Origin of the sequence: Pseudodesulfovibrio profundus, assembly GCF_900217235.1 — a bacterium.
Taxonomy (GTDB): domain Bacteria; phylum Desulfobacterota; class Desulfovibrionia; order Desulfovibrionales; family Desulfovibrionaceae; genus Pseudodesulfovibrio; species Pseudodesulfovibrio profundus.
In genome coordinates this window covers 3368788-3426458 of sequence record NZ_LT907975.1, presented here as the reverse complement: position 1 = coordinate 3426458, position 57671 = coordinate 3368788, and the positions used below count along the sequence as shown (strand labels likewise).

50 protein-coding genes and 1 tRNA gene (2 of these 51 only partly in view) are annotated in these 57671 nt (G+C 52.9%); 24 read left to right on the top strand and 27 right to left on the bottom strand.

Features of this window, described 5'->3' with window-relative positions:
* Positions 1 to 452 carry the 3' portion of a class II fructose-bisphosphate aldolase gene (locus DPRO_RS16075; RefSeq protein ID WP_097012976.1) on the top strand. Its footprint begins 817 nt before the window's first position, so only the last 452 of its 1269 coding nucleotides appear in the window; the start codon falls outside the window, past its left edge; its stop codon occupies positions 450 to 452.
* Positions 453 to 635: 183 nt separating this feature from the next.
* Positions 636 to 2201 carry an amidohydrolase gene (locus DPRO_RS16070; protein WP_157917529.1) on the top strand — a complete coding sequence of 522 codons (1566 nt, stop codon included), beginning with the start codon at positions 636 to 638 and terminating at the stop codon, positions 2199 to 2201.
* Positions 2202 to 2307: 106 nt separating this feature from the next.
* Here the strand turns inward: DPRO_RS16070 and ychF are convergent, their stop codons facing one another.
* Positions 2308 to 3405 carry a redox-regulated ATPase YchF gene (gene ychF / locus DPRO_RS16065; RefSeq protein WP_097012974.1) on the bottom strand — a complete coding sequence of 366 codons (1098 nt, stop codon included), beginning with the start codon at positions 3403 to 3405 and terminating at the stop codon, positions 2308 to 2310.
* A gap of 175 nt (positions 3406 to 3580) precedes the next feature.
* Between ychF and DPRO_RS16060 the strand changes: the two genes are divergently transcribed.
* Complete coding sequence (locus DPRO_RS16060) at positions 3581 to 5962, top strand: acetate--CoA ligase family protein (protein ID WP_097012973.1); 2382 nt, start codon at positions 3581 to 3583, stop codon at positions 5960 to 5962.
* Positions 5963 to 6065: 103 nt separating this feature from the next.
* On the opposite strand, the gene DPRO_RS16055 is transcribed toward DPRO_RS16060, so the two are convergent.
* The 3 genes from DPRO_RS16055 to DPRO_RS16045 are packed head-to-tail and all read right to left on the bottom strand — an operon-like array spanning position 6066 to position 11853.
* A complete protein-coding gene (locus tag DPRO_RS16055; protein ID WP_097012972.1) occupies positions 6066 to 9233 on the bottom strand; it encodes a beta-phosphoglucomutase family hydrolase in 3168 nt (1055 codons plus the stop codon).
* 37 nt (positions 9234 to 9270) lie between these two features.
* On the bottom strand, positions 9271 to 10467 hold the full coding sequence (locus DPRO_RS16050) for a trehalose 6-phosphate synthase (RefSeq protein WP_097012971.1): 1197 nt from the start codon (positions 10465 to 10467) through the stop codon (positions 9271 to 9273).
* A 9-nt stretch (positions 10468 to 10476) separates the two neighbouring features.
* Complete coding sequence (locus DPRO_RS16045; protein WP_162291187.1) at positions 10477 to 11853, bottom strand: DUF4139 domain-containing protein; 1377 nt, start codon at positions 11851 to 11853, stop codon at positions 10477 to 10479.
* A gap of 292 nt (positions 11854 to 12145) precedes the next feature.
* Here DPRO_RS16045 and DPRO_RS16040 point away from each other — a divergent pair, with 292 nt between their 5' ends.
* Positions 12146 to 13117 carry a GGDEF domain-containing response regulator gene (locus tag DPRO_RS16040; RefSeq protein WP_097012969.1) on the top strand — a complete coding sequence of 324 codons (972 nt, stop codon included), beginning with the start codon at positions 12146 to 12148 and terminating at the stop codon, positions 13115 to 13117.
* Positions 13118 to 13549: 432 nt separating this feature from the next.
* On the opposite strand, the gene DPRO_RS20360 is transcribed toward DPRO_RS16040, so the two are convergent.
* Positions 13550 to 13714, bottom strand: coding sequence for a hypothetical protein (locus DPRO_RS20360; protein WP_173806809.1), 165 nt, complete (start codon positions 13712 to 13714; stop codon positions 13550 to 13552).
* Positions 13715 to 14027: 313 nt separating this feature from the next.
* Positions 14028 to 14687 (bottom strand): LexA family transcriptional regulator, encoded by a 660-nt coding sequence (locus tag DPRO_RS16035; RefSeq protein ID WP_097012968.1) that lies wholly within the window; start codon positions 14685 to 14687, stop codon positions 14028 to 14030.
* 163 nt (positions 14688 to 14850) lie between these two features.
* Here DPRO_RS16035 and DPRO_RS16030 point away from each other — a divergent pair, with 163 nt between their 5' ends.
* The 4 genes from DPRO_RS16030 (at position 14851) to rnr (ending at position 19492) form a co-directional block, all read left to right on the top strand.
* Positions 14851 to 15282: a YccF domain-containing protein gene (locus DPRO_RS16030; RefSeq protein WP_097012967.1), complete on the top strand. Its 432-nt coding sequence runs from the start codon at positions 14851 to 14853 to the stop codon at positions 15280 to 15282.
* Between the two features lie 125 nt (positions 15283 to 15407).
* Positions 15408 to 16139, top strand: a complete 732-nt coding sequence (locus tag DPRO_RS16025; RefSeq protein WP_097012966.1) for a Bax inhibitor-1/YccA family protein — start codon at positions 15408 to 15410, stop codon at positions 16137 to 16139.
* Positions 16140 to 16179: 40 nt separating this feature from the next.
* Positions 16180 to 17286, top strand: a complete 1107-nt coding sequence (lpxK, locus tag DPRO_RS16020; protein ID WP_097012965.1) for a tetraacyldisaccharide 4'-kinase — start codon at positions 16180 to 16182, stop codon at positions 17284 to 17286.
* A 4-nt stretch (positions 17287 to 17290) separates the two neighbouring features.
* Positions 17291 to 19492, top strand: a complete 2202-nt coding sequence (rnr, locus tag DPRO_RS16015; RefSeq protein ID WP_097012964.1) for a ribonuclease R — start codon at positions 17291 to 17293, stop codon at positions 19490 to 19492.
* A gap of 103 nt (positions 19493 to 19595) precedes the next feature.
* On the opposite strand, the gene DPRO_RS16010 is transcribed toward rnr, so the two are convergent.
* Both DPRO_RS16010 and DPRO_RS16005 read right to left on the bottom strand, forming a co-directional pair.
* Positions 19596 to 20525 carry a calcium/sodium antiporter gene (locus tag DPRO_RS16010; RefSeq protein ID WP_097012963.1) on the bottom strand — a complete coding sequence of 310 codons (930 nt, stop codon included), beginning with the start codon at positions 20523 to 20525 and terminating at the stop codon, positions 19596 to 19598.
* Positions 20526 to 20564: 39 nt separating this feature from the next.
* Complete coding sequence (locus DPRO_RS16005) at positions 20565 to 21641, bottom strand: tRNA(5-methylaminomethyl-2-thiouridylate) methyltransferase (RefSeq protein WP_097012962.1); 1077 nt, start codon at positions 21639 to 21641, stop codon at positions 20565 to 20567.
* Between the two features lie 127 nt (positions 21642 to 21768).
* On the opposite strand from DPRO_RS16005, the gene DPRO_RS20150 reads away from it, so the two are divergent.
* The 5 genes from DPRO_RS20150 to DPRO_RS15985 all read left to right on the top strand — a co-directional run bounded on the left by DPRO_RS20150 (position 21769) and on the right by DPRO_RS15985 (position 27738).
* Complete coding sequence (locus DPRO_RS20150; protein ID WP_157917528.1) at positions 21769 to 22008, top strand: hypothetical protein; 240 nt, start codon at positions 21769 to 21771, stop codon at positions 22006 to 22008.
* Positions 22009 to 22061: 53 nt separating this feature from the next.
* Positions 22062 to 23111 (top strand): recombinase RecA, encoded by a 1050-nt coding sequence (gene recA / locus DPRO_RS16000; protein ID WP_097012961.1) that lies wholly within the window; start codon positions 22062 to 22064, stop codon positions 23109 to 23111.
* Between the two features lie 87 nt (positions 23112 to 23198).
* On the top strand, positions 23199 to 25838 hold the full coding sequence (gene alaS / locus DPRO_RS15995; RefSeq protein ID WP_097012960.1) for an alanine--tRNA ligase: 2640 nt from the start codon (positions 23199 to 23201) through the stop codon (positions 25836 to 25838).
* Between the two features lie 154 nt (positions 25839 to 25992).
* A complete protein-coding gene (locus tag DPRO_RS15990) occupies positions 25993 to 27060 on the top strand; it encodes an IS5 family transposase (protein WP_097010253.1) in 1068 nt (355 codons plus the stop codon).
* A 357-nt stretch (positions 27061 to 27417) separates the two neighbouring features.
* Positions 27418 to 27738 carry a hypothetical protein gene (locus DPRO_RS15985; protein WP_097012959.1) on the top strand — a complete coding sequence of 107 codons (321 nt, stop codon included), beginning with the start codon at positions 27418 to 27420 and terminating at the stop codon, positions 27736 to 27738.
* A 354-nt stretch (positions 27739 to 28092) separates the two neighbouring features.
* Here DPRO_RS15985 and DPRO_RS15975 read toward each other — a convergent pair.
* The 6 genes from DPRO_RS15975 to DPRO_RS15950 form a co-directional block, all read right to left on the bottom strand.
* Positions 28093 to 29258, bottom strand: a protein-coding gene (locus DPRO_RS15975; RefSeq protein ID WP_097010545.1) for an IS3 family transposase whose coding sequence is annotated in 2 segments (ribosomal slippage) — positions 28093 to 28980 and positions 28983 to 29258 — 1164 coding nt in all. Because the reading frame shifts where the segments join, the coding sequence is not laid out codon by codon here.
* A gap of 65 nt (positions 29259 to 29323) precedes the next feature.
* Positions 29324 to 29770, bottom strand: coding sequence for a helix-turn-helix domain-containing protein (locus DPRO_RS15970; protein ID WP_162291186.1), 447 nt, complete (start codon positions 29768 to 29770; stop codon positions 29324 to 29326).
* Positions 29771 to 29786: 16 nt separating this feature from the next.
* A complete protein-coding gene (locus DPRO_RS15965; protein WP_097012956.1) occupies positions 29787 to 29990 on the bottom strand; it encodes a helix-turn-helix transcriptional regulator in 204 nt (67 codons plus the stop codon).
* A gap of 100 nt (positions 29991 to 30090) precedes the next feature.
* Positions 30091 to 30831, bottom strand: coding sequence for a hypothetical protein (locus DPRO_RS15960; protein WP_097012955.1), 741 nt, complete (start codon positions 30829 to 30831; stop codon positions 30091 to 30093).
* Positions 30832 to 30833: 2 nt separating this feature from the next.
* Entirely contained in the window at positions 30834 to 32054 is a 1221-nt protein-coding gene (locus tag DPRO_RS15955) for a tyrosine-type recombinase/integrase (RefSeq protein WP_097012954.1), read from the bottom strand.
* Between the two features lie 181 nt (positions 32055 to 32235).
* Positions 32236 to 32327, bottom strand: a tRNA-Ser gene (locus tag DPRO_RS15950).
* Positions 32328 to 32498: 171 nt separating this feature from the next.
* Between DPRO_RS15950 and DPRO_RS15945 the strand changes: the two genes are divergently transcribed.
* Complete coding sequence (locus tag DPRO_RS15945; protein WP_097012953.1) at positions 32499 to 32930, top strand: Fur family transcriptional regulator; 432 nt, start codon at positions 32499 to 32501, stop codon at positions 32928 to 32930.
* Between the two features lie 9 nt (positions 32931 to 32939).
* On the opposite strand, the gene DPRO_RS15940 is transcribed toward DPRO_RS15945, so the two are convergent.
* The 4 genes from DPRO_RS15940 to DPRO_RS15925 form a co-directional block, all read right to left on the bottom strand.
* Positions 32940 to 33944 (bottom strand): hypothetical protein, encoded by a 1005-nt coding sequence (locus tag DPRO_RS15940; protein ID WP_097012952.1) that lies wholly within the window; start codon positions 33942 to 33944, stop codon positions 32940 to 32942.
* Positions 33945 to 34182: 238 nt separating this feature from the next.
* Positions 34183 to 34518, bottom strand: a complete 336-nt coding sequence (locus DPRO_RS15935) for a tRNA-binding protein (protein WP_097012951.1) — start codon at positions 34516 to 34518, stop codon at positions 34183 to 34185.
* 158 nt (positions 34519 to 34676) lie between these two features.
* Positions 34677 to 35138, bottom strand: a complete 462-nt coding sequence (locus DPRO_RS15930) for a 4Fe-4S ferredoxin (protein ID WP_097012950.1) — start codon at positions 35136 to 35138, stop codon at positions 34677 to 34679.
* The gene (locus DPRO_RS15925; protein ID WP_097012949.1) at positions 35128 to 36147 is read right to left on the bottom strand and encodes a 4Fe-4S dicluster domain-containing protein; all 1020 of its coding nucleotides are present in this window, start codon (positions 36145 to 36147) and stop codon (positions 35128 to 35130) included. The genes DPRO_RS15930 and DPRO_RS15925 overlap by 11 nt, the downstream gene beginning before the upstream one ends.
* Before the next feature lie 362 nt (positions 36148 to 36509).
* On the opposite strand from DPRO_RS15925, the gene DPRO_RS15920 reads away from it, so the two are divergent.
* Positions 36510 to 37823 (top strand): citrate synthase, encoded by a 1314-nt coding sequence (locus tag DPRO_RS15920; RefSeq protein ID WP_097012948.1) that lies wholly within the window; start codon positions 36510 to 36512, stop codon positions 37821 to 37823.
* Positions 37824 to 38056: 233 nt separating this feature from the next.
* Positions 38057 to 38836, top strand: coding sequence for an NAD kinase (locus DPRO_RS15915; protein WP_097013782.1), 780 nt, complete (start codon positions 38057 to 38059; stop codon positions 38834 to 38836).
* A gap of 74 nt (positions 38837 to 38910) precedes the next feature.
* On the opposite strand, the gene pstA is transcribed toward DPRO_RS15915, so the two are convergent.
* From pstA to DPRO_RS15900, 3 genes are all read right to left on the bottom strand, one after another.
* Positions 38911 to 40071 (bottom strand): phosphate ABC transporter permease PstA, encoded by a 1161-nt coding sequence (gene pstA / locus DPRO_RS15910; protein ID WP_097012947.1) that lies wholly within the window; start codon positions 40069 to 40071, stop codon positions 38911 to 38913.
* A gap of 9 nt (positions 40072 to 40080) precedes the next feature.
* Positions 40081 to 41304: a phosphate ABC transporter permease subunit PstC gene (gene pstC, locus DPRO_RS15905; RefSeq protein ID WP_407681391.1), complete on the bottom strand. Its 1224-nt coding sequence runs from the start codon at positions 41302 to 41304 to the stop codon at positions 40081 to 40083.
* Positions 41305 to 41380: 76 nt separating this feature from the next.
* Positions 41381 to 42424, bottom strand: coding sequence for a substrate-binding domain-containing protein (locus DPRO_RS15900; protein ID WP_097012946.1), 1044 nt, complete (start codon positions 42422 to 42424; stop codon positions 41381 to 41383).
* A 244-nt stretch (positions 42425 to 42668) separates the two neighbouring features.
* Between DPRO_RS15900 and DPRO_RS15895 the strand changes: the two genes are divergently transcribed.
* Together DPRO_RS15895 and DPRO_RS15890 are read left to right on the top strand one after the other, a co-directional pair.
* Positions 42669 to 43841, top strand: coding sequence for a hypothetical protein (locus DPRO_RS15895; RefSeq protein WP_097012945.1), 1173 nt, complete (start codon positions 42669 to 42671; stop codon positions 43839 to 43841).
* 60 nt (positions 43842 to 43901) lie between these two features.
* Positions 43902 to 44219 (top strand): ArsR/SmtB family transcription factor, encoded by a 318-nt coding sequence (locus DPRO_RS15890; RefSeq protein WP_097012944.1) that lies wholly within the window; start codon positions 43902 to 43904, stop codon positions 44217 to 44219.
* A gap of 22 nt (positions 44220 to 44241) precedes the next feature.
* Here DPRO_RS15890 and DPRO_RS15885 read toward each other — a convergent pair whose 3' ends face one another.
* Entirely contained in the window at positions 44242 to 44892 is a 651-nt protein-coding gene (locus DPRO_RS15885) for an IS1595 family transposase (protein WP_097012874.1), read from the bottom strand.
* A 179-nt stretch (positions 44893 to 45071) separates the two neighbouring features.
* On the opposite strand from DPRO_RS15885, the gene DPRO_RS15880 reads away from it, so the two are divergent.
* The 6 genes from DPRO_RS15880 to DPRO_RS15855 all read left to right on the top strand — a co-directional run bounded on the left by DPRO_RS15880 (position 45072) and on the right by DPRO_RS15855 (position 51215).
* Positions 45072 to 46058 carry a permease gene (locus DPRO_RS15880; RefSeq protein ID WP_232005626.1) on the top strand — a complete coding sequence of 329 codons (987 nt, stop codon included), beginning with the start codon at positions 45072 to 45074 and terminating at the stop codon, positions 46056 to 46058.
* A gap of 26 nt (positions 46059 to 46084) precedes the next feature.
* A complete protein-coding gene (locus tag DPRO_RS15875; RefSeq protein WP_097012942.1) occupies positions 46085 to 46315 on the top strand; it encodes a thioredoxin family protein in 231 nt (76 codons plus the stop codon).
* Positions 46316 to 46492: 177 nt separating this feature from the next.
* On the top strand, positions 46493 to 47677 hold the full coding sequence (locus DPRO_RS15870; RefSeq protein ID WP_097012941.1) for a GAK system CofD-like protein: 1185 nt from the start codon (positions 46493 to 46495) through the stop codon (positions 47675 to 47677).
* A 24-nt stretch (positions 47678 to 47701) separates the two neighbouring features.
* Complete coding sequence (locus tag DPRO_RS15865; protein ID WP_097012940.1) at positions 47702 to 48175, top strand: amphi-Trp domain-containing protein; 474 nt, start codon at positions 47702 to 47704, stop codon at positions 48173 to 48175.
* Positions 48176 to 48584: 409 nt separating this feature from the next.
* Positions 48585 to 49880 (top strand): (Fe-S)-binding protein, encoded by a 1296-nt coding sequence (locus tag DPRO_RS15860; RefSeq protein WP_097012939.1) that lies wholly within the window; start codon positions 48585 to 48587, stop codon positions 49878 to 49880.
* A 183-nt stretch (positions 49881 to 50063) separates the two neighbouring features.
* Entirely contained in the window at positions 50064 to 51215 is a 1152-nt protein-coding gene (locus DPRO_RS15855) for an iron-containing alcohol dehydrogenase (protein ID WP_097012938.1), read from the top strand.
* 48 nt (positions 51216 to 51263) lie between these two features.
* On the opposite strand, the gene DPRO_RS15850 is transcribed toward DPRO_RS15855, so the two are convergent.
* The 5 genes from DPRO_RS15850 to DPRO_RS15830 form a co-directional block, all read right to left on the bottom strand.
* Complete coding sequence (locus DPRO_RS15850) at positions 51264 to 52352, bottom strand: acyltransferase family protein (protein ID WP_097012937.1); 1089 nt, start codon at positions 52350 to 52352, stop codon at positions 51264 to 51266.
* 191 nt (positions 52353 to 52543) lie between these two features.
* Entirely contained in the window at positions 52544 to 53758 is a 1215-nt protein-coding gene (locus tag DPRO_RS15845) for an ISL3 family transposase (RefSeq protein ID WP_097010316.1), read from the bottom strand.
* Positions 53759 to 53891: 133 nt separating this feature from the next.
* Entirely contained in the window at positions 53892 to 55403 is a 1512-nt protein-coding gene (glpK, locus tag DPRO_RS15840; RefSeq protein ID WP_097012936.1) for a glycerol kinase GlpK, read from the bottom strand.
* A 52-nt stretch (positions 55404 to 55455) separates the two neighbouring features.
* Positions 55456 to 56328 (bottom strand): CoB--CoM heterodisulfide reductase iron-sulfur subunit B family protein, encoded by an 873-nt coding sequence (locus DPRO_RS15835; protein WP_097012935.1) that lies wholly within the window; start codon positions 56326 to 56328, stop codon positions 55456 to 55458.
* A 2-nt stretch (positions 56329 to 56330) separates the two neighbouring features.
* Positions 56331 to 57671, bottom strand: partial view of a 4Fe-4S dicluster domain-containing protein gene (locus DPRO_RS15830; protein ID WP_097012934.1) — the 3' portion only. Its footprint extends 252 nt past the window's final position; 1341 of the gene's 1593 nt are visible here — the last part of the coding sequence; the start codon falls outside the window, past its right edge; the stop codon is at positions 56331 to 56333.

The following is a 57671-nucleotide window of genomic DNA, read 5'->3' as shown; positions in this document are numbered from 1 at the left end:
TGCAGATGATCGGCTGGGGAGTCAAAGTCAATGACTTCGGCAACGCCATCATGACCGAGGACGGTCGGTTCGACAAAGTCACCGGCGAAGGTCTCGAAGACGCACTCTGGAATGAGATGGTCGAATACGCCGACGCCAACGGCATCTCCGGCGGCAACTACAAGAAGCTCAACCTGCCCTTCGAGCGTCGTTGGCAGGGACAGTCCGAAGCCGTGCGCGAGCGTATGGTCGATGCCGTTGATGGCTTTGTCCACCACCTGCTCGTCGACGTCTTCAATGCCAAGGACACCGCAGACATCGCCTGCGACCTGATCCTCAAGGCCGGTTCCTACGACCTGGGCGCCAAGGTTGAACAGTTTGAAGATCCCAACGAATGGACCGAGGAAAAGATCAAGTCTCTTGCTGCCGAGATCGACACCGACAAGGGTCCCGAAGGCGACTTCGACGACTAGACAAATCACATGTTCAGACCAAAGCCCGCTTCATCTATGAGGCGGGCTTTTTTGTGTCTTGCCAACACGGATCGAGTGCTCCAAGCGCATTAATGCAAGAAAGATGGAGGTGAGGCATGCATTCCATCTGGACAAGGCATGAGGTGCGGTGCAGGATATCGCTTATTCTCAAAGGACACGCTCATGCACGAACGATTCATTCTGACCAATGCGGTTGTCATCTCCATGGACGCAAACGAAACGCGGTATGACTGCGTGGGCGTGGATAACGGTCGCATCGCTGCGCTCGGCTCCCATGCGGATCTCGCCCATCTCATCCACGCGGGCTGGGATGCCTACGACATGCAGGGACAAACCATCCTTCCCGGCTTCATCGATACTCACCAGCACCTCGGGCTGACCGGTCAAGTGCTCAACGGCATTGATCTGCGCGATACGGATTGTCTGGAAACCGTTTACGACAGGGTAAGCCAGCGTGCGAGCACCACTGCAGCTGATGCGTGGGTGCTCGGGTATTCCATGAATGAACTCAACCTGCGTGAGGCGCGGGTTCCGCTCAAGGAAGAACTGGATGCAGCCAGCCCGGATCGGCCGGTCATGCTCGTGCACGCTTCATGGCATTTATGCATGCTCAACAGCCTCGCCCTTGACCTGCTCGACCTGCCACCCGACTTACCCGGCATGGATATCGGGCCAAATGGTCCCACCGGTGTCGTGCGTGATCCCGGTGCACTCAGCCATGTCTTTCCCATGGTCAACAACCTGACCCCCGAGCGGGTACGATTGGCCGGGTACGAAGCAGCCTGTCACGCCGCACTCAAGCAGGGCATCACCTCCATGCACTGTCTGGAGGGTGGGGAATTCGGCCCGGGCGGCACACGGGTTGTAGTAGCCAACCAGAACCGTTTCCCGGTGCATACCATTGTCTGGAATCAGGTCATGGACATTGAAGAGACAGTGGAACTCGGCCTGCCGCGCATTGGCGGATGCATCTGCGCCGATGGAGCCATGAGCGCTCAAACTGCTGCGGTATTAGAGCCGTATTCCCATGATCCAGACAATTATGGATCACTGAATTTCACACAGAAGCAGATGGATGACTTCATCCTCCACTCCCACCGGGCAGGCTTGCAGGTTGCCATTCACTGCGAGATGGACGGCGCGGTCGAACAGGTACTGACGGCCATGGAACGGGCCATTGCCGCCCATCCCCGCGACAACCACCGGCACCGCATCGAGCACTGCGAAATCCCCACCGAGGATCAGATGAACAGGATGGCAGCCGCAGGTATTATTGCCTCCATGCAACCTTCCTTTCTCCCGTACCTCGTGGTCTGGGACGATTACATTCGGTGGTTTGGGCCGGAGCGCATGCAGCGGATTCAGCCGTACCGAACCATGCTCGACAAGGGCATAGTCATGTGTGGCGGCTCCGACGGCCCCATCACTCCGTACAGCCCGCTCAAAGGCGTACAGTCTGCCGTACTCCACCCCGTGCCGGAACAGGCGCTCACGGTAACCGAGGCGTTGCGGATGTTCACCAGCGATGCAGCGTACAGTGGCTTCGATGAAACCGAGCGTGGCAGCATCGAGGTCGGCAAGGTTGCCGATCTGGTGGTGCTGGCAGCAGACCCCACTGCCGTAGCGCCCGAGACCATTGCCGATATCTACATTTCCCAAGTGTATGTTGCTGGAGAGCCCGCTATCAAGGAATCGCCTGCACAGGACAATGTGGAACCGGCCGCCTGATTTGGCCCTTCGGCTACGATCGCACAAAAAAACGATGCATCACCGGATAAACCGATGATGCATCGCATATATTCTGTTGCGGTCGAACCGCGAAAGGCCAAATCGACTAGACGTTGAACAGAAAGTGAACGACGTCGCCATCTTTCATGACGTATTCCTTTCCTTCCACCCGAAGCACACCAGCGGTGCGACATTTGGATTCGGAGCCGTGCTCCACGTACTGATCGTATCCGACAACCTCGGCGCGAATGAAGCCGCGCTCGAAATCGGTGTGGATGACACCGGCTGCCTGCGGAGCCTTGTCGCCGTCATGTATGGTCCATGCGCGAACCTCTTTCACACCGGCCGTGAAATAGCTGATAAGCCCAAGGGATTTGAATCCGGTGCGGATGATCTGATGCAAGCCGGACTCTTCAATGCCGAAGGAATCAAGAAATTCCTGCGCCTCTTCATCGTCGAGGCCGAGCAGTTCTTCTTCCATCTTGGCGGAAATTTTGACGAACTCGGCACCACGCTCTTCTGCAAGGGCGCGAACCAACTTCACGTACTCGTTGTCTTCCATGACCCCTTCGTCATCCACATTGGCACAATAGATGACGTTCTTGGCCGTGATCAGACGCAGTTCGGCGAGCAGTTCGTCCAGTCCTTTCATCTCCTTGTCAAAGGTCGATGCAGGCTGGCCTTCGTTCATGTGCTCGACAAGCGCCTTGGCTGCCTCGATCTTCGGGGCCAGGGTTTTGTCGCCCTTGAGCATCTTTTCCATACGCTCCAGACGATTCTCCAGCACCTGTACATCAGCCAGGATCAACTCGGTCTCGATGACGTCGATATCGCGGATCGGGTCCACGGAATTGGACACGTGGATAACGTCGTCGTTATCGAAACAACGGACGACATGCAGAATGGCCTGCGTTTCGCGAATGTTGCCGAGGAACTTGTTACCCAGTCCCTCACCCTTGCTGGCTCCTGCCACCAGTCCGGCGATATCCACGAAATCCACCGTGGAATACTGAACACGCTGGGGATTGACCAGTTCGGCCAGCACGTCGATGCGCGGGTCCGGGACCGGCACAACGGCCTTGTTGGGTTCGATGGTGCAGAAAGCATAGTTGGCGCTTTCGGCGTTCTGGGCCTTGGTCAATGCGTTGAACAAGGTGGACTTGCCGACGTTGGGCAATCCGACGATTCCTATACTAAGTGACATGGGTGCTCCTGGAAAATGCATTGCCGGGGCAATCCCCGGCGCGGTGGTTAGTACCGTCCTTCGTGGCAGGATGCAAGCAACTTTTCCGCCATACCCCCCGATCCATCACCACTTGATAGACCATACAACCCTACGCTACAAAGGGTAGAACGCCACCAATCCCAAGGAATAATCAATGCAGCCACGTACACATATCAACTTCGACGCACTGACCAACTGCCTGCAACAGGCGCACGCGGAAGGTCGGTTTTTCCTATATGAATCAGAGGTCTATGACTTTCTGGCCAACCTCGGTTCCGAGACACCGCCCCGCAGTTTTCTGCTGCCGAGAACCGACCATATTCCCGATGAAGACATCCTGTCGCTGCCCGGCGACAAGGCGGTCCTCAAAATCGTATCGCCCACCATTCTGCACAAAACCGAAGTGGGCGGCGTGCGGATTGTGGACAAAGACCCGAACAAGGTCCGCTCCACAGTCCGGCGCATGGTCTACGAAGTCCCGGAGCAGGCCGCACTGCTCATGGAGCGTCACCCGGAAACCGTACCCGAGCCATATCAGAGGTTGAGTGGCGAGACACTGGTCTCGGCCATCAGCAAGGATATCAAAGGCGTGCTGCTGGTCCAGTTCATGCCGCCTGATTCCGAGGCTTTCGGCAACGAACTGATCGTTGGCCTGCGCCATACCCGGGAGTTCGGCACCATCCTCAGCGCAGGACTGGGAGGCACGGACACCGAACTGTATGCCGAGCGTTTTCGCAAAGGTCAGGCCATTGTGGCAGCGTCCGTGGAAATGATCGATGGGCCACAGTTTTTCGAGCTGTTCAAGAAAACCATCTCCTACAAAAAACTGGCCGGACTGACACGCGGACAACGCCGCATCGTCACCGATGAGCAGATCATCGAATGTTTCAGCGCTTTCATCGAAGTCGGTCGTCACTTTTCCTATCAAAATCCCGATGCGCCGTTCGTCTTGCAGGAATTGGAGATCAACCCCTTTGCCTTCACGGACTACCTGATGGTGCCTCTCGATGGGCTGTGCAAGTTCTCTCTACCCGAATCGACACCGGTTCCACGGCCTGTTCACAAGATCGAGTCCATCACCACACCCCAATCCATCGGCATCGTGGGTGTTTCGACCACCCGCATGAACTTTGGGCGGATCATTCTCAAGAATGTGCTTGATGCCGGATTCAACAAGGACAATGTCGTGGTCATCAAACCGGGAGCTGAGGACGTGGACGGAGTGCGCTGCATTCCTGATCTTGATGCTTTGACAGATGATCTGGATTTACTGGTAGTGGCAGTGGCGGCCCAGCAGGTGCCGGAACTGATCGACGAAGTGCTTGCCTCGGACAAGGTGAACAGCGTCATGCTTATCCCCGGCGGCATGGGCGAAACCGAAGAGAGCCGCGAACGGGCCGAAGTCATGGCAGCCAAGGTGGATGCCGCCCACAAGCGGGGCACCGGTCCAGTTTTCCTTGGCGGTAACAGCATGGGCGTGGTCTCGCATCCGGGGCGGTACGACACATGGTTCATACCGGAAAACAAGTTTCCCAAATCCCACGGCAAACCGTATCAGCGCACGGCTCTGGTGTCGCAGTCCGGCGCGTTCATGCTCACCCGACTGGCCCAAAGCCCGGAGATCGAACCAGCCTACATGATCTCCATGGGGAATCAGAACGATCTCACCCTTGGCGACATGGCAACGTTTTTCAAGGATGCCGACGATGTGGATGTCATCGCCATCTACGCCGAGGGATTCAAGGACCTCGACGGGCTGGCCTTTTGCAAAGCCGTACGGGAAGCCGTGCTCTCCGGCAAGGACGTCATCTTTTACAAGGCGGGGCGCACCCAGGAAGGCAAAGATGCCACCGCAGGTCACACCGCATCGCTGGCCGGGGACTACATGGTCTGCGAATCCTGCGTGCGACAGGCCGGTGCCATCGTTGCGCGCAGCTTCACGGAATTCCAGAATCTCGTTGTCCTTGCCCAGCGCCTCAACGGCAAAGAGATCAGGGGCAACCGGCTGGCTGCCCTTTCCGCCGCAGGTTTCGAGGCGGTGGGCATGGCGGATTCCATCGAGTCCGACGACTTTGCCATGCAATTGGCGCCCATCGGAGAAGAGACCCTTGAGCGACTCGAACAGCTGTTCAGAGAGAAGCGACTGGACAGTCTGGTAACAGCCAGAAATCCACTGGACGTAACCCCTGCCGCCGATGATGAAACCCATGTTGAAGCGGCCCGGGCGCTGTGCAACGCCCCCAGTGTTGACGCGGTGGTCATCGGTCTGGTTCCCATGTCGCCCTCACTTGGTGCGAAACTGGGTGACACCGAAGAAGCGGCCATTGTTCCCATGCTGGCAGAGCTGGCTCGCGAAACCACCACCCCTATTGTCTGCACCGTGGATGCCGGGTTGCTCTACGAGCCTCTGATTCGCCAACTCATTGCCGCAGGCATTCCGGTCTTCCGCTCATCGGACAGAGCGGTCTCTGCGCTCAGTCAGTATATTGAAGGACGTTTGAACGGGATGCGTATACGCAACCGGGAAGACTCGTAACCGTCCGTATACGCAATGAATCATTCGGTGAACCAACTGCAATAAAAAAAGGGAGCGTCATTTTGCTCCCTTTTTTTATTGTTTCTGCGTTGTGCCTCGATATTTACTGTTCGCGTTTTGCCTCGATGGTCATGCCTGGCTTGAGATCATAGTCTTTGCCCATGATCTGGACAGGTACAACCTTGTCGCCCTTGTGGTACGCGGTCATCTTGACGGAATTATGCGTCACATTCAGGTCAAACCAGATTTTGCGCCATGTGAAACTGAGCCGCATCTCACCCCAGTGAGGAGGAATCTCCGGGTCGATTTTCATCGGGATTGAAGAGAGGTTCAATCCGGCAAAATCCTGCTTGAGCACTTCCAGGGTACCGGCCATGACGCCGGTATGGATGCCTTCGATGGTCGTACCGCCCTGCGTATCGAAAATATCCGAATGCATGGCTTCCATGAACCAGTCCCATGAGACTTCCGTGGAATAGATATACTTGGAGATAACCGCGTGCACGACCTTGGAAAGGGTCGAGCCGTGACTGGTCCGCTGCTCGTAGAAGTCATAGTTATCCTTGAGCAGCTTGATCGGATCGTCCACCTTGTATCCCAACTGGTTCAGGATGCGGGCAACCTCTTCCGGCTCCAGCACGTACCATGTCATCAGCGTATCCGCCTGCTTCGCGACCTTGTAGTGGTCCGGCGAATCGCCTTCCGCCTTGAGGATGCGGTCCATGCGGTGAATGGAGTAGAACCGCTTGCGGTAGCTTTCCCAATCCAGCTCATCAAGCTCCATGTAGCCGTCAAACTGGCTGATGATGCCATCTTCGGTCAGGATGACATTCATCTTGGTAGTCATATCCTTCCACTTGGCGATCTCTTCGTCGGTCAGACCGATGGTTTCGACCACATGCTGACGTACTCGCTGTGGGAGTTCGTCGAGGATTTCCAGAGAACGCTCCAGCAGCCAGACAACCATGATGTTGGTATAGGCGTTATCCGTCAGCCCATGCTTATCGCTGCCGGGAAGGGCTTCGTGGAATTCATCCGGCCCCATGACACCCGAGATATGATACTTGCCGGTTTCTTCGCTGTAGTGGGCGATATCGCCCCAGAACCGTGCGATATCGAGCATCAGTTCCGCGCCGTACTCCTTGAGGAAAGTGGTATCGCCCGTCCATGACACGTAGCGCCACGCGTTGACGAACACGGCAATGGAAACATGGCGCTGATTGCGCGACAGGTCCGGCCCCCAGTTCTTTGCCTCGGGGTTGTAGTGGACCTCCTGTGTTTCCTCCACGCCGTCGTCAGCCGTCTGCCACGGATACATGGCGCCGGTATACCCATGCTCTCTGGCATATTCCCGCGCCGCATCCAGACGGTTGTATCGATACATGAGCAGCGCTTTGGAGATATCAGGGAAGGCTGAATCGAAAAACGGCAGGATGTACAGTTCATCCCAGAAGATATGTCCGCGATACGCCTCGCCGTGCAACCCGCGAGCAGGCATGCCTGCGTCACGATTGACGTTGTGCGGGCTGGCTGTGACCAGCAGATGATACGTATGCAGACGGAGCACCCGTTGCACGAAGCGATCACCGGTCACACGGATGTCGGCCTTCTGCCACATGGCTTTCCATGCCTTGGCGTGAGGACCGAAAACACCCTGGAATGTGCGGACTCGACTTAATGAGTCGAGACACATTTCCTTGAGGTCACCGGGAGTCCGATCGAGGGAAGTACGGATATAGACGAATTTTTCCAGAGTATATCGCGTGTTGACCACTGCGGAGAACTGCAATTCCTCCGATACCTGGGCCTTGTCCTGCAACACTTCACGAGGCGGGGTCATCACTCTGCCATCTTCCAGCAGCACGTTTTTCGCCGCCATCACGATCTGATAGCGCGAGTGTGTGGTCTCGGTATGCAGGAAGATCCCGTCTTCGGCCTTGCCACCGGATACACGGCAAAGGTGATGCTTGTTAAGTGAGGAGTACCTCGCCACGCCACTATTCTCGACGTTGCCATCAATGGATGATCGGAACGTGATCTTGGCCGAATAGTTGAGAGGAGTCAGGTCAAAGGTCAATGCGCAAAGATGCGGATCGGCCATGGATACCATCCTCCGCGACGAGATACGCGTGATTCGACCGACCTTGTCCTTGACCACGATATCCCGTTCCAACGCGCCTTCGCGCATGTTCAATCGTTGGCTGTAGCTGAGCAGTTCCATGGACAACGGACTGATGAACTCGCCATTGCCGATTTTGAATTCTACCAGCAGCCAGTTGGGGCAGTTCACGAAATCATTATTCCAGATATCGCGCCCCTGCACCTTGGACGAAGTTTTATTGAAGACACCAGAAATGTATGTGCCCGGATAAAAATTGAAGGACGCCCGTTCGCACTCATAGGCGCCTCGGGTGCCGAGATAGCCGTTACCTACGGCCGTCAGGGTCTCACGCAGTTTTTCATCACCCGGATCGAAGCCGGAGTAGGTCAGGTACCAGTCATCGCTGGCCATGCCGGAATCAAACCATTCGTGCAGATCATCAACCGTGATCTCTCCCAGGTCGGAAACGACCATATCAGCACCGAACCGGAGCAGCATTTCACCAGCTACGTTGCGGGCGATACCCAATGTCAGGCCGAAATTACCGGCCCGTCCAGCCTGCACGCCCGAGATAGCGTCTTCCACAACCACGCATTCGCCCGGATTCAGGCCCAGTTTTTTGGCAGCTTCAACGAAAATGTCCGGCTCGGGTTTACCTTTCAGATCATTATCAGCCGAATAGACGCCATCGACCTGTGACTCAAAAACATTCTCCAAACCGGCCAGTTGCAGCACAAGGTCGCAATTGCGACTGGAAGTGGCAACACCAACACGTATCCCCTGTTTTTTCAATTCATTGATCAAATCGACCGATGTCTTGAACACCTCCGGTCCTTCGGATCGCAGAATGTCCTGATACAATTCATTCTTTCGATTACCGATACCGCAGATGGAATCCATGCACGGCTCGTCGTCCGGATTTCCCGGAGGCAGTTTGATATTACGGGATTTCAGGAAGCTCAGCACGCCTTCAAAACGCGGCTTGCCATCCACGTAATTATGGTAGTCGTGGGTCCGATCAAAGGGGTCGAACTGAATATTCAATTCTTCCGCACGCATTTTCAGAAACTCGTTGAATGCCGTTTCCCAGGCCTGCGCGTGCACGCTGGCGGTTCTGGTAATAACTCCATCGAGATCGAACACGACGCCTTTCAATGTAATTTCGGACACAATTGCTCCTTGACGCTAGAATTGACTTTGTTTCCTGTTACAGGGTGCCCAGAATAGCAACCAGCATGTCGGGTTCAGGCACAATGAGCGCGTTATCGGTCAAGCCTGAAACGCGCTTGGCCAGATCCGCATTCTTTGTAACATAGATTGCACGGCTGTCCGGAGTCTCCTCCAAAGCAGCTTCGAGCATCGGGACATCGCTATTCGTATCGCCGCAGATAAGGTGCGGGCCACGAAACATGTCCAGTCCCAATTCACTGTTGAGATATTTTACCCCGTCCCCCTTGTCGAAATCCTTGAGCCCGTCACCCGATGTTTCAATGGTCAGGATGATCTCCACATCAAGTCCGGTATCTTCGATACGGAAGTTGACTTTTTCCGGGTCCACTTCATCCACGATCTGCTCAATGACCCGCAGGAACTGCTCGGACTCCACTTCGGGAATCGATTTGGCAATATCCTGCCGCGCGACCGTGGACTGCCCGAATTTGAACTGCAAACCCGAACCGATGAGTGAGAACTTTTCGTATTCGGGCAGGGACACAAGCACCTCCAGGCGCTTGTTGAGTTCATTGATGGCCAACTGTTTATTTTTCGATATGGGCAAGCGACGAATGCGGCCTTCCAGATCGAGGCACTCCCGTCCCTTGGATGCGGCATAATACATCTTATTCTCTGGGTTGACGGAGATACGAACCAGTCCGTCCAACGGAGCCGAAGTCAGTATCACGGGGCGTTGGGTCTTGTTCATGGCGAACCGAGAAACAAAAACCGCATTGTAGATGGACTGAATGGACGTCAGGTACCGGGCGCAATAGTTGTTGATGGTGCCATCCCTGTCGGTGATAAGGCAGTTGAAATCCAGACCTCGCAGCAGCTCCCTGCCTCGCTCGACCGTTTCATCAAAATCGGGATGCAGATCACCGAGCAGATCAAGGAAGGTCCCTTCCCCTTCTTCAAGGTAAAAGAGATCCTTGCGCGTTTCATTGATTTCATAGTCCATTTCGAGGTCGATGGTCCGATCCTCATCCAACCATAACGTTCGCTTGCCACCGTTTTCAGGGATGGATTCCAGCGCATCCAGTAGATTGTGCAGGGCTGGAACGGTCACCTCGGGTATGGGGCGACCGGACATTATAGCATCCACTGCAGCATGACGAACTGTTCGCGATGCTGCCATCAATGCGTAGAAATCCTTGAGCGATTTCGGTCTCTCATTCGGAATCTCAACCATCTTCGGCTCCTAGTACGTCACTTGGACGGTGTAGTTCACGGTAACGGTCTTGTTTTCTTTTGCCGGGGGCAGTTCCACTGGAATCTCTATTGTCCCGGCATCAGTCTTTTCATATCCCTGCTCAGAGGTGATCACTTCCCACTGGCCGTCATAGGATTCCCGCAAGACAATCTTCTGGGCTGTTTCACGGCCATTGGTCACATCGATTGCCCAGCCAAGACGGTAAGTGTTCTTCCCGAGCTTTTCATATTCGGTTTGACGACGTTCTATGGCGATATCAAAGGCGCGCCCCATATTGATTGTTGCACTGCCGTTCTTGGCAATGTGTCCTATGGAATCTTCACCGGCCAACAGCAGGGAATCATCTGACGACTGCTTGAACACACGTACGCGACCTGCGGGCATGGGCGAACCCAATCCATTCTTCTTTGTGTTCATCAGCTTCAGGTTCCATTCCACCTGCTGAATCACCGGCTTACGCCACTGGGAAGCCCGCACATGAAAACGGCTGACCAGTTCTTCTTCCAGTGTGACGTCGGAAGAAGAAAAAAGGCTCAACTGCTTGGTTCCATTTGCAGGGAGGCGTACAGGCCAGTCGATGTCATACAGATGAAACTGTGCAAACTGCTCCTGTCGAGGCTGCGACGACATGGCAGGCATGGATTCCGCCATGACCATGTCACCCTTCATATGCATGGAGTTTCCATATCGGTTCTGGCGATTGACATTTCCGGCCACCAGCTTGAGCGAAGCATTGTTGAAGGCAGTGCCGGAGTTATTGGCGATGGTGGCCCATGCTTCCAGCTTGCCCTTGGTATTGGTATCCAACACCAGCGAATAATCAGCATTCCAGCTAATGCCGCCCATCAGGTAGCTGAGTGCCACTTCTCTGGAACCGGCAGTAGAACTGTCTGTGGTCAAAGAGAGCATAGGCTTGCCTTGCAGTTCTTTGGGAAGCTCCGGGAACACGAAACCATAGTAATTTCCGGCAAAGACCTCTTCACCGATCTGAAAGATGGGCTGGCCTTCATTACCAAGCAGTACGGCCTTGCGACGAACACGCCCCTGGGCATCAGTTGGATCGGCCATGACAACCGTTATTTCCTTGCCCACGTAATAATCGAGGAGGTTTTTCTGTGTGATGGGCGTGTAGTTATACTGCACATCACGAATAACCATGTTCTTTGCCGACGCATGAACAGAAGTTGGATCAAGCGTACCGGGAACATCCTTGAAGACAACCGAAGCCAACCCGGCAGGAAGATTGACCGAACGAGTTTCACGAACCAGGGCGTCACCGGAATTATATACGGTCACAGCCGCACCTTTGACGCTCGAAGCCTGGGCCTGTTGTGAAGAGAAAAAGAGTGGAATAGAAAAAATCATTATAATCAGATGAGATATAGACCTGTTCATTATGCCTCCGTTCGCGGGAACAGTTGTATTACAAGCATTGATATCATGCTCATTCCTGATCATGTTACATAGCCTGAACCTTTTTTGCAAAATATTAACATATAATATCATCCTCTACCGGCTTCGGATTTTCTCTTTCTCCTGGTGTCTATATCGACAAAAATAGTTTATTCAGTAGCAATCGACATGGGTGCGAAAAACATACTGGACCCGCTACATGACACTCGATTATTCAGATTTAATTTGTTAGGTATCCCCTGCCATGAGAATACTAATCGTTGATGATTGCCCAACCACGACAATCCACATGTGTGGATTGCTGAAGCAAGCCGGTTATCCGAAGACTTCGGTTGCACGCGACTATTGTCAGGCAATATCGATGTTACACGCTGCTGCCCAACGCAGACAACCTATCGATCTCATTCTCATGGACATTTCGCTTCCGGGCACTGACGGCATTGCCGCTACACTGACTATCAAGGCAGACAAGACATTTGAGGATATTCCCATCGTCATCGTGACCAACCATAACGAAGAGAGCATCCTTGATCGCTCCTTTGCGGCGGGTGCGTCCGACTTCATCGTCAAGCCGGTCAGCATGATCGAATTACGCGCCCGCATCCGCTCGGTTCTTCAATTGCGCGAAGAGATGGACAAGCGAAAAATGCGCGAACGGGAACTGGAAGCGCTGGCGAGAAAACTGGAGAAGATGTCGAATCTGGATGGGTTGACCGGCATAGCCAACAGACGCTGCTTTGACGATGCACTGGTCAAGGAATGGGTGCGCAACGGACGACATGACACACCCATGGCCCTGCTGATGATCGATATCGACCACTTCAAAGCATACAATGACACCCTTGGTCATGTGCTTGGCGATGATTGCCTTGTTGCTGTAGCCGAAGGGATCATGGCTTCCATCCATCGCCCCGGCGACATGGCTGCCCGATATGGAGGCGAGGAATTCGCCGTGATCCTCTCTCATACAGGGTATGAAGGAGCACACGCAGTAGCTGACACTATCCACACGAATATCAACGGCAGCAACATTCATCATCCACACAGCTATGCCGGGCACAACGTCACTGTCTCCATAGGCGTTGCATCCTGCATCCCTTCCTGTCAGACCACACCAGCCCAGCTACTCACTGCGGCAGACACGGCCTTGTACAGGGCGAAACAAAACGGGCGAAACCGTACGGAAGTCGTCTGCCTCGGGCAGACCAAGCGGTAACGACATTTCCTTGCGTGGGTCGCGATTCATTTTCGATGTCCCCACAGCGTTCGTGACATTTCATTCAACGCTCTGATTTCAGATACTGCTGCTGGCACCTCGCTACGAGGCATCGCGCTACCCTACTTCTCAAAAATAAATCCCATTATACACAGTAGAGAGACCCGTCCCGATTTCTGGTCTGGGTCGGGAACCGTTGCCGTATTATTCATCACAAAAAAACAGGTGGTGTGCATTCGGGGAAAATGTACACCACCTGCTTAACAGGGAGACGGGGACACAGGGTGCCGAAATGGGTCGGCGCCCCGTCTAAATATGTAAATCAACTCAGTAGCTCAGCTTTGGCGAAGCATGGTGAACATAGACATCACCGTGTTTTCGCAACCAGATGGCGAAGATGTTCAATCAACGTTTTCACCCACCCTGCCGGGATTAGCGAAGGAAATGAATGGAAAGATACGTTCCGCAACGGGGACACACTTTGACAGGTGACTCCACGGACTCGTCGTTCAGTATCAAGGCTTCCCAGGGAATGAAGCCGTCGAGGGTATATTGAACCTTCAGCCGATGACCACATTTGCAAAAACGTTCCTGCATGAAGCTCTCTCCTTGTTTATTAAAACCGAGTTGCTCTCAACCAATCAACGTGAGTCATTAATAAACAAAACAACAAAAATTTGTCAACTAATTATTTACACAACGTAGACAAAAAACCGACAAAAAACCACAACACAATGCAAATGTGCTATTTTATTGAATTTAACATATGACCATTTTATTAAACAACATATCTATCAAATAACGAAATCAATTCAGAGACACTCCAACAACAAGCTTCGAGCAAGTGAATAAAAAAATGCCCGACGGAAAACCGCCGGGCACATGTAAATCGAAGAGACAAATGCGCTAACTATCTGTATTCTCTAGAGGCCCACAAAACCTTTCCAATGACGCGAACATTGTTCAACTCATCGCCCGAAAGATGAATGGGGGAATAATCCACATTGTCACTGCGCAAAACCAGTGTACCGGGCAGGCGTTCCACGCGCTTGACCATGACTGTGTCCTCAACACCCACGGCATAAATACCGCCAGACAGAACATCTGTCCGCGATTCATCGATAAGAACCATGTCGCCTTCCTTGATTTCCGGCTCCATGGAATTACCAATCACTTCCATAAGGACCATGTTCGAAGGGTTGCCACGCATATTCAGCCAATCGGACCGAAACGAGTAGTAACCTTCGACCTGGCTTTCGGTCTCGAAAGAACCACCGCCAGCAGAGAGCCTGGCCCGAACCTTTGGAACTTCTTGATATGCCGAGATATCATCAGCAGCAGGCATGGTACTTTCCGGGCGTGGGAACCCCTTTCCCATTTCGAGCCACAAGGGGTTCAACCCATACTTGGCCGACAAGTCCAAAATCCAACGGGCCGGTACCGAATCCTTTCGCTTGGCAAGCGATACCGCAGCCCGTCCGACATCAAGCTCTCGAGCCAACTGGGACTGATTGGTTATTTCTGTTTCAGCACAGAGTCTTTTGAAAAAAGCTTCAAATCCATAATTCATAGTTGCGCCCTAGTTTCTAATTTGTTGCTCAATACACACAATACGTTTACTATTAGTATACCATCCTGTCAATTGTCATCATAAAAAAAACAATCAGTTGACCTTCTTTTAGTAATCAGTCACAAACTGGATGAACTCTTACAAAACATAAAGGCAGGACAATATGCTTTCATTTCTTGGTAATGTAATATGGTTCGTCATGGGTGGCGTATTTATGGCTCTGGGGTGGTTCCTGGCTGGCTGCCTCATGGCAATATCCATTGTCGGCCTTCCCTGGGCGCGTTCGGCATTCGTCATCGCCAAATTCACTCTCGTTCCTTTTGGCAACACCCTCATTCGACGCGATGTGCTGACCGGTAAAAAAGACATAGGCACCGGCGGATTCGGCTTCATCGGCAACGTCATCTGGTTCGTCATTGCAGGCTGGTGGCTCTGCATAGGTCATATTCTGTCTGGTTTGGCCTGCGCCGTGACCATCATCGGTATCCCCTGGGGCTGGCAGCACCTGAAGATAGCAGCCATCACACTGGCCCCCGTAGGTATGGCAATCGTACCTATTGAACAGGCCGAAAATCATGCAAACCGGGTAGTTTAACCCCGATTTCAGATTAGTTGTGCAATTTCCGGTTTCTCTTGCCAGTCGATAAAAAGCTGCTTATTTTATGAGCACGACGGGAAGCAACCCGACGAAGTAAGAATACAACCTTTCGGAGGAAATCAATGAATCAGTATCCCAGCATGCAACGCTCTGCCGCCAAACCGGAGGTAGTCAATGCCTTCATGCGCGGGGTGTATGGCTGGATGAGCGCCGGCCTCGGCCTCACAGCGCTCGTGGCATTTGCCGTGACCCAGTCCCAGACCCTGCTCCAGATGTTTTTCACAGTGGACCCGGCCACCGGAGCGGTGGGCATGTCCAGCATGGTCTTCGTCCTGTTCATTGCCGAATTGGGCATCGTTTTCTACCTCAGCGCACGCATCTCCACTATGGCGCCCGGTACGGCCACAGGTCTGTTCATGCTCTACTCAGGGCTCAACGGTCTGACGCTCACACCGATCCTTCTGGCCTACACCGCTGAGTCCGTTGCATCCACCTTCATCATCACGGCAGGGATGTTCGGAACCATGTCCATTTACGGCATGGTCACCAAAAAGGACCTCACCAGCTGGGGAAGCCTGCTATTCATGGGCCTCATCGGTATCGTGATCGCCATGGTGGTCAACTTCTTCCTGCAGAGCTCGGCCATGGCATTCGCCATCTCCGTAATCGGCGTCATCATCTTCCTGGGCCTCACCGCCTACGATACGCAGAAGCTCAAGACCATGGGAGAAACCGTACCTGAAGGTGACACCGCAGCCATTCGGCGCGGAACGATCCTCGGAGCACTGACCCTGTATCTCGACTTTATCAACCTCTTCATCATGCTGCTCAGACTCCTGGGCAACCGCGAATAAGACCACAACGGGGAGGCCAACGCCTCCCCTTTTTTTTCTCATGAGCGATATAACCACCCTCCAACAATCCTTTGCCCCCCTTCTCAAGCCATTTGCCTGGGCCAACGCCAAGGCAATGCGACTGCGTGAATGGGCCTATCGCAGAGGCGTCATGAAAGCATGGACGCCCCCTGTCGTCACCGTTGCCGTGGGCAACATAGGCTGGGGCGGCACTGGCAAAACCCCCATTGCAGGCTGGTTCCTGAACTGGGCCGAAGCACACAACCGAAAAGCCATGCTGCTGACACGGGGATACAAGGCTCATCCCAACTCCTATCCCTATCACGTCGTCCCCGGAGCACTGGCCGAGGAAGCGGGTGATGAACCGCTCATGCTCGCAACAGAACACCCCGAAGCCGTTGTTCTGGTAGATCCTGTCCGCTCCCGCTCCGGCAAGTTGGGAGTCAAGCAATTCGACCCGCAACTGATCATTCTGGATGACGGCTTTCAGCACATGGCAGTCAAACGCCACTGCAATCTGGTCCTGCTCAAACCCGAAGACCTTTCCCATCAATGGAACGCACTCATTCCAGCCGGATCATGGCGTGAACCCAAGGAAGCGTTGCATCGTGCCGACGCCTTTCTGATCAAGATCGGCCCCGAAGGATTTGATAGTCTCCTTCCCCATTTCGACACACTGCTCAGCCATCTGCGCCGCCCGATTTTCAGCTTCCAGATCATCCCGACCGGATTGCGCCATGTGCTCACCGGACAGGTCAAAAAGAATTTCGACAAAAAGAATTATCTCCTCGTGACCGGCGTGGGTGCACCGGATCAGGTAGAGCGCACCGCCAAGCAATACCTGGGCTACAAACCGGCAAAACACATTGTATTTCGAGACCATCACACCTACACCAAGAACGATGTCTTCCGAATTGAAAGCGAAGCACGAGCACGTGGCTGCGAAGCAATTCTCTGCACCCCCAAGGACGCAGTAAAGCTCGGCCCCATGTGTTCGGACTTGTTCTGGAAATTTGACCTTCGTGTGCAATTCGGCCCGTCATCCATCGGCAAGGAAAACCGATTCGACACATGGTGGGACCGCCGACACGAGCAACTGCTCTCGCAAAAAGCCAGTCACGGCGGACACCTTACACCCGGAGAATAATTTCATGGCTAAGAATAAACGCAAACAGCCCCGTCCATCCTCGCCACCACTCAGCACCAGTGGCCTGCTCAAGCTCTTCAAAGAAGTGAAACGCCCGCTTTCGCGCGCGGAAGTCATCCGGCAGTTGAAGCTGAAAAAGAAAGACAAGCGCGTGGTCAAAGACATGCTCGGCGATTTGGTTGAGCAGGGCAAGCTCATCCGCATCCGCCGGGGCTATGGTCTGGCCGACGCCATGCACTGCGTCACCGGCCGACTGGAAATACAGCGTGGCGGATTCGGATTCGTCATCCCCGAGGATTCTCGTCGCAAAGACATTTTCATCAACCAGCGCGACATCAACGACGCATGGCATGGCGACAAAGTCATCGCTGCAGTCATCCGCGAAAACAAGGGACAGCGTAACAATGAGGGACGCATCGTTCGCGTTCTGGAACGTGGACGCAAAACCCTGCCCGTCAAGGTATACAAGCAGATGCGCGGAGGCGACTGGCTGTGCCGTCCCACAGACCCGCGCCTTGCATTCGGCATTATCGCCGAGCTCAACGACGAGTCCATCCAGATCAAACGTGGCGACATCGCCCTGTGTGTTCCCGGCGAAAAAATCGACCCCACCATGTGGGAGGGCGAAATCACCGCCTACCTCGGCCCCGAAGAAGACATCTCGGTGCAGGAGGCGCTGGTCAAATCCAACCACAACATTCGCCTTCGATTCCCGTCCGGCTCCGTCAATCAGGCGGAGGCCCTGCCCAGCGAACCGTCTGCCAAGGACCTGCGTGATCGACGTGACCTGACCAAAATGCCGTTCGTGACCATCGACGGCACCACGGCCAAGGATTTCGATGACGCAATACTGGTGGAGCGCATCAAGAATGGCTACCGCCTGTGGGTCGCCATTGCCGATGTATCTCACTACGTTCCCGAAGGATCACCGCTGGATCGCGAAGCTCTTGAGCGCGGCAACTCCTACTATTTCCCCCAATCCGTTGAGCCCATGTTCCCTGAACGGTTGTCCAACGGTCTCTGCTCCCTGAATCCGAACGTGAAGCGACTGGTCATGGTCGCGTGTATGGACACGGATCAGCAAGGTCGCACCCGCTCGGCAGAGATGTTTCCGGCGGTCATCCAGAGCCATGCCCGACTGACCTATGGGCAGGTTAAAAAAGCCATTCTGGACAAGGAACCGGAAGCGCGGGAGGAGATTTCCCACGTTGTTCCCATGCTGGAACTGGCCGAGGAACTGGCCCGGAAGATCAACGCCCTGCGCCGTGAGCGAGGCTCCCTCGATTTCGACCTGCCAGAGCCGGAAATTCTCTTTGATATCAACGGCGAGACTTCGGACATCCGTCCCAAGACCCGTCATTTCGGGCACCAGCTCATCGAAGAGTTCATGATCGCGGCCAACGAAGCCGTGGCCCATTTTCTCATCGAGCAGGACATGCCCTGCCTCTTCCGCATCCACCCGCCTGCAGACGAGGAGAAGCTCAAGAATCTCTTCCGCCTCCTTTCCCAGACGGACAAGGACATCTTGATGCCCAAGGAGATGACGCCCAAGGCCATCCAACGGCTCATCGCATCACAAAAGGGTACAGACAGGGAGTATATCGTCAACCGTCTGCTGCTGCGTTCCATGAAGCAGGCCAAATATTCACCGGACAATGAGGGGCACTTCGGCCTTGCATCCGAAGAGTACGCCCACTTCACTTCGCCCATCCGCCGATACGCCGACCTTGTGGTTCACCGACTGGTCAAGGCCGCCCTGGCCCTGAAGGATCAGGATGCTCCGGCTCCTGCCATTCCCGGCCAGAAACGCCTGCTGAATATTGCCGGACATTTGTTTGGACGTGAACGGGCCGGAATGGATGCCGAACGCGAAATCCACAAGCGCGTCATGGTCCTGTTCATGCGCGACAAGGTGGGAGGCACGTTCGGCGGCGTCATCAGCCACATCACAGACTACGGGTTCTACGTGGAACTGCGTGAAGTCATGGCTGAAGGCATGGTTCGTCTTTCCTCCATGGATGACGATTACTACACCTACTGGGCTCATCGCGAGATGCTGGTGGGCGAGCGGACCGGCCAGTCATTCCAACTGGGCCAGACCGTTGAGGTCGTATTGGAGGATGTCAGCCTTGAACGGTTGGAGCTGAACTTCACATTGAAATATGTCAGCGCTTCTGCCAAGGATTACAAGGACCTGATCGAATAATCACCAGATGTACTAGAGTACAACGCGAACAGGCCGCTCCTTCTGGAGCGGCCTGTTTTATTATCGAATGTCGATAGCTGTTTGGTAACGGTGATTATCTATACTAACTCGTAAAGTCACCGATCCAGCGGACCATGTTGATACCGACCAGCAGTGCGCCTTCAAGACGGCTGACACGCCATCCTGTCCGCAGCAGAATCAGCACCAGTCCCACCATACCAACCAGCACAATCAACCCTGAAGAGGCTTCAGGAGACACCGGCAGCGGCTTGATAAGGCATGTCAGTCCAAGGACTCCGGCAAAGTTGAAGAAGTCTGAACCAATCAGGTTGCCAAGGAGCATCTGGTTCTTGCCCTTGACCGACGCAGCCAGACAGGTAACCAGTTCGGGCAGGCTTGTACCAGCCGCGACAATGGTCACGCCGATGACCCATGAGGAGACACCCAATGCAGAGGCAATGGATGTTGCAGCCGTAACCATGAGGTGTCCACCGGCTGAAATAGCGACAAATCCCGCTATCAGGATGCCGAAATGAAGCCAATTGGCCTCTTTTCCTTCCAGATCATCCAGTTCTTCATCTCCCACGTTCTCGCGCTTGAAACCGAGATAGACGAGGTAGGCGATCAGGAGTGCCATGAGGCTGGCACCGAACAGATGCCCAAGCTCACCCGTCATGGAAACGAGCAGAATACCGACCGTCGTAAGGAACAGGAGCAACCCGTCCCGGTACACGATGGTCTTGTTGGAGACCAGCGGCTTGATCATGGCCATGAGGCCGAGAATGAAGCCGAGGTTGAAAATATTGGAGCCAACGACATTGGATAAGGATATGTCGTTGTGACCGCGCATGGCGGCGTTGACGGTTACAAGAAACTCGGGCGCAGATGTGCCAAGGGCAACGATGGTCAACCCGATTACCAGTTCCGAAACGTTGAATTTCCGTGCGATCAACGCTGCGGAAGTCACAATCCAGTTTGCCCCGAACCAGAGGAGCAAAGAGGAAGCCAAAAACGTAATAATATCGATGGTCATGTAGGCCTTTGTATTCTATGAGAGGTTTTGGAGCAAGGGTTACCCGTCAATTTCCAACTGGTCCTTCTTCCACCCCTTGACAATTTCCGCCATGGGTTCCGCCCATGGCAAGGCATTATCTCGGGATGGAGCTACGGATATATCCTCAACGGAATCCCCCTGCTTCACCCGTATGACAATAAGCTCGCCTGTCTCGTCAAAATGTCTGCGAGCCTTGGTGGAGTAAGATGCGACCAAGGCGGCAGCATCCTTGATCACCTCCGGCTCCCATGGTCCGTCCAACGGACGACAGACAGCGAGTGGTCCGGGGAATCCCTGAGTTTTCAACACATAATCAGTCGGCTCGATGCATGCCCCGATCTGGGCATTGTCATCAGCGGTACGGCCAAAGGTGAGCCAGTGATTTCCGGCCCAATACTGGCGACCGACACGAGCCAGAGAAAAATCATTAGGAGAGGGACGCTCCTTCTCCTGTAACAGCTTGACGAATCGTGCTGCCCCCTGCGCTTCGGTCAGGCAGCAGCCGCCTGCCGGAGTCGGTATTTCCGTAAAACCGTACTCCTTGGCCAGTGCCATCTGGGGCTTGCGTCCACGTCCATACCAGTCGTGCAACCGTTCGCGATCCACCAGCCCGGATTCTTCCATGGGGGTGATGGGTTGTTTCTTGGCACACAGCGGGCGAATGAGCACGTCCCGTACATCTGCCCGTTTGGTGATCAGGTTCAGCGCATCCTCACGCTGGCTCATGGGGCGCTGCCCGATGACTTCGCCGGAAATGATGAACTTGGCTCCATACTGTTTCATCAGTTCTCTGGCATGAGTAAGCATGGTTATCTTGCAGTCAATGCATGGATTCAACCATTTGCCATATCCCTGGGACGGGCCATCCAACATCATATCCACGTATTTGGAGCGAATATCGACTTCGATTACTTCGATGCCGTAGTGCTCCTTCCAGAATGGAATGAGGTGGGGTTTGCCAAAAAAAGGCGTGACAAAATGCAGGCCGAGGACACTCAGTCCCTGATCCATAATAGTGCGCATGGCGAGGATGGAATCCAGGCCGCCTGAAAGCAGCGCAAGTGCGTCGTATTGTTTTCGTGCCGTATTGGTCATGGGCGTCCCTTATTGGAGATTTGCTCGAAGGGCAAGCATTACCATCAACGGTTTTCGTGGCACTGACCTACGTCAAATCAGACTACTTTTCTCCTGAACCATACCACGAATACAATACATTTGTTCCATGGCCGCGGCACTCTCTCCTGCCATACAGAACAAATTGATTTTCTTTTTTTATTGCAGCAAACCGGATAGATCAGCATTCCAAGATGTTGCTGTTTCATTCGCTGTTCGAGCACCACGAAATCAAACGTATCGACACGTAAAAAAAGCCGTTTTTATTTTCTTCTCGATGCCGATTATGTCGCTCACACCAGCGTTTTTTACCCTGCACAAGGCTGTTGCTCGCCGGGGCTGTATCTGATAGTTGTACGTGTTGCTCAATTATTGCGCCTGTAATCATTTAAGGAGATACCCATGGCACGAAAAGCCGTCGACCCCGAAGTTTTACGAAAGGAAGCTCTCGGAACCGCTCTGACCACCATCGAACGTAAGTTCGGCAAAGGGTCCATCATGCGGCTCGACGACGAGGCATCGCACTCCATTCCGTATATTCCCACTGGTTCCATCGGCCTGGACATGGCCCTTGGCATCGGCGGCGTTCCACGCGGTCGCGTGATCGAAATTTACGGTCCGGAGTCATCGGGTAAAACAACCCTCGCTCTGCATATCGTTGCCGAAGCCCAGAAGGCTGGCGGCAATGCGGCATTTGTCGATGCCGAGCACGCACTCGATCCCGGCTACGCCAAGCGACTCGGCGTAAAAACCGACGAATTGCTTATTTCGCAGCCCGACTACGGTGAGCAGGCACTGGAAATTGCCGACCTGCTGGTCCGCTCCGGTGCCATGGACGTCGTTGTCATCGACTCCGTTGCCGCTCTCATCCCCCAGGCCGAACTTGAAGGCCAGATGGGTGAGACACAGGTCGGCGGACAGGCGCGCCTGATGTCCCATGCTCTGCGCAAATTGACCGGTACCATCCACAAATCCAACTGCGTCGTCATCTTCATCAACCAGATCCGCATGAAGATCGGCATGACCGGTTACGGCAATCCGGAAACGACATCCGGCGGTAACGCGCTCAAATTCTACGCATCCTGCCGACTCGACATCCGTCGCATCCAGACCCTCAAGGACAAGGAAGAGTCCTATGGTATTCGCGCCCGAATCAAGGTCGTGAAGAACAAGGTTGCTCCGCCCTTCCGTCAGGCTCTTGTCGACGTACTCTATGGACAAGGTGTCTCGCGAATGGGCGAGATCATCGACATGGGAGTTGAGCATGGAATTATCGACAAGTCCGGCTCTTGGTTTGCCTTCGGCTCGGAAAAACTGGGACAGGGCAAGGAAAATGTCCGCCAGTTGCTGCAGGACAACCCCGGGCTTGCCCAGTCCATCGAGGACAAGCTCATGATCCACCTCGGCTTCAAGGAAGATCCTGATGCCGAGGCCGGAGATGCCGGCGAATAATACGGTTATTTAAACTGGATAAGGCGCCTCGGGTCGGTTCCCCGGGGCGTTTTTGTCTGGAAATTTATTTTTTTGGAGAGACAACCAATGAATGCTGCTGAAATCCGTAAACGGTTCCTTGAATACTTTGAGAAAAATGGCCACTCCATTGTGGAGTCCGCACCGCTCATCCCGAAAGATGATCCGACGCTGATGTTCACCAATGCGGGCATGGTCCAGTTCAAAAAGCTCTTTTTGGGACAGGAAAAACGCGATTACAACCGAGCCACCACTTCACAGAAATGCCTGCGCGTCGGCGGCAAGCACAACGACCTCGAAAACGTTGGCCGCACTGCCCGCCACCACACCTTTTTCGAGATGCTCGGCAACTTCTCCTTTGGCGACTACTTCAAGGAAGACGCCATCAAGTTCTGTTGGGAATTCCTCACCGAGGAGTTGAAGCTCGACAAGGAACGTCTGTACATTACTATATATAATGACGATGACGAAGCAGGCGATCTCTGGAAAAAGGTTGCCGGTGTTCCGGCAGAACGCATCTACAAACTGGGTGAAAAGGACAACTTCTGGTCCATGGGCGATACCGGCCCCTGCGGCCCCTGCTCCGAAGTCCACTTCGACCAGGGTGAAGAAGTCGGCTGCGGCCCGGACTGCGGCATTGGCAAGTGCGACTGCGACCGCTACCTCGAAATCTGGAACCTCGTGTTCATGCAGTACGACCAGGCCGAGGACGGCACGCGCAGTGATCTGCCCCGCCCCTCCATCGACACAGGCATGGGCCTGGAGCGTATCGCCGCCGTCTGTCAGGGCGTTGCTTCCAACTACGAGACCGATCTTTTTCAGTCCATCATCCAGTACACCGCCGACATGGCCGGTGTGAAATACCGTGAAAACGAGGAAATCGACACCGCCCTGCAGGTCATTGCCGACCACTCCCGCGCCATCGCTTTTCTGATTCCCGATCAGGTACTGCCCTCTAATGAAGGCCGCGGCTATATCCTGCGCCGCCTCATTCGCCGCGCCTACCGCTTCGGCAAGCTCATGGGCCTCGAAGGTTCCTTCCTGTGGAAGACCGCGTCCAAGGTTGTCGAAGACATGGGCGATCACTACACCGAGTTGCAGGAGTCCAAGGACTTCATGATCGAAGTGGTCCAAGGCGAGGAAGAAGGATTTGCCAAGACTCTCGACAAGGGCCTGGAAATGCTTGAAGAGGAACTGGCAGAACTCAAGAAATCCGGCAGCATCACCGTTCCCGGCGAGACCACCTTCAAGCTCTACGACACCTACGGTTTCCCCATCGATATCGTCCGCGACATCGCCGAGAAGCAGGGTATCGATGTTGACGAACCCGCTTTCGATGCGCTCATGCAGGAGCAGAAAGAGCGCTCCAAGGCTGCCTGGAAAGGGTCCGGCGAAAAGGATGTGGCTTCCATCTTCCAGACATTGCTTGAGCAGGATGTCACCTCCGAATTCTGCGGCTACGAAGCCATGAGCGAACAATCCACCATCACGCACCTGATGAGCCTTGATGGCAAGGTCGTTGATTCGTTGCCCACCGGCTCCGAAGGCTGGCTGGTAGCCGAGACAACACCTTTCTACGGCGAATCCGGTGGTCAGGTTGGTGATACCGGTGAGATTGCTGCATCATCCGGCAAGGCTGAAGTCCTTGATACTGTCAAGCCGTCCCAGGCCCTGACCGCACATAAGGTCAAAGTTCTTGAGGGCGAAATGAATGCCGGTAGCAGCGCATTTCTGAATGTCGATCGCAGCCAGCGACTGGCAACCATGCGTAACCATACCGTGACCCATCTGCTGCACGCGGCGCTCCAGACCGTGCTCGGCGACCACGCCAAGCAGGCCGGTTCCCTTGTTGGCCCTGATCGACTCCGTTTCGACTTCACTCACATCAAAGGATTGACCCCCGACGAGATCGCCAAGGTTGAAGAACTCGTCAACCAGAGCATCCTGAATGCCATCCCGGTCGAGCGTCAGGTCATGTCCATCGAGGACGCCAAGGCCAAGGGTGCAACCGCCCTCTTCGGTGAAAAGTATGGCGACACGGTATCCATCATCGAAGTCCCCGGTGTTTCCATGGAGCTTTGCGGCGGAACCCATCTGGAGAATACCGGCATTGCCGGTTCCTTCGTCATCACCAGTGAAGCCGGAGTTGCTGCCGGCATTCGTCGTATCGAAGCCGCCACCGGTGGCAACGCCATTGCCTACCTCAACGAACGCCGTCGCGCTGTTGCAGAAGCCGGTGCCATGCTCAAGGCCCGCCCGGAAGAGCTGACCAAGAAAGTCAGCGAACTCCAGAAGCAGGTCAAGGAGATGGGCAAGGAGATGAAATCGCTCCAGGCCAAGCTCGCTTCCGGTGCCGGTCGTGACATGATGAGCGAAATCGAGGAGATAAACGGCGTGAAAGTGCTGGCTGTCGAGCTGGAAGCGCCGAACATGGGTGTCATGCTCGAACAGATGGACGCCCTGCGCTCCAAGATCGATTCCGGCATCATCTGCCTCTTGGCAGGACACGACGAAGGCAAGGTCTCGGTCGCGCTGGCAGTAACCAAAGACCTGCATGACCGGTTCAAGGCCGGAGACCTGATCAAACCCGTTGCCGGTGCAGTCGGCGGCGGTGGCGGCGGTCGCCCGGACCTGGCTCGGGCTGGAGGCTCTGACGCTTCCGGTATCCCTGATGCCATTGCCAAGCTCAAAGAGTTGGTAGCCGGATAATTTGCATTTGAACAGCAAGCCCCCCGCACAAAAACGGGGGGCTTTTTTTGCTTGAAAGATGCGCTCGACGCTACTGATAAAAGTGTATTTTCCGATGACAGAGACCTCTGCACGGCAAATCCCACACTTTTACTCTTTAACTATTTGATTTATTATGCTATTATTTCTCCATCCAAAGGAGGAAGGCATGGCTATTCGGCAGAAAGGACCTCGGTTGGGTGATTACTTCCTGGGGCACCGCAGAACCAAGACCACATTTCTGGATGAGATCAACGAACTCATCGACTGGCAGCCCATCAACGCCTTTCTGTGCAAGAAGATCAGGCGCAAGGCCAACGCCGTGGGCAATCCCGCCTATCCGCCTCTGGCGATGTTCAAGATTCTGCTCTTGCAGCGTTGGTACAACCTGAGTGATCCGGGCGTGGAGCAGGCGCTGCTCGACCGGCTCTCCTTTGTCAGATTTACCGGTTTTTCCATCGAGGACGACGTGCCGGACGAGACCACCATATGCCGTTTCCGTAACGGTTTGATCCGCCTGAAGGTGCTGGACTCCTTGCTCGACATGCTTAACCGCCAGCTTGAAGGACAAGGGCTTCTTGTCCGTGAGGGAGCCGTGGTGGACGCCTCGGTAGTCGAGTCGCAGCGGCGGCCGCGCAAGGTTATCGACGTGATGCCTGAGGACCGTTCCGAGGACGCCGAAGAACAGGATGGGCCGGTGGACTGCCGGGTCAGCTATTCGGATGACGAGGAGGCGGCCTGGCTCCGCAAGAGAAATCGGGCCTATTACGGCTACAAGCTCCATGCCGCGACGGACAGTCGAGACGGGTTTCTGCTCTGTGGTCACATCACTCCCGCGAACCATTCGGACACGGGCGAATTCGAGCGGCTCGTGAATGGCGTCGGCCTTGATCCCGGCGCACGGGTTTATGCGGACAAGGGCTATTGCAGCGGGAAGAACCGGGACATTCTGTTTGATCGCGATTTGGAGGACGGAACCATGGACAAGACGCCTCGTGGCGGCAGGCTGACAGACTTCGAAAAGACCCGCAACCGTGACATCAGCAGCATTCGGCAAATAGTCGAGCGGGCCTTCGGCACACTCAAACGTGGCTACGCATTCTTTCGGTCCCGATACGTGGGTCGTGAGAAGGTGGAGGGAGAGTTCCACATCCTCGCCATGGCGTTCAATTTGAAAAAAGCTGTTCGACTGGCGCGAGCCTGAAGGGAGAGGTGCGTCCAAAATCCGGCATTTCGGCCAGAAATGGCAGGAAAAGGCCGGGAATGAGCCCAAGCTGGGGTGCGGTCAGAACATCAAATTGGGTGCGGAGCGCAAGGCACGGACGCGAAAAGGGGATGCGCAGAGGTCTCAATAGTAAAACAGGTGAAAACATGGATAATCACTTATTGAGCAGCAGTGTAGTGTTGCATAAAAAACAGCATATGGTGGAGAAAACAGAGAGCAGAAGCACCGTCATATTGAGCCTGCGAAGCCCTTCTCTATAAATGCGGCTTTTGTAAGTACGTGAGATTAATTGCCTGAGATATTGGCAGATAGAATGGATTTAGTTATCTGATTGGAATGTACAAGCTAAAAGAATGGACCTTCACAGGGGCTTCCGGCACAAAATATCAATTCTCAAACCTGGCAAAAAGTGATGAATTACCGCAGTCTCCCGGTATTCTCATTCTAGGTTACGCTCACCCTCGGGGCCACCTGGCAGGATGGCAGGTACACCCTCTGCTCATTCATCATAGCGATAATATTCACGCGACCTTCGCCAACAGCATAGAACAGCAGGCCGCTCAACTACCTCTATGGAACTGCAACCTGATCCTGCTGGAACCATCCAGTTCTGCAAGAGAAGAATCCGTGAAAGACCTGGAAGGCATATTCCTATAAAAAAGGGCCTACCTCTTTCGAGATAAGCCCCTGACATTCTATGGCGGAGAGGGAGGGATCAATATTTGATAATATTTTACAATTATTTCAAATTGATAAATATATCAAAAAAAATATTATACCACTTTATATACCACACACAACGATTCACCTCGCCAAAATGAACTTATTTATGGAGGTCAAGTTCTTCTGCCTTGAAGCTTTTCTGTTCTTTATGTAAATACCTCAATAACAAACCGAGGTAAATTATGAGCACATTATCAACCGAACAGACTCAGAAAATTATCGAAATCAGAAGTGGGTTCACTTCCTTGGACCAGTCAGCGGCGAATTTAAGGTGGACAGTTTCATAGGCTACGCCGCCTTGTGGGGCCAAGCCAGAGGGGGTACCCCCTCTGGCTTGGGGCCTTCCTGATATATCTCCATCGGCTTTCTGCCGTCAAACGCCTTGTGTGGGCGGCGGTTGTTGTAGAAATCGATCCACCAGGCCAGGGCCTGCCGCAACTCGCTTCCCGTTTCCAATTCCCGCAGATACACGCATTCGTATTTCAGTGATCGCCACAGGCGTTCGATCATGACGTTGTCCATCCAGCGGCCGCGGCCGTCCATGGAGATGCGGGCTCCGGCTTCCCGGAGCGTCCGTGTGAACTCGTAGCTCGTAAACTGCGAGCCTTGGTCCGTGTTGAAGATTTCGGGCACGCCGTAGCGGTTCAGGGCCTCCTCCAGGGCGGACACGCAGAAGTCCGCTTCCATGGTGTTCGACAGCCGCCAGGAGAGCACCGCGCGGCTGTGCCAGTCCATGATCGCCACGAGGTACAGGAAGCCCCGCTTCATCGGGATGTACGTGATGTCGGCGCACCACACCTGGTTCGGCCTCGTGATCGCCTTGCCGCGCAGCAGATACGGATACGTCTTGTGCTGCGGATGAGGCTGGCTGGTTCGCGGCTTCTGATAGACCGCCATCAACCCCATCTTGCGCATGAGCCGCCGGACGCGATTGCGCCCGAGTTGATGGCCCTCATCGCGCAGGATGTTGCGCATCTGCCGGGAGCCGAAGAACGGCAACTCCAGGAACAACTCGTCGATGCGCTTCATGAGCGCCAAGTTGGACGCGGACTCGCCGATCGGCTGGTAATAGTACGTTGAGCGGTGCAGCTTGAGGATTTCGCACTGCCGTCGAACACTGAGCATCGGATGCCCCTTGTCGACGATGTCTCGCCTTCGCTCGCAGCTCATATCTTTGCGAAGGCTTGTTGCAAAAAATCCTTCTCCACCGTGAGCTGGCCGATCTTGGCGTGAAGCTCTTTTATCCGGGCCTCATCGCTTTGTTGGGTCTTTTGGGCCTTGCCCGCAAAGCCAGCTACGATCTGCTCCTTGGCCTGCTTCTTCCACTGGGAAACCTGGTTGGGATGCACGCCGTACCTGCTGGCGAGCTCGGACAGGGTGTGTTCGCCGGACAAGGCATCCAACGCGACACGGGTCTTGAATTCGGCGGTAAAGTTCCTTCTTTTCCTGGACATCAAAAGCCTCCTTTGGGCTTCTTACGTCCACCTTAGCTCGTGGTCCAGTTTCCTGAACCCACTTCTTACTGATTCTCTTTGGGTGACATCTTGTCACCGTTGGAGGGGTGACTTTTTGTCGCTCCTAGGGGTGACTTTTTGTCATCCCTAGGGCGACTTTTTGTCACCCTGTCAGACTCTTGCTTTGTCCGAGTCAAAGCTGAATCAAAAATTGGATGCCAAAGGAAATAATAGCGATTGGTTGTCTGCAGACGACTTTTCTTTCTGAAGCAACGCTCAACTTCAATGAACTTTTTTTCAATCAACTCATTGAGACAGCGTTGTACGGTTCGTCCGCTACAGCCGAGCCCTTCTGCAATGGTATCAACACCAGGAAAACAATCACCGGTTTCACCTGCATGTTGTGCCAACTTTCCCCAAACAAGTTTCGATGAAAGCTGTAACCCATCGAAACTCGCTACAATATCAGGAATGAATAACCCCACAAAAAGCTTGTAAGGCAAAAAGCGCATACCGGATTGCATAACTTTAGCTGGCTGCCGTTTCAGATAGGGAGTCTATCAACTCAAGGATATCCTCAACACGCCAAGCCCGGGTTCTTTCAGTCAACGACACCGGTTGTGGATATTTCCCAGATTTAACCCCACGCAACCAAGTACTGCGACTGAGGGGAATAACGGAGAGGACTTGGGGTAGGCGAACAAAGCCCACTTGCGGAAAAGGTTGTTTCATAGGTTCCTCCATAGATTGTGGCATTCACATGAATGCCTTTACTCTTGATGGAACCGTATGAAGCACTATAAGATTTTTCTAACAGTTTATTAAAGCAACTTTAGGGCTTAATTCTCTGAAGATACCATTTATAATACAGTGAAGATTGAAGATTTTCATAGATAGAACCTGGAGAAAGAGGAACACCAATAAGACTAAATAACTTTCCGGCAAACAAATAAAACGGCCCAGTATAAACATTGTCGTACCTTTTTATTCGACCATCTCCCCCAGCCTCGACAAAAACTTTGTGAAGCCATTCCAAACAAAGAGGTCTTGCAAAATCTTTACGAGGACCAGGTTTATCATTTTTCTTTTCAATTTTTTTTGACTTCTCCTCCTTCCCTTTCTTCCTTTCCTCCTCCTTCCTCTCCTCCTCCCTCCTAATCATCGCTTTTAACTCATCTTCAGCCTGGCCGCGACATCTTGCTAAGTAATCAGCCACAGCTTCCCCATCAAAAGAATACTGCCCCAAAGGCATTATACACTTCCACTCATGCAGCTTAAGCGGATCATATTCATCTTCATTTGAAATGCCAGGAGAATCCAATTCAAAAATAGGCTCAAGCACCTTACAGGCTTTCACAATCCTTTTTAATGAGGCCTTCCTACTCTTTGGTGATGGTTTATCTTTCCACCCCCGCATTTGACAGATGTAGTCCGAGAGACCTATTTTTATAAGTTCCCGAGTATCTTGAGTAAGCTGGAGATCTATTTGTTTTTCTAATTTATCAAAATCAATTTCAGGCAGGACATTTAGATTAACCCCCGACCAAGACCAACCTTTAGCCATGATACTCATACTTACCCCACCTTCTGCGCAAACAACGGGACTACTTTCCCACCATCTTTCAAGCTATCCAAATAATCAGCCCACGCCTGCATCATCCGCTTACGTTCCGGCAAATGCTCGGCGTAGTTGTAGCTCGCCCTCACCTTGTCTTTGGGCGTATGAGCCAATTGTCTTTCAATGGCATCCTTATGCCATCCATGCTCATTTAATAGCGTAGACGCCATAGACCTGAATCCATGGCCGGTCATTTCGGTTTTGTCGTATCCGATACGCCGCAAAGAAACGTTGATCGTATTCTCAGACATCGGGCGTGAGGCTGTTCGCACACTTGGAAAGACATAGCCAGAGGGGCCAGTAAGTGAATGGAGTTCTGTTAAGACATCCACGGCCTGAGTAGACAGGGGAACGATATGAGGGCTCCCTCCTTTCATTTTCTCCGAAGGTATCCGCCACTCTCTCCCTTCCAAGTTTATTTCACTCCATTCTGCGTTCCTAAGCTCCCCTGGACGCACAAAAACCAAGGGAGCGAACTTGAGAGCGCAATGCACCACCAAAGTTCCAGAGAAGCCATCTATAGCCCTCAAGAGAGGGCCAATTTCCTTAGGGGCGGTAATAGAAGCATGGTGCTTCACCTTCCTAGCCGGAGGGAGCGCACCTTTAATATCCGCAGCAGGATCTCGCTCAGCTCGTCCAGCAGCCACTGCGTAGCGAAAGACTTGCGACATTATTTGACGAATACGCCGAGCTGTCTCCACGGCTCCTCGTTTCTCGCATCGTTGAACGACTCCAAGCATATCCTCAACGCCAAGCTCCGATATGGGCCTGTCTCCAATGAAGGGGAAGATGTTCTTCTTCATCCGTTCCATTGTGGTTTTTGCGTGACGATCACTCCACCCGGAGTCTACCTGTTTTTCAAACCACTCCCGTGCGATGGCTTCAAATCCTTCACTAGCACTTGCCTTCCTCTTGTCCTCCTTGCGTTTCCGTGAAGGATCATGGCCTTTGGCAATGAGGGTTTTCATATCACCGCGCTTGAGTCGTGCGTCTTGTAAACTGATGTAAGGATACGCCCCCAAAGACAGCATGGTTTGCTTGCCGTTCATCTGGTAGCGAAAACGCCACCACTTGCGCCCTTTCGGGTTAACGACAAGAGATAGGCCTTCACCATCATTCAGGGAGTATTCTTTGGATTTCGGCTTGGCTGCTTTAATCTTGGCATCTGTCAGCGGCATGTGGTTTTCTCCTGAGAGTGGTATAATGAAAAATGGTATATTTCGATTTATACCACTTTTTGTACCTTTATACCAGCCATCTCAAGACACCCTATGACACCGCAAGACACAATAAAAGCAACAAAAAAGCCCTCATTTTGAGGGCTTATGACACTTCATGAGACAAAGTGATTATGCTCTATGGCGGAGAGGGAGGGATTCGAACCCCCGGACGAGTCACCCCGCCTCTGGTTTTCAAGACCAGCGCATTAAACCGAGCTCTGCCACCTCTCCGTATGGTGCCTCACAAGCAGTGCCTGTGAAGTGAGTGAAACATTGTAGAAATCAAGTTGGGAAATGTCAAGGAGCAATGAAACATGAATTCACTTTACCTCTTTGACATGGCTTCATCCATATCGTATTGGAAAATGAACGGCTTTGTACAAAAACTAACCACGCAAGAATATGAAGAATCCTCAAGAACTATTCGCAGACTATCTGGCTGACAAGAATCTCAAAGTGACACCGCAAAGACGGCTCATTCTTGACACGTTCCTCAAGCAGGATGGCCATCTCTCTTCTGAAGAATTATATGCCAATGTAAAGAAAAGAGACTCCTCAATCGGCCAGGCAACCGTTTACCGAACATTAAAACTGCTCAACGAATCCGGACTGATAGAACCGCTCGACTTCGCTGACGGTGTTGTTCGCTACGAGTGGCGCTACGGTCAGACCCATCACGACCATCTCATTTGTGACAAGTGCGGGAAAAATATCGAAATACTCGATGAGACCATTGAAAGCCGACAGGAACAACTGGCCGAAGAGCATGGCTTCAAGCTACTCCGGCATAAAATGTATCTGTATGGCATCTGTTCCGATTGCCGGAGCAAGTAACACAAGAGATCAGGAGCGAGCGCTCCATTCATTCGATTCTTCCAGAAACTGAGCCAAAGCCTTCACCTCACCGTGGAGGCTTTTCCATTGGTATTTGCCGTCAATCTTCATACCTTCCGCGGTAAACTGAATCCCAAGGCCAATGGATCCGCCCTTGCCTTTGAATCGGCTTCGGATGGTCCCAACCACCGTAAAATAGGAAAACTTCCGAGTCTTGGGGCTCCATACGCTGACGCGAAGAATGAACTGATGCCCGGGACTCAAAGACGGAAGCCGCCCTGAAGGATTCATGATCAGCAACCGTATACCGCCGGCCGAGATATTCTCCACCGATAAACGCATCTTCTTTCCGTAGCGAGCCGGATTATTTACGGTCTGTAAATCGGGCTTGGCCATAAAAAACGAATTACGCTTTGAAATATCCCACAGCTTGACCCGAACCGCCCCTTCACGAACGATCCGTTTACGCTTGTGTCTTCTGCGAATTTCAAATTGATATCGCACAGGCGTCAGCAAGGACATCTCTCGAATGGTCCCACCTCGTTTCACATAACTGGATACGAACGTGACAAACGCATTCTTTTTTTTACCTGACAAAGTAAAGGGCTTGGTGAAACAAATGACGCGAGCACCTTTCAGATTCAGGCCAAGCGGTTTTATGTCGACAATATCGAGAAGCATCCTTCCCGACTGGACATCGGTAGCGCGAGCCATGCCGATTCGGCGGCCCACCCCATTGCCCGTATAGAGAAATATCTCGAAGAGAACACCTTTCTTAACAAGGTAATCCTGTACTATCCGCCTGCCACGGAAAGAAAATAGCCTGACAATGGATCGACTGATCGCAAAACCAATACGGTGGCGATAATGCCAGAACGCCATCAGCAAAACGACTGGAGCGGCAACAATCAGTATTTTGGCAAAAACACCAACCATATCAACGCGTCCAGCCCCGCCCTCGAAAGAGCGCTGAACATCGCGCAGATAATCAAATTGTGTCGTGAAGTGAATCATGCCTCCGCCCTGTTGCTCCAGTATTTTGACAGTCAGTCATTTTTTTCAACTGTCTGCAATTTGAATACCTTAACACTTCAACAGAGTAAAACAATCTTTCGGCCACGAGAACCAAAGCCGCTTTGCATGCTGTATCGGAGACACCACTGGTGTCTGGAGCAACCATATCATTTTAATGAAAGAAAGCTGAATGATATACTTATGATTCACAATCACTACACCCTCCACAAAGGAGGTGCTACGCCAGCTTCACTCCATTGGGGACAGCTTTATCCGGCACGGCCAGTACAACACCGTCCTCACGATAGAATCCGGTTACCAGGCACTCTGATTTGATCGGACCAATTTGCTTGGGGGGAAAGTTGACCACGGCGATCACTTGTTTGCCCAGCAGATCATCAAGGGAATACTGCTCGGTAATCTGCGCACTGGATTTACGCTCGCCAATCTCTTCACCGAAGTCGATCCAGATTTTATACGCGGGATTCCGTGCTTCAGGGAAAGGCTCTGCCCTGATAATGGTTCCAACGCGCAGTTCAACTTTTTCAAAGTCATTCCATTCAATATTTTTCATTATCCCATACCCACTATATTTACAGAAAAAACTTACCGCTGCTTCGACTGCCTACAGTAAAGACAGCGAGTCAAATCGACCTTGTGCGGATAGCATGGGAAGAAACGGTGGTCCAGAAAGAAGGGGCTTAACGCCCCTTTTTCACATCGAATTTTACTTTATTTCCAACGTACGTATTGCGATGATTTTCGGATGACTGCGGTCAAAGCGACCACCCCCAACAACATAACCAGTCCAAAATGGACCCACTCCACAACAAGGACCAAGGTCGGGTCCATATTGACATCCGGCAGGTTCCGATAAACCCGCATACCGCCGCTTGCGACAATGCCCGCGATCATCCACAAACGGATTTTGCCCATGGCTGTCAAATCCAATCTGTTTCGCCATTCGAGCAGCCAATTCACGGACATGACAGCACAGAAAAACAAAAACAGGGATGCAAGTACGTAATGCAGCTTGTGCACGAAGAAGAAATCACCGGTCCATGCCATGCCCGGAACGCTTGTCAGATAGTATCTGTTGGCAAGAGGCATCTGGATCATCCCGGTAAAGGCGAGCAAGCCCACCATCACTATGAACGCCCAGGTTACCCATGAGGGGTATGGTCTAGCTTTCATTGTTGCCTCCCTCGCTCTTATCGTCCTTACGACTCAGCAGCTTCGCCCCCACACCCAGAAATCCGGCGGCAACACCAGCGATGGGTGCAATAAGTGTGGCCGCTGCCAACTTAGTTTCATCTGCCATGACAGATGCAACCGGCTTCAAATGAGGCTTTCCTTTTCCCTTTTCGACAGCCTTGTTCAGAAGCTCGAAAGGTACAGGGGATACATAAAAGGTATTGGTTCCGCCGTTTTCATCGATCCCATAAACGAATCCATTCATGGACCGGGCAAGTTCCCTCGCCTTACGAATCATTTCATTGCGCGGCCCGATGGTCTGTACATCCTCGGGACATACCGAAACACACGCCGGGGTTTCGCCCTTTTCGACCAGTTGGTAACATCTGTCACACTTGTACATCACACCGTTTCCGGCAAAACGTGGCGTCAGATCAAGGTACAGACCAACGCCGGACTGCCTTTGCGGTATCGACCAGGGGCAAACGGCGCGACACTTTGCGCCTCCCATGCAAAAACTATCGTAAATTCGCGTTATGCCATTCTTCAACTTGCTCGCTGCACCGAATGGGCACATATGTGCACACGGAGGATTCTGACAGTGCATGCATCGGCGAGGGATATGGATTTCATGGGATTCCCCATTATATTCCAGCTCCGCAGTCTGCAGGTACAGCCAGTTATACGGCGTGAGTCTATCATCCACTCCCCGCTTGTCTGACCAGTCTTCAGGCTTGGCCTTTCGGGAAGGCGACATTTTAGGAAACGGTTTTTGTGGCTCGGGAAACTTGGTCGCATTGGACTCACGACATGCATCCACGCACTCACCACAGCCGATACACTTGGAAAGATCCAGCAAGGTCGCCAGCTCATCTTGCGACGGATTGGGTATTCTTTCCTGTCCGGCCAAAGCTGCGGTCGGAGCAAGTGCGGCGGCACTCCCTATTCCAAGACTGCGCAAAAATGTTCTGCGGGTCATGGCATTTGGAGTGTTTTTCCTTTTTTTCATAAGGCACCACCTCATTGTATTACTTTTGATTCAGCACGCGTATACCCTATAGGGGTATACACAAGTTTGTCCAGTATAAATCAAAATGCGTGTTTGCAAGACAAGGCAAAATCAAATATCGACTCTAACCACCTAAATTACATAGCATTCCATTTGACGTAACAATTTCTCCATTTGACAGGATAATTTTTTTTGGTAAGATTTCTCATGCTGTGAAAGTGAACAGCTCCCCATACATAGAGTTAGTCGCATCAACCTGCCTATTGCCGAAACCATAACAGGTCCATGGCGGAAAATCCGAATATTATTCTACACCCGATGCCGCGAGGGGGGCTCAATTATTGATTATGAGAGGGAGAAAGATGTTGAAAGAGAGTAAGGAAGCAAAAAACGAGACAGCAAAGCTCATCATTGAGGGTAAGACCTACGAGCTGCCGATCATCGTTGGAACAGAGAACGAGAAAGGCATTGATATCACCAAACTGCGCAACGACAGCGGATATGTCACATACGATCCCGGCTTCGCCAATACCGGCGCATGCAGCAGCAGTATCACCTATGTTGATGGCGAAAACGGCATACTTCGCTACCGAGGTTACCCCATTGAGGACCTCGCAGCCAGCGGAACATTCATCGAGACAGCCTATCTACTGATTTTCGGCGAACTGCCGACTCGTTCACAGCGTCAGGAATTCCGTGACCTGCTGAGTGAGCAGGAACTTCTTCACGAAGGCTTGCGTCACCATTTCGAAGGGTTCCCGTCCAATGGACACCCCATGGCCATCCTCTCGGCAGTCATCAACTCCCTGGGCTGTTATCACCCGGACTTTACCGAACTGACTTCCCTTGAGGACTTTCACCGCGCAGCAGCCAAGATCATCTCCAAGGTCCGCACCATCGCGGCGTGGTCATACCGCAAGGCACAGGGCCTTCCGTTCATGTACCCTGATCCGAAGCTTTCCTACTGCCGGAACTTCCTGCACATGATGCACTCCATTCCGCACAAGCAGTTTGAACCAACGGACCAGGAAGTCCGCGCACTGTCGCTCTTCTTCCTGCTCCACGCCGATCACGAGCAGAACTGCTCCTGCTCCACCGTCCGCATGGTCCAGTCCACCGAAGCCAACCTGTTCGCCTCGGTTTCTGCAGGAATTTGTGCTCTTTGGGGCCGCCTGCATGGTGGAGCCAACGCCGGTGTCGTCAACATGCTTCAGGAAATCCGTGATGGCGAAACCACCATCGAAAAATATATCGAGCGGGTAAAAAACAAAGAGTGCCGCCTCATGGGATTCGGCCACAGAATCTACAAGTCCTTTGATCCACGCGCCAAGATACTTCGACAGGCAGCCCACGACATGCTGGAAGCATCCGGCTATGACGATCCGCTTCTCGATATCGCACTGGAACTGGCTGAAGTGGCCATGAATGACCCGTACTTCACGGACCGCAGACTCTACCCCAACGTCGACTTCTACTCGGGGATTATCCTGCGTGCCTTGAATATCCCGGTCAACATGTTCCCGGTCATGTTCGCCATCGGCCGCATGCCCGGCTGGATCGCCCACTGGAACGAGTCCAGCAGAGCAAGCACGAAGATTCTTCGTCCGCGCCAGATTTATACGGGCCTCAACACCAGAGAGTATGTCCCTATCGATATGCGCCTCGACAACGAGTAAAACGAAGAACCCCGGTCCCAAGGCCGGGGTTCTTTTATTCTCAAGGAATCAACTTTTATCCGACGCACCGACTCTAATGTCACTTCAATGGACGCTTCTCCATCCGGCAAGACAATTTCTCTTGTAAATTGAAGCATGCCATGGCGTTATGATCGGATGCGCGCCCTTTACCTCGCAGGGCTTTCCCTGTATTGATTGGATAAATTCCAGCCTCCCAAGAGGACGCATTGAACATGACCACACCCAGGAAAATCAAGAAGATCGCCTGCGTCGCATCCAAGTCTCCCAAGGCCCAGCGCGGCCTGAAGGCCATTGCCCAACGCCACACACTCGTCCCGCCCAAAGAGGCCGACGCCCTTGTTGTGCTTGGCGGAGATGGATTTCTCCTTTCAGCCATGCACGAATATCTCGAATTGAATATTCCCATCTACGGCATGAACCGTGGAACCATCGGCTTCCTGCTCAACGAGTTCAAACCGGATGATCTGCTGGAGCGACTTCACAAGGCAGAACCGCTCATGCTGTTTCCACTTGAGATGACAGCCACCACCCTTTCGGGACATAAACTATCCGCCCTTGCGTTCAATGAAGTGGCGCTGCTGCGCTATTCACAGCAATCGGCTCACATTCAGGTGCTCATCAATGGTCGGGAAAGGCTGGAGAAACTGGTGTGCGACGGCATCATGGTGGCAACGCCCGCCGGATCAACCGCCTACAATCTTTCTGCTCGCGGCCCGATCATTCCTCTTGGCTCCAATGTACTGGCTCTTACGCCGGTCTCCCCGTTTCGCCCACGGCGCTGGAACGGCGCTCTGCTCCCGCACACCACCACGGTGGAGTTCAAGATAGTCAATCCGGTCGAACGACCTGTGGGTGCATCAGCCGACTCGTTTGAAGTTCGCGACGTAACCCACGTGACAATTCGAGAGCAGACAGACGTTCACGCCACGGTACTTTTTGATCCTGACCACTCATTGGAAGAGCGGATATTCAGCGAACAGTTTGTTCATTAACCTTCCGCCCCACTCCATAATCACAAAAAAGGACGCGCCGAGGCACGTCCTTTCTTTTTTTCACACTTTGATTTCTACCACTTGGTTTCGTACTTGTTGCGCAGGTAGATAGCCAGTCCATTCATGAGCAGCATGACCCCCAACAATACGATGATTCCGGCTGACGTCCGCTCGGTAAAAGCCCGAAGCGAATCAGAGGACCACGTATAAATCTGGGCAGGCAAAACCGTTGCCGCGCTGATGAATCCGTCAGGAGCCTCCGGGATATACGCCATCATTCCGACAATCATCAAAGGAGCTGTTTCACCAATTGCCCTTGCAAGGCCGATGATAGTTCCTGTCAGGATTCCCGGCAGGGAAAGCGGCAGGATATTGGTGATAACCATCTGCCAACGGGTTGCTCCCAGCGCCAATGCTCCCTCACGAATAGAGTCGGGAATAGCCATAATGGCAGCTCGCGTCGAGATGATGATGACAGGCAGCGTCATCAGGGAAAGCGTCAGACCACCAGCCAAAGCGGATGAACGTGGCACGCCCATGAAGTTGATGAATATGAAAAGACCGAGCAAACCGAACAGGATGGACGGAATGGCTGCCAGGTTATTGATGTTAACCTCGATGATCTGCATCAACCGATTATCCGGGGCAAACTCCTCAAGGTAAATTGCGGTTGCGACTCCCAATGGGAAGCTAAAAAGCAAGGTAATCAACAGGACGTAAAAGGAACCGGTTGCAGCAGCGGCAATACCGGCCATTTCCGGTAACTTGGAGTCGCCATTGGCAAAGAATCCTGTATTGAATGCGAGTCTGGCGCGGCCTTCGGCTCGCATCTGGTCCACAAGCTTTCGCTCTGCCTTCCGCAACCGGTTGGGCTTGCCTTTCAGGTACTGATCGACTTCTGCGTCCGCCAGCACCCACTTCTCCTCAGACGTTCCCATCAGGGTCCTGTCTTCCAGAATAGTATTCGGAATCAGACGAGTAAAACCACGACTGACAAGATAGCTGACATCTTCTTCAAGAGCGTAATCACCCATCTCCAGTGCCTGCTCGTTATAACTCACTTCAACCCGCAACTCGGCCTGCTCGAAAGCGGTCCATGCCGTTGATACGATATCGGCAAAGAAGAAAATGAGAAAAGCTCCTGCCATCAGGATGGCAGTATACGAGTAAAGCCGAAAACGGCGGTCAACCCCGGAACGCTTTTTCAACGTTTTTTGATCTAAACTAATAGGCATATTCTTCTCTTACTCGTATTGTTGACGGAAACGGCGGATAACCACCAGGGAAATAACGTTGAGCACCAGCGTGACCACGAGCAGCACAAGCCCCAGCCCAAAAGCGGACAGGGTCTCGGGGCTGTCAAAAGCCTGATCACCAGTAAATGCATCAACAATGCGGACAGTAACAGTGGTCATTCCTTCCAACGGATTCCAGGTCAGGTTTGGCCGCAATCCAGCAGCCATGACAACAATCATGGTTTCTCCAACAGCTCGAGATACGGCCAGCAAAAAGGCTGACACAATACCAGGCAACGCTGCTGGGAGAATGACGGTCTTGATGGACTCGGAGCGGAACGCCCCCATAGCAAGGGAGCCTTCACGCAGAGAGTTCGGAACCGAAGTAATAACATCATCCGAAAGTGAAGAGATGAGCGGAATGATCATGATCCCCATGACGATTCCGGGCGAAAGCGCGTTGGTAAAGTCAGCCTGCAACCCAAAGAACTCGGCTGCATTTACAATCATGGGACTGACAGTGATTGCCGCGAAGAATCCGTATACGACGGTAGGAATACCGGCCAGGATCTCGAGGGCTGGCTTGGCTACTTTGCGAAAAGAAGGCGTCGCATACTCTGCCATGCAGATGGCTGCGAACAGTCCGATGGGCACCGCGACAACCATGGCGATGGCCGTGATCATGAACGTACCCGCAAACAATGGAATGGAGCCGAAAACGCCATGCGTATCGGCAGCAGCCACTGCCTCATCAGGGTTCCAGGTCGTACCGGTGATGAAATCCCACAACGAGACAATTTCAAAGAACTTGATTGCCTCAAATGTCACGGAAATGACGATACCGATCGTTGTAAAGATCGAGACCAGCGAAGCCGCGAACAGCATCTTGACGACGAGGTCCTCGACCACCTGTCTCGCCTTGAGACTGGGTTTGACTGTCATTACGCCGACCCAAAGCCCTCCGGCGGCAACAGCAATTGTCGCGGCAATCAACGCAGTTCCCGGCACCTCAACGACACCGGTCAACTGCAGTACGACAGCCACGAAAGAAGCCAGCAAGGCTGGCGACAACGTCCACACGATAGCATACCAACCGTAACTTCCCGGCGTGGAGTGGAACTTCTCCCCCTCATACTTGACCGAGTACGTTTTTTTGGTCGCCAGAAAGTAGGCGACAACGGATAAAGGTAGCAATCCGCAGATGAGATAGAAAAATATGGTTCCCGTAGTCACATTTATCCCCATGTTATTAAACGGCAAAAGAGACCGGCCCGGGAGGGGGGCCGGTCTCTGACTATTTGTATGACGACTAGTTTTTCAGATCGTCCAGGGTCAGATTCTTGTAGGAAAGAACGTCCTTCTGGACCTGCTTGCGAAGGTCATCGGCCAGAGGAACCAGTCCGATACGCTTCAGCAGACCACGGGGGCCGATCATCTTGTCGGACATGAAGAGTTCAACATATTCCTTCATGCCGGGAACCTTACCGAGGTGAGCCTTTTTGATGTAGAAGAACAGGGAGCGGGAGATCGGGTAATCGCCAGCAGCGATGGTGTCCGGGGTCGGGGCAACGCCATCGACCTTGGCACCCTTGATGCGATCAGAGTTCTCTTCCAGGAAGGAGTAACCGAAGATTCCGAAAGCGTCCTTGTCTTTGGTCAGCTTCTGAACAATCAGGTTGTCGTTCTCACCGGCAGGTACATACACGCCATCCTGACGAACGGATTCGTACTTCTTGGCTTTGCCTTTGGGAGATACCGGAGCATAGAGGTCTTTGTGTTTTTTTGCGAACTTGCCCAGCACCATTTCAGCGAAAGCATCACGGGTACCGGAAGAGGTCGGCGGGCCATAGAACAGGATTTTACGCTTGGGGTAATTGGAGTTGATCTGATCCCAGGTCTTGTACGGGTTCTTGACCAGCTTGCCATCCATGGGAACCATCTCGGCAACAGCCATGGCGAGTTCATCCTTGGTGACAGCGAAGTCAGCGTTTTCGCCGTTCTGAGCGACAGCAATACCATCATAACCGATCAGGGCTTCGGTGATTTCAGTGATACCGGCAGCCTGATCCTTCTCAAACTCGGAAGGCTTCATGCGACGGGAAGAGTTGGTGATGTCCGGGGTGTCCATGCCGACGCCGCCGCCAAACAACTTGTGACCACCGCCGGAACCAGTGGACTCGACAACAGGAGACTTGAACTTCGTGGTAGCGCCCAGTTCTTCAGCAACATAACTGGAGAAGGGGTAAACAGTGGAAGATCCGACGATCTTGACCTGATCGCGAGCCTGGGCCATGCCAGCGCCGAAAGCGACGATGGCAGCAGCAACAACAAGCAGTTTCATGAACTTAGGCATTAAGGTACTCCTCAAAGTGTTTTATGAAAAACATTGTTCCAAATTGATGAGAGAGAACCTAGATGACGTCTGTTACAAGACAATGTGCCATATGTTACGCTTTAGTGACATATGCCGAATAGTTTCTTCACTCCCTTTACAGCCACTAAAGGCTGCAATCGTCGCTGTTCACACAACGGGGTTTACAGGATCATGTAACATGTGGATAAATGCGGAATCATTCTCTTAATCAAACGGGAGACACATGCTCTACTTTCTTGGCAATTGTCAGGCTGATTTCGTTAGCAAGTCCATGGAACGACTTGGTCACCAATGCTCGTATGGGGTGCAGGCGTCGCCGCTGACCTATCCATCCCACCCCGGAAGTGTTCCCGTATGGTTACAGCAGGCAGAACAACGCTTCGGGCTCACCGACTATCTCCATGGCCGCCTGTTCACGAATCAGTTTGAGCCAGTTCCCAATGATACCCAGCCGCAACTCATTGTACTGAGCCTGTTTCATGAAAACACCCCGCTCTTCGTGCACAATGATGATGAGTATGTCTTTTTCATGGATACCAATGCACTCAACAGTTCCCCGGAGCTCATGCAATGGGCCAGCGCCAACTGCCGGATGTTCAAGCCCGACCCCAAAACATACCTCAGCCGGTATGAGGCCATGGTGAGTCAGCTCAGTCATGCTCACCCGGATGTCCCCATACTGATACTCAACCGTCTGTCACATTACTCGGCATTCGGTCCCGAACCTTTCTCATACCTTGAGGGATGGGAACACATCTGGCCCAAGGCGGAAACTACGCTTAATCAGTGGGCCGAAACATTGGACAACGTCCACATCCTCGACATGAATCGCATTTTCGGCGGCATTTGGGCCAAATCCGAGAATGGCATCAGCTCACTCTGCCCTTTCCTGAAGCTGACCCTTGAGGAGAAAGACGGCCAGGTTATCGGCCTGCATGCGCGGCGAGACATTGAGCACATTGCGCCAATGCCTGACCTGCTCGCCAGAAAAATCGAGAATTTCCTCGAACATGGTTCAATTCAGTATGACACCAACGAAGTGGTGCCGACCGAATGGCGGCGCTCTCCCAGATTGCAGCTTCCCGACGACAACAAACTCTCCGAGCTACTCCACTCCGGAGCGAACTATAGAAGCGGCGAGGCAGTGGCAGCCTTTTTCCTGAACCTGGGCCGTGACTACACCGACCTGCTCGTCGAAGCCCGTCACCACATGCCCGTGTGCCACATGACCCTCCACATGATAAAAGCCTACGCTCGCATCCACCAAAACCCGAAACTGGCCCAGTGGTGTGAGACACACCGTACAATAGCTGAGCAATTCACAGCAAATGGCCCACTATACCAACGGGACTACCTTAACCGCATCGACGAGATAGTGGCAGACGTCACGCGCTAATCGCAAAAAATCCTTCTTCTCAACTTGACAGCATCAACACTTGGTCATATTACCAAATGTATGAACAGTGTTAATCAGCAACATGAAATCGTCACAGACTCGCAGATTAAAGAGCGAGCCAATATCATGAAAGCCATGGCCCACCCGTCGCGGCTGAAGATGATCGATGCACTCGCCCATGGCGAGCGCTGCGTGTGCGACCTGCAAACACTCATCGGCCATGACATGTCGACCGTGTCCAAACATCTGTCCGTACTCAAAAAAGCCGGGATCGTCGTCAGCGACAGACGCGGCAAACAAATCTACTACCGGCTCAAGGTTCCCTGCATCCTGAATTTTTTCCACTGCATAGAATCCGTCATCGAGGCAAACAAATAATTTTTGGGGCTGTACCAGATAACTAGCCCATATGTCTTCTAACCCACTGTTTCAGTTGTTTAAACTGGCTTCGCGGATTGCTGTTATTAAAACGCCACTCGCATTCCTTTAAAAACAGAGAAAAATGCTTGGTTGGAATGCCGTTGAATTTCCTCATATGGCGTTTGGCCTGGTTCCAAAAATTCTCGATTCCATTGATGTGGTTGTGGCTATCTGCAAACAGCTTCGAGTGGTTGATTCGGAAGTGTTTGAACGCTGACACATCAAGGACATTGTAGCCATACCAGCAGTCCGAGTAAACCACACTGTCTGGCTGGATTCTTTCCTGAATAATGGGAAGCAAGGTTTTACCTTTCGCATCAGGAATCACCTGTGTATAGACCTTCCCGCCCCTTTTAAGGATTCCAAAAACAGGAACCTTACCAGCCGCCCCACGTCCTCTTTTGCCCTTTCGCTTGCCACCGAAGTAGCTCTCATCGACCTCAAATTCGCCAAAATCCATCCCTTCACAGGACTCTTCTACCGCTATGATTTCCCGGAGCCGGTGAAAGTAATAGGCGGCTGTTTTGACGTTCACACCAACCAGATCGGCAGCGCAACGAGCTGTCGTGCCAGCCACAAAATGTTCGATTAAACGAAGCTGCTTGTCCTTGCTCAAACGACTTTTTCGCATTGCCATACCGATAACCCAAAGGAGTTATCTGGTACAGCCCCTAATTTTTTCTCTAACATTTGGCAAAAACGCCAAGCGAAATCATGAGCACAAGTAACGAAACACAATCGGAACTATCCGCACCGACAGAGGCTTCATCCCCCCGATCCCATTTGGGCAAACAGCTCGTCTTTGGTTGTATGGGGTTAATCGCGTGGTACGCCCTCTACAGCCAGCTACTCCCCTTTTCCCACTGGTTCACCTACAACTTCGTCGGACTGGCGCAGGGAAGCCACCTCGGTTCAGCCATTCAGTTTTTCGTCTACGACACGCCCAAGGTGTTGATGCTATTGATTCTTGTCGTCTTCCTTGTGGGCATCCTGCGCTCCTTTGTGACGGTAGAGTGGACCAGAAAGGTCTTGGCCGGAAAACGGGAGTCGGCAGGCAACGTGCTGGCGGCACTGCTCGGAGTGGTCACACCTTTTTGCTCCTGCTCGGCGGTCCCACTGTTCATCGGCTTTATGACTGCTGGAATACCGCTGGGAGTGACCTTTTCTTTCCTGATTGCCGCTCCAATGGTCAACGAAATAGCCCTGGTCCTGCTCTACGGCCTGCTCGGATGGAAAATCGCCGCCCTCTATTTCGTGACAGGCATTACCATAGCCGTGGTCACCGGATGGGTGCTCGGGCGCATGAAGCTGGAAGCTCACATTGAGGATTGGGTCAAGGAGATCAGGGCCGGTGAAGCCAACATGGCCGACCAGACAATGTCCTGGCAGGATCGTTTCGAGTACGCATGGGATTCCGTCAAGGAGATCGTCGGGCGGGTCTGGAAGTTCGTGGTCCTCGGCATTGCCGTGGGCGCAGGCATTCACGGTTATGTTCCCGAGGGATATCTCGCTGGCATCATGGGCGACTCAGCATGGTGGTCCGTGCCCTTCTCCGTCCTTATCGGCATCCCGATGTATACCAATGCCGCAGGCGTTATCCCGGTGGTGGAAGCCCTGCTGGGTAAGGGAGCCGCATTGGGGACAGTTCTGGCGTTCATGATGTCGGTCATCGCTCTCTCTTTCCCGGAAATGGTCATTCTCAGGAAGGTCCTCAAGCCACGTCTGATCGGTATATTCATCTGCGTGCTAGGAAGCGGCATTTTGTTAGTAGGCTATCTATTCAATGCAATTATCTGATCAATTGAAATACAAAGGAGTACACTATGAAAATCCATGTCATGGGACCCGGCTGTGCGAAATGTGAAGAAGCGGAAAATACCGTGCGCGAAGCGGTGGCCGAAGCCGGTATCGATGCCGAAATAATCAAAGTGGCTGACTTTCAGGAAATCGCAGCCTTCGGCGTATTCTCCACTCCAGCCGTGGCCGTAAACAACGAAGTCAAAGTTGTTGGCAAAGCGCCATCTAAAAAGGACGTGTTAAACTGGCTGAAATAAGCACAATTTCACCGACTGTCCTGTAAAGCCCTCGAATCCATTTCGGGGGCTTTTGCATTTGTATGACCACGCTTCCCTAAAAAAATGACCGCCACATGTCTTCTTTTTTTGACAAAAGACCTGACATCTGATTGATATACATGGGGAATGGACCCTACTCAAAGGACTGCAAACATAATGCGAATCAGTGTCACCCATCAGGTTGAAATACCTGCAACTCACAAGCTGGAGTTGTATAAAAAAGCCCCGGAATTCGGGCCTAAAATACTGTTTTTCAGTGGCGGCACAGCGCTCCGAAATACATCCCGTGAGCTAATTCGCTACACCCACAACTCCATCCACCTGATCACTCCCTTTGATTCAGGTGGCAGCTCGGCTGTTATTCGCAAAGCCTTTGGCATGCCCGCAGTCGGCGACATCCGCAATCGCCTCCTGGCACTGGCAGATCAATCCATCACTGGCACCCCTGAAATTTTCAAACTCTTCACCTACCGCCTTTCCCAGAGCAAAAGTCAGGAAGAACTCCATAGCGAGTTGCAACACATGGCTACGGGCGGGCACCCTCTGGTTCAGCCCATCCCCGCTCCTATGCGGGAAATAATCTGCAACCACTTCAAGCATTTTTTGAAGATCATGCCGGACGACTTCGACCTCAATGGCGCATCGGTCGGCAATCTGGTTCTCGCTGCCGGGTATCTGCATAACAACCGGCAGCTCGATCCGGTCATTTATGTCTTCTCCAAGCTGGTCCAGGTCTACGGCGTCGTTCACGCGACCATCAACAAGGATCTGCACATTGCTGTGCGATTGCAGGATGATACGGTCATTATCGGCCAGCACTGCATTACCGGCAAGGAAATGCCGCCCCCAGCATCGCCCATACGCGAGATATGGATGACGGACAGCCTGGACGACAGCACCCCTGTTCACACCGCTGTGTCCGATAAAACGAAAAAACACATCGCTGAGGCCGACCTCATCTGCTATCCTGTAGGCAGCTTCTTTTCGAGCGTTATGGCCAACCTGCTGCCCGACGGGGTCGGCGAAGCCGTGGCAGCCAATCGCTGTCCCAAGGTCTTTGTTCCCAATACGGCGGAAGACCCGGAATCGCTTGGACTGAGCGTTGTCGATCAGGTTCGCCTCATACGACGACAACTAGCATTAAGTGGAGCCCCGAATGGCAGCGACACGCTGAAATACGTTTTGATGGATATGGAAAAAGCTTCCTACACATACCCCATCGACACGGAAGAACTGGAATCCATGGGCGTAACCGTTATCAACTGCCCACTGCTGACACAAAGCGGCGACACATACATGGATGCTCGGCTACTTGCAGAGGCTCTGCTATCTCTCTCATAGCAACAGCGCATCAAGGAGATACCAATGGAAAAGAAAAAGATCAGCATGAAGAAAGAAATGGCCTGCGAAGATGTCATCAAACATCTGGAAACACTTCTCTCCGAACTCAAGGACGGCAGAATTGTTGTTAAGAATGAGGAAGAAACACTGATTCTGGCCCCTGCTGAAACAGTCAGCATGGAGATCGAAGCCAAAGTCAAAAAGGACAAACGCAAATTTGCCCTCAAGTTGAAGTGGAAAGAGGCAGGCGATGAGTCCACGAAAGAAAAGACCGCTGAGGATCTGACACCGGCAGTCAAAGGGGAATCTTCGATCGTAGAAAAAGAGGAAGCGGAAGTCCCAGCCAAACAATCCGAAAACAAAGAAGTGAAAAAGAAAGACGACGCGCCGCCTGCAAAAAAGGAAAAAGCGAAACCTGCGAAAAAAAAGACCGAACCCAAAACCAAGAAAAAAGCGGCGGCTGATAAAAAGAAACCCGCTGCTGACAAGAAAAAATAGCAGCCCAACAACCAAGCCATAATGAACAGTTGCTGCGCCATCGGTCACCCCGGTGGCGCAGCTTTCGTTTTACGTGCGGTTATCACCACCCAGCACGCCTTGACTCCATGAGAGGAATTCCTATCTTAAAGGAACGATCCTTTTATTATTATGTAATACACTTGTGCATGCGACACAGAAGGTTCTTCAACCAAACCGACCAGCCGCTTACTCCCAAAGGAGCGCCCTTCTCATCACCGATCGACCAGAGCATAAGCGGTCTGTGCGAGAAAAACCGTCATTAGCACTTTGACTTACCTGTTTCCCTTAGGTAGGAGCCTTTTTTGACCTTCCGAACCTACGGAAGAGTACCAACTCGATAAACCATATATGCTGAAGCAGCCCCCTGTGCGACAGCCGCGTGATAACAATGACAAAGAGCAAACATTCACTTGATTTTCTGAACGATTACGATTTTTCCAACTGCCTGGTTTGCGGCGCCTGTTCCAATGGCTGCCCCACCAGTGGCGCCCCGGGTCTGGATGGCTGGGATGCGCGCAAGGTCATGCGTATGCTGGCCAACGGATTGATCGACGAAGTGGTTGCTTCCAATTTTCCATGGCTCTGCACCGGTTGCGGACGCTGTACTTCCACCTGTCCGGGCGGAATCGACATCACATCGCTCATGGCCCACCTGAAATCCTTGCGTCCTCGTGAGGATGTTCCCGGCTCCCTGCATCAGGGCATGGTCAACAACCTTGAGACCGGCAACAACCTCGGCATCGCCAAGGAAGACTACGTTGAGGGCATGAAAGAACTCGGTGAAGAGCTTGCCGAAGAGGAATGTCCCGGTTTCTATGTCCCCATCGACAAGCAGGGCGCCAGGACCCTCTTTTTCCCGAACTCGAAAGAGGTATACGGGGACTACGAGGATCAGTTCTGGTGGTGGAAAATTTTTTACGCCGCACAGGAAGACTGGACCGTTCCCGGTGACAACTGGGAAGCCGTCGACTGGGCTCTTTTCACTGGCAACAACGACGCCAACCGCGAACTGGCAAGGCGTAAAATCGACTACATGCAGAAGCATGAAATCGACAGAATGATCATGCCGGACTGCGGCGGCGGATCATACGGTGCCCGCAAGGGAATGGAAAAGCTGTTCAAGGAAGATCCTGCCAATCGAATCAACTACCTGTACCTGTATGATTACCTGATGGAAATCATCAAGGAAGGACGGATCACCCTCGACAAATCCGCCCACGCCGGAAAGGTTTTTACGTTCCACGATTCCTGCAAACACGGTCGAGAACTCGAACGCACATTCGGCAAGGGATACTTCGACGAACCCCGCTGGATCGTGCAGCAATGTGTGGATGACTACGTGGAGCTGACGCCCAACAGGGACAAGAACTACTGCTGCGGCGCTGGCGGCGGCATGTGGCCCATGCCCTTTGAGGAACAGTCTGCATGGCATGCCCGCTACAAGCACCAGCAGATCGAAGACAGCGGAGCCCATGTGGTTGTCGTTGGCTGCTCCAACTGCCGCGACCAGATCATGAAGCGGATTCCCAAGCACTATGAGGGGCATCCGTATGAAGTGAAATATATCTGGCAGCTTGTGGCCGAAGCATTGGTCATTACGCCATGGGATCAGGAACGCATTGACAAGGCACAGGCTGAAGCCGAAGCCCAATGGCGCGCCCTCGGCATGACAGACGACGAATAACAGATTGAAGGCCCGGTTCGCCGGGCCTTTTTGCTTGGCTTGCCAAGAATCGTTTCATGCAGACAAAACACATAGCTCCAACTCTGCACGTACTCACTATTCAAAGCGCATTCCTTTTCATTGCTGTCATCTGCCGGTAGTGATATTTTTTTGCCGCTTAATACCAATCAGACGAGGTTTCATATGCAATTCCAATTTGCCACGGCCAACAAAATCATATTTCAATCCGGTGCGGCAGCATCCATTCCAGAGATAGCAGCCGGACTTGGCGAACGCCCCTGTATCGTTACCGGTTCTTCCCCGGAGCGTACCCAGTGGCTTATCGATGCCATGAGCGAGACCGGCACCCCGCACGTCATTCGTATTTCTGGCGAGCCGGATACGGACACCATCGCCGCACATATCCAATCGATTCGCGATGAGGACTGCGATGTTGTGATTGCTATAGGCGGCGGAAGCGTAATGGATGCCGGAAAGATTCTTGCGGCAATGGCAACCAACAGAAAAGACCTGTTCGACTACCTCGAAGTGGTTGGTAAAGGTGAACCGCTGGCCGCAAAGCCGCTCCCGCTGATCACTGTCCCCACAACTTCAGGTACCGGTTCGGAAGTTACGGCAAACGCCGTGATTCTGGCTAAACCCTACGGGGTAAAGGTCAGCCTGCGCTCAACTGACATGATTGCCGATGTCGCGGTTGTTGATCCTGAACTCACTCTCTCCATGCCTGCCCATGTCACCGCCGGAACCGGAATGGATGCGCTCACCCAGCTCATGGAAGCCTACGTTTCCAATAAGGCGAATCCCATGACAGATGGTCTCTGCCGCGAAGGGATGATGCGTGCTGCGACCTCCCTCCCCGTGGCCTGCGAGGAAGGCGACGAGATCGTTGCCCGCGAAGACATGGCCCTTGCTTCCCTGTTCTCAGGCATTGCGCTGGCCAATGCCAAGCTGGGCGCAGTGCATGGATTCGCTGCCCCGCTCGGCGGCGAGTTCAAAGCGCCCCACGGAGAAATCTGTGCCGCCCTGCTTCCCCATGTCATGCGCGCAAATATTCAGGCCCTGCGGAAACGTGACCCCGAATCAATGGCACTTTTCCGCTACAATGAGATAGCCGTCATGCTGACCGGAGATGTCAGCGCCACACCTGAAGATGGCTGCGACTGGGTTGAGTCGCTCTGCGAAGAATTGTCTATCGCAGGCCTGTCCAAAATCGGGATAGTGGAGCAGGACTTTGAAGCCATGGCGGAAAAAGCCGCTCAAGCCAGCAGCATGAAGGGGAATCCCATCGAATTGACTCAAGCGGAACTTATTCAAATTCTAAAAAACGCACTGTAAAATCAACCGAATAAAAAAGGCTTCATGATCACATGAAGCCTTTTTCTTTTAGCGTGAACGCTTGCCCACAAGTATCGGCAGCCGTCTGTTGAAGAATAGTATTACCGGAATGCATGCGGCCATGCTGACAATGGTAAAAGCGATTCCGGCCCCGGTGACTGCCATCCAGTTCCCGGGGAATTTATCGACGAACCAAGCCGCAAACGGTCCATTAAAGAAGTGGTAGAAAACGCCATTAAGACAAAAGAGGATCAGAACGTTTTCACCCATGAACATCAGGAAGCGGCTCTCGCCACACAATCGAGCCAGGGTCAAAATCAGGATGCTTCCGGCCAGTGCCGTGAACGGAAACAAGAAGACGTTGCCATGACCGGAGAGAACAACCACCACGGCATCGAACAACCTGAACGGTCCCTGATTGAGGTCCCAGGTTGCCACAACAGCGCCCAGGCAAACGACACTCGCCACCACCAGTCGCCAGCGAGGTTGGGCAGCGATCAGAATTGATTCCCTGCGCATGAGCACACCCACCAGATAAAATCCGTAAACCACTATGGCTTCATGGAAAATCCAGAAATTGGGTCCGGGGATGAATTGCACATTGGCGGTGAGATAATAGCCGCCGACATAAAACAGTATCGCCGCAACAATGATCTTCAACGTCGAATTCAGATAGCGCCCAACTACGTAATGGATGACCTCAACCGAAACAAGGCAGGCCATGAACCACAGCGGAATGTTGAATACGGGAAATCCGGTCAGCGTGGCGATGACCCCTTCCAGATACCCCTTGGCTGTTGACAGATCGACGACAACAAAGTGCCCTGCAAAAACAAGGCTTGCCACAGCCAAAGCTGCGGTGAAAAAGAAATACGGCACCAATCGAGACAGGGCCAGTTTCTTGAAAAACTGTCTTGCCGGAAGATACAACTTACCAGGGTCAATGGTCATTCCGGCGAGCAGAAAGAAAAACGGCATGTGAAACGAGTAGATAAACTTATAGTGCGCCGTTGCAACAGGATTTTCCAGATACATTATTCGCTCGATGATGTGGCCGTAGTAGACGAGGAACATCCCGAAAAAACGGGCTACGTCGAGCATGGGGATTCTTTTGGACAATGACATTGCAGTATACATTAGAAACTCCAGATTACATCGGATTAATAACGTCAGTATTCCTTTGAGCAGTAAAAGATGTCAGCAGTTTCAGCAATATAAATATACATTGTCGTGAAAGACCTGCCACAAACAGCGCGACTTGACGCTCTTTGCCTTCCGACACTCCTGCTTACAACCACGCCACAGGCCGCACTTGCATAAAAAAAGGTTCATCCGGCTAAAGCGTACTTCGCTTCGTGAATTCCCATGATCCTGAGCTTGAAGAACTCGGTATCCCGATATCCGTAGGCTTGTCGTTTCAGCGTCTTGATCTTGTTGTTGGTTCCCTCGATTGGGCCTGATGAGATGGGATGGTCGTAATAGGCAAGAATGCCGAAACGATACGAGGCAAGCGTCCTCGCCATGATCTGCAAAGGGCGTATCTCCGAGGCTTCGGCTCTGGCGATCCAGTCGTTGATGACTTTCTCTGCCGTCGCCTTGTTCGGCTGGGACCAGAGTTGCCGCAAATCCTCTTTCAGATAGTAGGCTGTCGCCAGAGGTTTGTTCAGCCGCAACGCTTCATCCAAGCGCTCCTTTTCATCACGGCTTTCATCCAGATTTTCGGGGTTTTTCAGAAGAATCCATCGAGTTCCTTTGACCGCTTTCCTTTCAAGTGGCGAGGTGAGTTCCCGAAAGAGCTGGCGGCGGATCTGCGTGATTTTCTCGTTCATCAGCTTGACCACATGAAACCGGTCAAACACGATAGCCGCATTCGGCAAGTTCTCCATGACAGCGCTGATGTAGCCTGCGTTCATGTCCGTCGCCACAGCCGCAATCTTGGCTTTTGTCTTCTTGAGACGTTCCCAAAACGGGGTAAGCGTTTCTCGACTTCGTCCTTCACCAACAAAGACGACTGCGCCACTTTCGAGGTCCATGACCAGCGTGAGGTACTTTTGCCCTTTACGGACGCTGATTTCGTCGATGGCGATATACTTGATCTTTCCCAGGCTGGGACTTGAGAAACGGCGAAACAGATAGCGCTTGAAGATTGATTTGATGGTGTCCCAACCGACGCCCAGCAGATCGGCAACATCCTGAATCGTCATCTTTTTTGCCAAGGCGAGAGCATATCGCTCAAAGGCTTTCGTATACCAGCGCCTGGACTCGGCGATCTGAATGTCGATCAAACGAATGACGCCGCAATTGCGACATCCTACCCGTTGGACGGGAATGACCAGCCAGACGGGCTTGAAACCGATGGGCACAGTCTGAACCCATCTTTCGGCAAAGCCGTGGCGAATGATGTTTCTGGAATGGCAGCAAGGACAACGAATCAAGTCATCCTTGGGCTGCACTTTCAGGATGATGTTGCCTGCGATGAAATCCTGCCGAACGTAGTCGTAGCCTCGCAGGCCGAACGCGTGGTAGATGAAACTCGTGGACATGGTGATTACTCCTCCCGCTGGTTGGTGATGCTTCCAACGGTTGGACGCCATGTCCTTTCATTTTGTCAAAAGTACGCTTTAGCCGGATGAACCTAAAAAAAGGGCGCCCCTGAGGCCGCCCTGTTTTCTGGAATTATTCTACCCAGTCATACGTTCGCTCAATGGCCTTTTTCCAACCGCTGTACCCTTTCTGGCGATCCTTGTCGCTCATATCGGGGTGCCACGTCTTGTCCTCTTCCCAGTTGTTGTACAACTCCTCCCGACCGGACCAGAATCCGACAGCGATTCCCGCTGCATAGGCGGCGCCCAGACAGGTTGTTTCCGCAACCTTGGGGCGGACAACCGGAACATCAAGGATATCCGACTGGAACTGCATCAATAGCTCGTTGTAGACCATGCCACCGTCCGCCTTGAGACTTTTCAGTTCGACGCCCGAATCCTTGTTCATGGCCTCGACAATGTCTTTGGTCTGATACGCGGTAGCTTCAAGAACAGCACGCGCAATGTGGTTGCGGTTGATGTAGCGGGTCAATCCCACCATAACGCCGCGAGCATCCGGGCGCCAGTACGGGGCATACAATCCGGAAAAAGCCGGGACGATATACATGCCGCCCGTATCTTCCACCTTGCTGGCCATGGCCTCAATTTCGGGAGCCGACTCGAACATCTGGAGATTGTCTCTGAGCCACTGGACCAACGCACCGGCAATGGCGATAGAGCCTTCGAGACAATAGGAGGGTTTACGTCCGCTGAACTGGTAGGCCAATGTGGTGATCAGGCCATGCTTGGACTGGATCGGCTCGTGGCCGGTGTGCATAAGGAGAAAACAACCGGTTCCGTAGGTATTCTTGGCCTGTCCCGGAGCAAAGCACGTCTGCCCGACAAGGGCTGCCTGCTGATCCCCCACCGCGCCACAGACCGGCACACGGGCCCCCAAAGGACCGCTTTCGGATGTCGGCCCCCATGTTCCCGAGTCCGAGGACGGGACAATACGGGCAAGTCCGCTGCGCGGGATTCCCATCACATCAAGAATATCTTCATCCCATTCCAAAGACTCCAAATCCATGAGCATGGTCCGGCTGGCATTGGTAACATCGGTGACGTGTGCGCCGCCCTTGGGGCCGCCTGTCAGCCACCAGATGATCCATGTTTCAATGGTACCGAACATGGCATCGCCTCGCTCGGAAGCAGCCTTGGCTTCCGGCACATTGTTCAGAATCCATTTGATCTTGGGGCCGGAAAAATAGGTGGCAATGGGCAATCCGGTCTTGGAGCGGAAACGATCCTGTCCACCGTCCTGCATGAGGTCCTTGCAGATTTCATGGGTACGGGTGCACTGCCAGACAATAGCGTTGTAAAACGGTTTGCCGGTATTTCGATCCCACACCACAGTGGTTTCACGCTGGTTGGTTATACCGATGGCCGCCAGCTCGGAACCCTTGATTCCAGACTTGGTCAACGCGCCCTTGATAACCTCACACGTGTTGTTCCATATCTCCATGGGGTCATGCTCGACCCACCCGGGCCTGGGATATATCTGCTCGTGCTCTTTCTGATCCTGGCCGACGATGCGCCCTTTCTCATCAAAAATTATGAAGCGACTGCTGGTGGTTCCCGAATCTACTGCCCCGACATATTTAGCCATCGTCATCTCCTTGATTATCCGATTGGAATTACCATCCCTTTTCGGAGCCTTATCAAAAAAAGTACCCTTCCAAAACAGTTGATTGCCATGGGATTCTGTTTTCAGCCAACCCTACGGCATCCTCTTTCAGCCCAAGCGCCATCCCGATGAGCTGAGCCGCCAGAACAGCAGGTGGTGCCTTGCGCATGGATGATCCCAGCGGCTTGGCATCACGCTCCACATCAAATTGCAACTGACAATACGTGCAGCCGGTCACGACAATATCGGCACCAGCACCCTGGGCATTCTCCAGTTTTTTCCTCATCAGTGCATCGGAAATGACATTGTCCCTTCCACGCAGTGGATGGCCGCAGCACTCAAGGCGCAAGTCCCACTCCACAGGCTCGGCACCAATGGCGCGCATCAGTCGCTCGAAAACGGTCGGGGCCAGAGGATCGTCAAACTCGGTGACGTTTCCCGGTCGAAGTGCATGGCACCCATAGTGACAGGCCACCTTCACTCCGGCGAGCGGTGTTGCGGTCCGTTGCGCGAGGAGGTCGGCCCCGACCTTTTCATCCAAAACAGTCAGAAAATGTAATGCTTCCATCCGCGTGGGCATGGACAAACCGTCATCAATCAATAATTCCTCTACCCGGCCTGCCAACTCCTTGTCTTCCTGCACTCGCGAAACAGCATACTTCAAATTGCCGAAGCAACACTTGCACGGAGACATGATCGGAAGACCGGCAGCTTCTGCCAGAGCAAAATTGCGGATGGCGGAAAAAATAGACGCCAACTCGTTTTCATGACGAACCGGCCAACCGCAACAGTTGAACTCCACCTTCTCCAGGCCGATATCAAGCGCATCACAGACGGCCTCCACAGCAGTTCCGTACTGCGGGAGGTGATGCGCAATCTTGCAACCGGGGAAATATGCGTATCTCATGGCTATTCCTCATCTTCCCGCAAGCGAGCGGCAGCGGTGTTTCGCTGTTCATACAGAACGTCTGCCACGCGAATATTCTGCGGGCAATGCTCCTGGCACTTGTAGCAAGTGGTGCAACTCCAAACCATCCGGACACCCATCGCCTGATCCTTGAGGCCCATACGCAGAAGATTCATGATCTGCTGCGGTGTCATGTCGAGGTCACGGGTCGGGTCCTCGCTCACCGCCACCACAGGGCAAACACTGGTGCAGGTAGTACACTGAACACAGGCCCAGTAGGATTCGGCGTTGTCTGCCAACCCGAACAGGGGCGGCACAGCGGTACTCCCTTCAAAGGCGGCAATTCTGAACTCGGAAGGCAGTGCGCGCACAGCCCCGTTGGAATCCGGCGAAAGCGCGGCGGCCTCCTTCTTCGACTCGATCCACAAATCCTGCAGGTTGATCCCGGCCGAACAAATATCCGTACAGCGCAAACACTCCGTACAGATTCTGCTTCCCTCGGCAAACCGGCTCACCCCTTCTTCCGTAAGGGAGTCTGTTCTGAAATCGTGAAGAGAACGAAGTTTCTCTGACGGCAGTATGTTGTCATTGCCCAGCACCGAAAAACTCGGCGCGACACTGCAATGCAGACTGCATTCGCCACAGCGGGTGCAGGCATCCAGACCAAGCCCTTTGGCAGCGCCTGACGCCACCGGTGCTCCGTCACGACGCCCTCCTCGAACCAGCATGTTGGCCGGTGCAGAAAGAGGATGCAGGAACTTCCCGAATGGTAACGCCGCAAGACCAATGAAACAAAAAATGATGTGCAGATACCAGAAGACACTGTCCGCTCCACTTCGATTTAATGCCGGAGCAAGGGGCGCGCCCACGGTGGCCATTGTCTTTGAGACAAAAGCCGATGCGGTATCAGCGTGACAATCGGAACAGTTGTCCTCATTCAACGAAGCCCCGAACTCCACGGTCTCGTCATCAAGGGGCAACGGCGCACTGAAAACAACACCGTATTCTCTGGCCCAAAATGCTTTGAGTGCGGTCAGGTCCCGCGCACTTTCCGGGAAGTAATAGTAACGGACCATTCGGTCGAAAACGGCAGGAGAAACAATCTTGGATGATTCAAGGAAAAAGCCGGACAGGATAATCATCCCGACAACGAGAATGGCTGCCCAGTCCTGAAATCGTGTCAGGCTGCGCAGCCGCTTATCGACAAGACGTCGAACAACCATGATCGACACTCCGACAAGGACCATCAATCCGAGCAGGTTCCTTATGAACTGCCATGGATCCAGGGTCGATTCATAGGCCGGGAAGAAATATACGGTTACATAATCATCAAGGGCGTGAAA

Bases quoted from the DNA above. Each gene is read 5' to 3' on its own strand.
- DPRO_RS16030 (WP_097012967.1), top strand. From the start codon at position 14,851: ATGCTTTCATTTCTTGGTAATGTAATATGGTTCGTCATGGGTGGCGTA.
- DPRO_RS16005 (WP_097012962.1), bottom strand. From the start codon at position 21,641: ATGACCAATACGGCACGAAAACAATACGACGCACTTGCGCTGCTTTCA.
- DPRO_RS16010 (WP_097012963.1), bottom strand. From the start codon at position 20,525: ATGACCATCGATATTATTACGTTTTTGGCTTCCTCTTTGCTCCTCTGG.
- ychF (WP_097012974.1), bottom strand. From the start codon at position 3,405: ATGTCACTTAGTATAGGAATCGTCGGATTGCCCAACGTCGGCAAGTCC.
- DPRO_RS15870 (WP_097012941.1), top strand. From the start codon at position 46,493: ATGCGAATCAGTGTCACCCATCAGGTTGAAATACCTGCAACTCACAAG.
- DPRO_RS15930 (WP_097012950.1), bottom strand. From the start codon at position 35,138: ATGAAAGCTAGACCATACCCCTCATGGGTAACCTGGGCGTTCATAGTG.
- DPRO_RS15890 (WP_097012944.1), top strand. From the start codon at position 43,902: ATGAACAGTGTTAATCAGCAACATGAAATCGTCACAGACTCGCAGATT.
- DPRO_RS15985 (WP_097012959.1), top strand. From the start codon at position 27,418: ATGTACAAGCTAAAAGAATGGACCTTCACAGGGGCTTCCGGCACAAAA.
- DPRO_RS15915 (WP_097013782.1), top strand. From the start codon at position 38,057: ATGACCACACCCAGGAAAATCAAGAAGATCGCCTGCGTCGCATCCAAG.
- DPRO_RS15835 (WP_097012935.1), bottom strand. From the start codon at position 56,328: ATGAGATACGCATATTTCCCCGGTTGCAAGATTGCGCATCACCTCCCG.
- DPRO_RS20360 (WP_173806809.1), bottom strand. From the start codon at position 13,714: ATGCAGGAACGTTTTTGCAAATGTGGTCATCGGCTGAAGGTTCAATAT.
- lpxK (WP_097012965.1), top strand. From the start codon at position 16,180: ATGAGCGATATAACCACCCTCCAACAATCCTTTGCCCCCCTTCTCAAG.
- DPRO_RS15865 (WP_097012940.1), top strand. From the start codon at position 47,702: ATGGAAAAGAAAAAGATCAGCATGAAGAAAGAAATGGCCTGCGAAGAT.
- DPRO_RS15960 (WP_097012955.1), bottom strand. From the start codon at position 30,831: ATGAGTATCATGGCTAAAGGTTGGTCTTGGTCGGGGGTTAATCTAAAT.
- DPRO_RS16070 (WP_157917529.1), top strand. From the start codon at position 636: ATGCACGAACGATTCATTCTGACCAATGCGGTTGTCATCTCCATGGAC.
- DPRO_RS15965 (WP_097012956.1), bottom strand. From the start codon at position 29,990: ATGAAACAACCTTTTCCGCAAGTGGGCTTTGTTCGCCTACCCCAAGTC.
- DPRO_RS15880 (WP_232005626.1), top strand. From the start codon at position 45,072: ATGGGGTTAATCGCGTGGTACGCCCTCTACAGCCAGCTACTCCCCTTT.
- DPRO_RS16035 (WP_097012968.1), bottom strand. From the start codon at position 14,687: ATGAATTATGGATTTGAAGCTTTTTTCAAAAGACTCTGTGCTGAAACA.
- DPRO_RS16040 (WP_097012969.1), top strand. From the start codon at position 12,146: ATGAGAATACTAATCGTTGATGATTGCCCAACCACGACAATCCACATG.
- DPRO_RS15945 (WP_097012953.1), top strand. From the start codon at position 32,499: ATGAAGAATCCTCAAGAACTATTCGCAGACTATCTGGCTGACAAGAAT.
- DPRO_RS15935 (WP_097012951.1), bottom strand. From the start codon at position 34,518: ATGAAAAATATTGAATGGAATGACTTTGAAAAAGTTGAACTGCGCGTT.
- DPRO_RS20150 (WP_157917528.1), top strand. From the start codon at position 21,769: ATGGCCGCGGCACTCTCTCCTGCCATACAGAACAAATTGATTTTCTTT.
- DPRO_RS15990 (WP_097010253.1), top strand. From the start codon at position 25,993: ATGCTATTATTTCTCCATCCAAAGGAGGAAGGCATGGCTATTCGGCAG.
- DPRO_RS16050 (WP_097012971.1), bottom strand. From the start codon at position 10,467: ATGGTTGAGATTCCGAATGAGAGACCGAAATCGCTCAAGGATTTCTAC.
- DPRO_RS15845 (WP_097010316.1), bottom strand. From the start codon at position 53,758: ATGTCCACGAGTTTCATCTACCACGCGTTCGGCCTGCGAGGCTACGAC.
- DPRO_RS15955 (WP_097012954.1), bottom strand. From the start codon at position 32,054: ATGCCGCTGACAGATGCCAAGATTAAAGCAGCCAAGCCGAAATCCAAA.
- DPRO_RS15940 (WP_097012952.1), bottom strand. From the start codon at position 33,944: ATGATTCACTTCACGACACAATTTGATTATCTGCGCGATGTTCAGCGC.
- DPRO_RS15850 (WP_097012937.1), bottom strand. From the start codon at position 52,352: ATGTATACTGCAATGTCATTGTCCAAAAGAATCCCCATGCTCGACGTA.
- DPRO_RS15920 (WP_097012948.1), top strand. From the start codon at position 36,510: ATGTTGAAAGAGAGTAAGGAAGCAAAAAACGAGACAGCAAAGCTCATC.
- rnr (WP_097012964.1), top strand. From the start codon at position 17,291: ATGGCTAAGAATAAACGCAAACAGCCCCGTCCATCCTCGCCACCACTC.
- pstA (WP_097012947.1), bottom strand. From the start codon at position 40,071: ATGCCTATTAGTTTAGATCAAAAAACGTTGAAAAAGCGTTCCGGGGTT.
- DPRO_RS15885 (WP_097012874.1), bottom strand. From the start codon at position 44,892: ATGCGAAAAAGTCGTTTGAGCAAGGACAAGCAGCTTCGTTTAATCGAA.
- alaS (WP_097012960.1), top strand. From the start codon at position 23,199: ATGAATGCTGCTGAAATCCGTAAACGGTTCCTTGAATACTTTGAGAAA.
- DPRO_RS15970 (WP_162291186.1), bottom strand. From the start codon at position 29,770: ATGCGCTTTTTGCCTTACAAGCTTTTTGTGGGGTTATTCATTCCTGAT.
- DPRO_RS16045 (WP_162291187.1), bottom strand. From the start codon at position 11,853: ATGATTTTTTCTATTCCACTCTTTTTCTCTTCACAACAGGCCCAGGCT.
- DPRO_RS15855 (WP_097012938.1), top strand. From the start codon at position 50,064: ATGCAATTCCAATTTGCCACGGCCAACAAAATCATATTTCAATCCGGT.
- DPRO_RS15860 (WP_097012939.1), top strand. From the start codon at position 48,585: ATGACAAAGAGCAAACATTCACTTGATTTTCTGAACGATTACGATTTT.
- DPRO_RS15895 (WP_097012945.1), top strand. From the start codon at position 42,669: ATGCTCTACTTTCTTGGCAATTGTCAGGCTGATTTCGTTAGCAAGTCC.
- DPRO_RS16060 (WP_097012973.1), top strand. From the start codon at position 3,581: ATGCAGCCACGTACACATATCAACTTCGACGCACTGACCAACTGCCTG.
- DPRO_RS15925 (WP_097012949.1), bottom strand. From the start codon at position 36,147: ATGAAAAAAAGGAAAAACACTCCAAATGCCATGACCCGCAGAACATTT.
- DPRO_RS15900 (WP_097012946.1), bottom strand. From the start codon at position 42,424: ATGCCTAAGTTCATGAAACTGCTTGTTGTTGCTGCTGCCATCGTCGCT.
- DPRO_RS16025 (WP_097012966.1), top strand. From the start codon at position 15,408: ATGAATCAGTATCCCAGCATGCAACGCTCTGCCGCCAAACCGGAGGTA.
- DPRO_RS15875 (WP_097012942.1), top strand. From the start codon at position 46,085: ATGAAAATCCATGTCATGGGACCCGGCTGTGCGAAATGTGAAGAAGCG.
- glpK (WP_097012936.1), bottom strand. From the start codon at position 55,403: ATGGCTAAATATGTCGGGGCAGTAGATTCGGGAACCACCAGCAGTCGC.
- recA (WP_097012961.1), top strand. From the start codon at position 22,062: ATGGCACGAAAAGCCGTCGACCCCGAAGTTTTACGAAAGGAAGCTCTC.